General features: G+C 62.4%; 61 protein-coding genes and 1 riboswitch (1 of these 62 running past the window's edge). Of the genes, 34 read left to right on the top strand and 27 right to left on the bottom strand.

From position 1 onward, the window contains the following. The 3 genes in view from DS839_RS21150 to DS839_RS21140 are tightly spaced (each overlapping or abutting the next) and all read left to right on the top strand, a layout consistent with a single transcriptional unit that may run on beyond the window. Positions 1-197 carry the 3' end of an ABC transporter ATP-binding protein gene (locus DS839_RS21150; protein WP_119272464.1) on the top strand. Its footprint begins 889 nt before the window's first position, so the window shows 197 of its 1086 coding nt (coding positions 890-1086); its start codon lies off the left edge, out of view; it ends in the stop codon at positions 195-197. Further along, the gene (locus tag DS839_RS21145; protein ID WP_368911809.1) at positions 190-1191 is read left to right on the top strand and encodes an ABC transporter permease; all 1002 of its coding nucleotides are present in this window, start codon (positions 190-192) and stop codon (positions 1189-1191) included. Before DS839_RS21150 ends, DS839_RS21145 begins: the two co-directional genes overlap by 8 nt. Then, positions 1188-2081 (top strand): ABC transporter permease, encoded by an 894-nt coding sequence (locus tag DS839_RS21140; RefSeq protein WP_119272463.1) that lies wholly within the window; start codon positions 1188-1190, stop codon positions 2079-2081. The genes DS839_RS21145 and DS839_RS21140 overlap by 4 nt, the downstream gene beginning before the upstream one ends. Before the next feature lie 89 nt (positions 2082-2170). Here DS839_RS21140 and DS839_RS36610 read toward each other — a convergent pair whose 3' ends face one another. Further along, positions 2171-2314, bottom strand: coding sequence for a hypothetical protein (locus DS839_RS36610; RefSeq protein ID WP_162918700.1), 144 nt, complete (start codon positions 2312-2314; stop codon positions 2171-2173). Positions 2315-2327: 13 nt separating this feature from the next. Here DS839_RS36610 and DS839_RS21135 point away from each other — a divergent pair, with 13 nt between their 5' ends. From DS839_RS21135 to DS839_RS21125, 3 genes are all read left to right on the top strand, one after another. After that, the gene (locus DS839_RS21135) at positions 2328-3476 is read left to right on the top strand and encodes a pilus assembly protein TadG-related protein (RefSeq protein ID WP_368911808.1); all 1149 of its coding nucleotides are present in this window, start codon (positions 2328-2330) and stop codon (positions 3474-3476) included. A gap of 4 nt (positions 3477-3480) precedes the next feature. Continuing rightward, positions 3481-3921, top strand: a complete 441-nt coding sequence (locus tag DS839_RS21130) for a TadE/TadG family type IV pilus assembly protein (RefSeq protein WP_119272461.1) — start codon at positions 3481-3483, stop codon at positions 3919-3921. A gap of 67 nt (positions 3922-3988) precedes the next feature. Next, positions 3989-4345, top strand: a complete 357-nt coding sequence (locus tag DS839_RS21125) for a TadE/TadG family type IV pilus assembly protein (protein WP_162918706.1) — start codon at positions 3989-3991, stop codon at positions 4343-4345. An 18-nt stretch (positions 4346-4363) separates the two neighbouring features. Here the strand turns inward: DS839_RS21125 and DS839_RS21120 are convergent, their stop codons facing one another. The 5 genes from DS839_RS21120 to DS839_RS21100 all read right to left on the bottom strand — a co-directional run bounded on the left by DS839_RS21120 (position 4364) and on the right by DS839_RS21100 (position 10945). Continuing rightward, positions 4364-5170 (bottom strand): phosphodiesterase, encoded by an 807-nt coding sequence (locus tag DS839_RS21120; RefSeq protein ID WP_368911807.1) that lies wholly within the window; start codon positions 5168-5170, stop codon positions 4364-4366. A gap of 54 nt (positions 5171-5224) precedes the next feature. Further along, positions 5225-6901, bottom strand: a complete 1677-nt coding sequence (locus DS839_RS21115; RefSeq protein ID WP_119272459.1) for a Na/Pi cotransporter family protein — start codon at positions 6899-6901, stop codon at positions 5225-5227. A 160-nt stretch (positions 6902-7061) separates the two neighbouring features. Next, positions 7062-8519, bottom strand: a complete 1458-nt coding sequence (gene phnY / locus DS839_RS21110) for a phosphonoacetaldehyde dehydrogenase (protein ID WP_119272458.1) — start codon at positions 8517-8519, stop codon at positions 7062-7064. A 14-nt stretch (positions 8520-8533) separates the two neighbouring features. Next, entirely contained in the window at positions 8534-9799 is a 1266-nt protein-coding gene (gene phnA, locus DS839_RS21105; RefSeq protein ID WP_119272457.1) for a phosphonoacetate hydrolase, read from the bottom strand. A 30-nt stretch (positions 9800-9829) separates the two neighbouring features. Beyond that, a complete protein-coding gene (locus DS839_RS21100; RefSeq protein ID WP_119272692.1) occupies positions 9830-10945 on the bottom strand; it encodes a 2-aminoethylphosphonate--pyruvate transaminase in 1116 nt (371 codons plus the stop codon). Between the two features lie 187 nt (positions 10946-11132). Between DS839_RS21100 and DS839_RS21095 the strand changes: the two genes are divergently transcribed. Beyond that, on the top strand, positions 11133-11990 hold the full coding sequence (locus DS839_RS21095) for a LysR substrate-binding domain-containing protein (protein ID WP_119272456.1): 858 nt from the start codon (positions 11133-11135) through the stop codon (positions 11988-11990). Positions 11991-12175: 185 nt separating this feature from the next. After that, positions 12176-13027, top strand: a complete 852-nt coding sequence (locus DS839_RS21090) for a carbon-nitrogen hydrolase family protein (RefSeq protein WP_119272455.1) — start codon at positions 12176-12178, stop codon at positions 13025-13027. A 53-nt stretch (positions 13028-13080) separates the two neighbouring features. Here DS839_RS21090 and DS839_RS21085 read toward each other — a convergent pair whose 3' ends face one another. From DS839_RS21085 to DS839_RS21065, 5 genes are all read right to left on the bottom strand, one after another. Continuing rightward, positions 13081-13986 (bottom strand): MBL fold metallo-hydrolase, encoded by a 906-nt coding sequence (locus tag DS839_RS21085; protein WP_119272454.1) that lies wholly within the window; start codon positions 13984-13986, stop codon positions 13081-13083. Positions 13987-14007: 21 nt separating this feature from the next. Next, positions 14008-14475 carry a J domain-containing protein gene (locus DS839_RS21080; protein WP_119272453.1) on the bottom strand — a complete coding sequence of 156 codons (468 nt, stop codon included), beginning with the start codon at positions 14473-14475 and terminating at the stop codon, positions 14008-14010. Positions 14476-14570: 95 nt separating this feature from the next. Continuing rightward, a complete protein-coding gene (locus DS839_RS21075; RefSeq protein ID WP_119272452.1) occupies positions 14571-15437 on the bottom strand; it encodes a phytanoyl-CoA dioxygenase family protein in 867 nt (288 codons plus the stop codon). Positions 15438-15444: 7 nt separating this feature from the next. Next, on the bottom strand, positions 15445-16308 hold the full coding sequence (locus DS839_RS21070; RefSeq protein ID WP_119272451.1) for an EamA family transporter: 864 nt from the start codon (positions 16306-16308) through the stop codon (positions 15445-15447). A gap of 4 nt (positions 16309-16312) precedes the next feature. Then, the gene (locus tag DS839_RS21065) at positions 16313-17068 is read right to left on the bottom strand and encodes a FadR/GntR family transcriptional regulator (RefSeq protein WP_119272450.1); all 756 of its coding nucleotides are present in this window, start codon (positions 17066-17068) and stop codon (positions 16313-16315) included. 156 nt (positions 17069-17224) lie between these two features. On the opposite strand from DS839_RS21065, the gene DS839_RS21060 reads away from it, so the two are divergent. The 8 genes from DS839_RS21060 to DS839_RS21030 all read left to right on the top strand — a co-directional run bounded on the left by DS839_RS21060 (position 17225) and on the right by DS839_RS21030 (position 24584). Continuing rightward, on the top strand, positions 17225-18571 hold the full coding sequence (locus DS839_RS21060) for an NAD(P)/FAD-dependent oxidoreductase (protein WP_119272449.1): 1347 nt from the start codon (positions 17225-17227) through the stop codon (positions 18569-18571). A 101-nt stretch (positions 18572-18672) separates the two neighbouring features. After that, positions 18673-20145: a glutamine synthetase family protein gene (locus tag DS839_RS21055; protein ID WP_119272448.1), complete on the top strand. Its 1473-nt coding sequence runs from the start codon at positions 18673-18675 to the stop codon at positions 20143-20145. 42 nt (positions 20146-20187) lie between these two features. Further along, positions 20188-21123, top strand: coding sequence for a class II glutamine amidotransferase domain-containing protein (locus tag DS839_RS21050; protein WP_119272447.1), 936 nt, complete (start codon positions 20188-20190; stop codon positions 21121-21123). Then, positions 21111-21968, top strand: coding sequence for a GltB/FmdC/FwdC-like GXGXG domain-containing protein (locus DS839_RS21045; protein ID WP_119272446.1), 858 nt, complete (start codon positions 21111-21113; stop codon positions 21966-21968). Before DS839_RS21050 ends, DS839_RS21045 begins: the two co-directional genes overlap by 13 nt. Before the next feature lie 34 nt (positions 21969-22002). Further along, complete coding sequence (locus DS839_RS21040) at positions 22003-23493, top strand: FMN-binding glutamate synthase family protein (protein ID WP_368911805.1); 1491 nt, start codon at positions 22003-22005, stop codon at positions 23491-23493. Between the two features lie 48 nt (positions 23494-23541). Continuing rightward, positions 23542-23955 (top strand): hypothetical protein, encoded by a 414-nt coding sequence (locus tag DS839_RS21035; RefSeq protein ID WP_119272445.1) that lies wholly within the window; start codon positions 23542-23544, stop codon positions 23953-23955. A gap of 57 nt (positions 23956-24012) precedes the next feature. Beyond that, entirely contained in the window at positions 24013-24165 is a 153-nt protein-coding gene (locus DS839_RS36605; protein ID WP_162918705.1) for a FitA-like ribbon-helix-helix domain-containing protein, read from the top strand. 11 nt (positions 24166-24176) lie between these two features. Beyond that, complete coding sequence (locus DS839_RS21030) at positions 24177-24584, top strand: GFA family protein (RefSeq protein ID WP_119272444.1); 408 nt, start codon at positions 24177-24179, stop codon at positions 24582-24584. Here DS839_RS21030 and DS839_RS21025 read toward each other — a convergent pair. Further along, positions 24581-25381: an arginase family protein gene (locus DS839_RS21025; RefSeq protein WP_162918704.1), complete on the bottom strand. Its 801-nt coding sequence runs from the start codon at positions 25379-25381 to the stop codon at positions 24581-24583. The two genes, DS839_RS21030 and DS839_RS21025, sit on opposite strands and share 4 nt — an antisense overlap. A gap of 233 nt (positions 25382-25614) precedes the next feature. On the opposite strand from DS839_RS21025, the gene DS839_RS21020 reads away from it, so the two are divergent. The 3 genes from DS839_RS21020 (at position 25615) to DS839_RS21010 (ending at position 27624) form a co-directional block, all read left to right on the top strand. Beyond that, positions 25615-26400: a DUF2092 domain-containing protein gene (locus DS839_RS21020; RefSeq protein WP_119272442.1), complete on the top strand. Its 786-nt coding sequence runs from the start codon at positions 25615-25617 to the stop codon at positions 26398-26400. Next, entirely contained in the window at positions 26397-26723 is a 327-nt protein-coding gene (locus tag DS839_RS21015; RefSeq protein ID WP_119272441.1) for a hypothetical protein, read from the top strand. Before DS839_RS21020 ends, DS839_RS21015 begins: the two co-directional genes overlap by 4 nt. A gap of 73 nt (positions 26724-26796) precedes the next feature. Then, complete coding sequence (locus DS839_RS21010) at positions 26797-27624, top strand: SDR family oxidoreductase (protein ID WP_119272440.1); 828 nt, start codon at positions 26797-26799, stop codon at positions 27622-27624. Here DS839_RS21010 and DS839_RS21005 read toward each other — a convergent pair whose 3' ends face one another. From DS839_RS21005 to DS839_RS20985, 5 genes are read right to left on the bottom strand one after another with little or no spacing between them, the layout of a single operon-like run. Next, positions 27625-28056 carry a DoxX family protein gene (locus tag DS839_RS21005; RefSeq protein ID WP_119272439.1) on the bottom strand — a complete coding sequence of 144 codons (432 nt, stop codon included), beginning with the start codon at positions 28054-28056 and terminating at the stop codon, positions 27625-27627. Beyond that, positions 28057-28833 (bottom strand): HvfC/BufC N-terminal domain-containing protein, encoded by a 777-nt coding sequence (locus DS839_RS21000; RefSeq protein WP_119272438.1) that lies wholly within the window; start codon positions 28831-28833, stop codon positions 28057-28059. It abuts the gene before it with no gap. A 7-nt stretch (positions 28834-28840) separates the two neighbouring features. Then, positions 28841-29695, bottom strand: coding sequence for an MNIO family bufferin maturase (gene bufB, locus DS839_RS20995; RefSeq protein ID WP_119272437.1), 855 nt, complete (start codon positions 29693-29695; stop codon positions 28841-28843). A gap of 56 nt (positions 29696-29751) precedes the next feature. After that, on the bottom strand, positions 29752-30033 hold the full coding sequence (locus DS839_RS20990; RefSeq protein ID WP_119272436.1) for a BufA1 family periplasmic bufferin-type metallophore: 282 nt from the start codon (positions 30031-30033) through the stop codon (positions 29752-29754). Beyond that, positions 30033-30302, bottom strand: a complete 270-nt coding sequence (locus tag DS839_RS20985) for a BufA1 family periplasmic bufferin-type metallophore (protein WP_119272690.1) — start codon at positions 30300-30302, stop codon at positions 30033-30035. The genes DS839_RS20990 and DS839_RS20985 overlap by 1 nt, the downstream gene beginning before the upstream one ends. Positions 30303-30469: 167 nt before the next feature. Here DS839_RS20985 and DS839_RS20980 point away from each other — a divergent pair, with 167 nt between their 5' ends. Together DS839_RS20980 and DS839_RS20975 are read left to right on the top strand one after the other, a co-directional pair. Continuing rightward, on the top strand, positions 30470-31021 hold the full coding sequence (locus DS839_RS20980; protein WP_119272435.1) for a sigma-70 family RNA polymerase sigma factor: 552 nt from the start codon (positions 30470-30472) through the stop codon (positions 31019-31021). Then, a complete protein-coding gene (locus DS839_RS20975; protein ID WP_119272434.1) occupies positions 31018-31656 on the top strand; it encodes an NrsF family protein in 639 nt (212 codons plus the stop codon). Before DS839_RS20980 ends, DS839_RS20975 begins: the two co-directional genes overlap by 4 nt. A gap of 7 nt (positions 31657-31663) precedes the next feature. Here DS839_RS20975 and DS839_RS36600 read toward each other — a convergent pair whose 3' ends face one another. Both DS839_RS36600 and DS839_RS20970 read right to left on the bottom strand, forming a co-directional pair. Then, positions 31664-31807 carry a hypothetical protein gene (locus DS839_RS36600; protein ID WP_162918703.1) on the bottom strand — a complete coding sequence of 48 codons (144 nt, stop codon included), beginning with the start codon at positions 31805-31807 and terminating at the stop codon, positions 31664-31666. A 12-nt stretch (positions 31808-31819) separates the two neighbouring features. After that, positions 31820-32383 carry a hypothetical protein gene (locus tag DS839_RS20970; RefSeq protein ID WP_162918702.1) on the bottom strand — a complete coding sequence of 188 codons (564 nt, stop codon included), beginning with the start codon at positions 32381-32383 and terminating at the stop codon, positions 31820-31822. 170 nt (positions 32384-32553) lie between these two features. Between DS839_RS20970 and DS839_RS20965 the strand changes: the two genes are divergently transcribed. Both DS839_RS20965 and DS839_RS20960 read left to right on the top strand, forming a co-directional pair. After that, positions 32554-33921 (top strand): trimethylamine monooxygenase, encoded by a 1368-nt coding sequence (locus tag DS839_RS20965; RefSeq protein WP_119272432.1) that lies wholly within the window; start codon positions 32554-32556, stop codon positions 33919-33921. Next, the gene (locus tag DS839_RS20960) at positions 33887-34978 is read left to right on the top strand and encodes a DUF2332 domain-containing protein (protein WP_119272431.1); all 1092 of its coding nucleotides are present in this window, start codon (positions 33887-33889) and stop codon (positions 34976-34978) included. The genes DS839_RS20965 and DS839_RS20960 overlap by 35 nt, the downstream gene beginning before the upstream one ends. A 6-nt stretch (positions 34979-34984) precedes the next feature. On the opposite strand, the gene DS839_RS20955 is transcribed toward DS839_RS20960, so the two are convergent. After that, complete coding sequence (locus DS839_RS20955; RefSeq protein ID WP_119272430.1) at positions 34985-35563, bottom strand: disulfide bond formation protein B; 579 nt, start codon at positions 35561-35563, stop codon at positions 34985-34987. 3 nt (positions 35564-35566) lie between these two features. Next, positions 35567-35785 (bottom strand): hypothetical protein, encoded by a 219-nt coding sequence (locus DS839_RS20950; RefSeq protein ID WP_119272429.1) that lies wholly within the window; start codon positions 35783-35785, stop codon positions 35567-35569. 235 nt (positions 35786-36020) lie between these two features. On the opposite strand from DS839_RS20950, the gene DS839_RS20945 reads away from it, so the two are divergent. Continuing rightward, positions 36021-36329 carry a GIY-YIG nuclease family protein gene (locus DS839_RS20945; protein WP_119272428.1) on the top strand — a complete coding sequence of 103 codons (309 nt, stop codon included), beginning with the start codon at positions 36021-36023 and terminating at the stop codon, positions 36327-36329. 70 nt (positions 36330-36399) lie between these two features. Here DS839_RS20945 and DS839_RS20940 read toward each other — a convergent pair whose 3' ends face one another. After that, positions 36400-38784 carry a trimethylamine N-oxide demethylase gene (locus tag DS839_RS20940; RefSeq protein ID WP_119272427.1) on the bottom strand — a complete coding sequence of 795 codons (2385 nt, stop codon included), beginning with the start codon at positions 38782-38784 and terminating at the stop codon, positions 36400-36402. 148 nt (positions 38785-38932) lie between these two features. Here DS839_RS20940 and DS839_RS20935 point away from each other — a divergent pair, with 148 nt between their 5' ends. From DS839_RS20935 to DS839_RS36980, 5 genes are all read left to right on the top strand, one after another. Then, the gene (locus DS839_RS20935) at positions 38933-39418 is read left to right on the top strand and encodes a flavin reductase family protein (protein WP_119272426.1); all 486 of its coding nucleotides are present in this window, start codon (positions 38933-38935) and stop codon (positions 39416-39418) included. A gap of 248 nt (positions 39419-39666) precedes the next feature. Further along, positions 39667-41481, top strand: a complete 1815-nt coding sequence (locus DS839_RS20930; protein ID WP_119272425.1) for a trimethylamine N-oxide permease — start codon at positions 39667-39669, stop codon at positions 41479-41481. A 371-nt stretch (positions 41482-41852) separates the two neighbouring features. Further along, a complete protein-coding gene (locus DS839_RS20925) occupies positions 41853-43646 on the top strand; it encodes a trimethylamine N-oxide permease (protein ID WP_119272689.1) in 1794 nt (597 codons plus the stop codon). Between the two features lie 118 nt (positions 43647-43764). Next, the gene (locus DS839_RS20920) at positions 43765-44331 is read left to right on the top strand and encodes a LemA family protein (protein ID WP_119272424.1); all 567 of its coding nucleotides are present in this window, start codon (positions 43765-43767) and stop codon (positions 44329-44331) included. Positions 44332-44334: 3 nt separating this feature from the next. Continuing rightward, entirely contained in the window at positions 44335-46272 is a 1938-nt protein-coding gene (locus tag DS839_RS36980; protein WP_368911801.1) for a DUF2207 domain-containing protein, read from the top strand. A 128-nt stretch (positions 46273-46400) separates the two neighbouring features. On the opposite strand, the gene thiQ is transcribed toward DS839_RS36980, so the two are convergent. The 3 genes from thiQ to thiB are packed head-to-tail and all read right to left on the bottom strand — an operon-like array spanning position 46401 to position 49644. Beyond that, positions 46401-47096 carry a thiamine ABC transporter ATP-binding protein gene (gene thiQ, locus DS839_RS20910; RefSeq protein WP_368911800.1) on the bottom strand — a complete coding sequence of 232 codons (696 nt, stop codon included), beginning with the start codon at positions 47094-47096 and terminating at the stop codon, positions 46401-46403. Continuing rightward, positions 47093-48646: an ABC transporter permease family protein gene (locus tag DS839_RS20905; protein ID WP_119272422.1), complete on the bottom strand. Its 1554-nt coding sequence runs from the start codon at positions 48644-48646 to the stop codon at positions 47093-47095. Before DS839_RS20905 ends, thiQ begins: the two co-directional genes overlap by 4 nt. Further along, positions 48643-49644, bottom strand: a complete 1002-nt coding sequence (gene thiB, locus DS839_RS20900; protein ID WP_119272421.1) for a thiamine ABC transporter substrate binding subunit — start codon at positions 49642-49644, stop codon at positions 48643-48645. Before thiB ends, DS839_RS20905 begins: the two co-directional genes overlap by 4 nt. Before the next feature lie 36 nt (positions 49645-49680). Then, positions 49681-49784, bottom strand: a riboswitch (TPP riboswitch). A gap of 58 nt (positions 49785-49842) precedes the next feature. Between thiB and DS839_RS20895 the strand changes: the two genes are divergently transcribed. The 3 genes from DS839_RS20895 to DS839_RS20885 all read left to right on the top strand — a co-directional run bounded on the left by DS839_RS20895 (position 49843) and on the right by DS839_RS20885 (position 52240). Beyond that, complete coding sequence (locus DS839_RS20895) at positions 49843-50478, top strand: thiamine diphosphokinase (protein WP_119272420.1); 636 nt, start codon at positions 49843-49845, stop codon at positions 50476-50478. 20 nt (positions 50479-50498) lie between these two features. Next, positions 50499-51683 (top strand): class I SAM-dependent RNA methyltransferase, encoded by a 1185-nt coding sequence (locus DS839_RS20890; RefSeq protein ID WP_119272688.1) that lies wholly within the window; start codon positions 50499-50501, stop codon positions 51681-51683. Positions 51684-51838: 155 nt separating this feature from the next. Then, a complete protein-coding gene (locus DS839_RS20885) occupies positions 51839-52240 on the top strand; it encodes a hypothetical protein (RefSeq protein ID WP_119272419.1) in 402 nt (133 codons plus the stop codon). 61 nt (positions 52241-52301) lie between these two features. Here the strand turns inward: DS839_RS20885 and efp are convergent, their stop codons facing one another. Further along, the gene (efp, locus tag DS839_RS20880) at positions 52302-52874 is read right to left on the bottom strand and encodes an elongation factor P (RefSeq protein WP_368911797.1); all 573 of its coding nucleotides are present in this window, start codon (positions 52872-52874) and stop codon (positions 52302-52304) included. A gap of 93 nt (positions 52875-52967) precedes the next feature. Here efp and epmA point away from each other — a divergent pair, with 93 nt between their 5' ends. Together epmA and DS839_RS20870 are read left to right on the top strand one after the other, a co-directional pair. Then, positions 52968-54002, top strand: coding sequence for an EF-P lysine aminoacylase EpmA (gene epmA / locus DS839_RS20875; RefSeq protein WP_368911795.1), 1035 nt, complete (start codon positions 52968-52970; stop codon positions 54000-54002). Between the two features lie 12 nt (positions 54003-54014). Beyond that, complete coding sequence (locus DS839_RS20870; RefSeq protein WP_162918701.1) at positions 54015-54827, top strand: DUF2066 domain-containing protein; 813 nt, start codon at positions 54015-54017, stop codon at positions 54825-54827. On the opposite strand, the gene DS839_RS20865 is transcribed toward DS839_RS20870, so the two are convergent. Further along, on the bottom strand, positions 54828-55445 hold the full coding sequence (locus DS839_RS20865; protein WP_119272416.1) for a LysE family translocator: 618 nt from the start codon (positions 55443-55445) through the stop codon (positions 54828-54830). Positions 55446-55631: the final 186 nt, after the last annotated feature.

Genomic DNA, 55631 nt, shown 5'->3' with positions numbered 1-55631 from the left:
CCTCGACGGTCCTCAGTGTCGCTTTTGAAGGCAATGCCAGTCACATATTCCTGAAGGGTGCAGCCAAAAAGGACATCACGCTCACCGTCGGGCGCCTCGAGCGCGTGACGATACCCGAGCAAGGCGTCGAGGCGCAGGTCACCTACGATCCCGAGCTGGGGCTGGTTCTCCCGGAAGGAAGCATGGCCCGTGAGTAGGCTTCTCGTTTACCTCATCCCGGTGCTGGTCATCGCCGCCTTCATGGTGATGGCGCGCTATGAGCAGCGCTTGGCCCATGATCCGACCCATCGCGGCTTCTTCGAGCGCAACGGCCCGGTACTGGGCCTCGTCTTCATCGGGCTGGTGGCCTTCTGGATGCTCATGCTGGTTGTGCTGCCCTATCTCTATATGGTGCAGGAGAGCTTCCATCCGAAGCTGGTCGCCGCCGACCGCGGCGGGCCGAAGGACATACTGACGCTCGATCAATATCGCTCCTTCTTCATCCAGCCGACCGATGGCTCGGTCAACACGACCCATCTCTGGGCTTTCTTCTTTACGCTTGCCATTTCAGCGCTCGTGACCTTTCTCAATTTCGCGATCTGCTATCCTTTGGCGTATTACATGGCGCAGGCCGGAAGCGCGCAGAAGGTTCGCCTCCTGATGCTGGCACTGATCGTTCCCTATTGGGTGAACGAGATCCTGCGCGCCTTCTCGCTGCGCTTGCTCTTGGCCAGCAAGGGTCTCATCAACCAGATGCTCATGGGGCTCGGGCTCACCGATGCGCCGATCGACTTCCTCGGCAACAATGTCGGCCTCTATGTCGGCCTGTCCTATGCCTATCTCCTTGTGATGGTCTTCCCGCTCTACAATGCGATCGAGAGCCTGGACAAGAACCAGATCGAGGCGGCGCGCGATCTCGGCGCCTCCTGGTGGAGCATCCATAAGGATGTGGTCATCCCCTATGCCAAGCCCGGCATCGCGTCGGGCTGCACCATGGTCTTCATGCTGTCGGCGGGCTCGCTGGCGGCACCTCAGTTCCTCGGCGGGCCCAACACCTTGTGGTTCACCTCGATCGTCTATGATTTCTTCTTCCAGGCCTTCAACTGGCCGCGGGGGGCGGCTTACGCCTTCATCCTGCTTGCCGCCTGCATCGCGCTCGTCCTGCTGATGCTCCGCCTGTTCAAGGTCAGTCTCGGGGAGGCGATAAAATGAGCTCCCGGACGATCAACAAGGTGATGATCGGCTTCTATATCCTGCTGTTCTTCGCTTATCTCTTCGGCCCGCTGGTGGTCATGAGCATCACCGCCTTCAACACGCCGTCCTACCCGACGGCCTATCCCTTCGAAGGCTTCACGCTCGGCTGGTTCGTCAAATTATGGAACCATCGGGCCATGATGGACGGCCTCATCAATTCGATCATCATCGGCATCGGCGTCATCTGCGTGTCGGTGCCGGTGGGCCTTGCCGCCTCCATCGTGATGAACCAGATCTATCACCGTGCCCGCTCGCTCTACTATCTGGTGACCGTGTCGCCGGTGCTGACACCCGGCGTCATCATCGGCATCTCGACCGTGATCTTCTGGCGCGATTTTTCCGAGATGACCGGCACGCGCGGGGTTTTCTACAAAGGCATCGTGCTCGCCATCTTCGGCCAGTCGAGCTTCATCGCCGCCTATTGCCTTCTCATCATCATGGCACGGCTGCAGCGTTTCGACCGCGCCCAGGAGGAGGCCGCCCTCGATCTCGGCGCCAGCTACCCGCAGGTCTTCTGGCATATATTGCTGCCGTTCCTGAAGCCGGCCTTGATCTCGGCCGCCGTCATCGCCTTCCTGTCGTCCTTCGAGAACTACAACACCACCACATTCGCGATCCTCGCCGACAAGACGCTGGTGACGGTTCTCGCCGGCGAGGTCCGGCAGGGCACGACGCCGGCGTTGTCGGCGCTGGCCTTCATCATCATCGCGATCTCGCTCCTCGGCGCGATCGCCTATGAGATCATGAAGCGGCGCGAAGAGCGCCAGAGTGCGAGGCTCGCGGAACAGGCGAAGCGCGCCGAGCGCGGCGAGCTTGCCCAGAGTCCGGCGCTCGCAGCACCTGCCTGAATGCTCAATCAGTTCGGCCCTTAACGATGATTGCGGGAAATTCCGGTGATTATCGAATAACTTGCCGCGTTCGCTAAGATTGTAGCCATTCACGCAACATCGAATTTATTAATCCCTGCGAATGTTCGCGTACCTGCCTTCACGGTATTTTTGACGGCGCGGCAAAAGATGGCGAAATTTCCAGACTGCATTAAATTTTTACTGGGAAACGAGCGCGGAAGCACCGCGGTCATTGTTGCCCTCTCCATGCCATTGGTCGTGGCGGGCGCCGCTTTCGGCGTTGAAACCTCCTTTTGGTATTACAGGGATATGCAACTGCAGGCGGCGGCTGATGCTGCCGCCTATGCCGGCGCCCTGGAGAAGCGTGCCGGCTCGAATCAAGAGGCGGTCAAGCAGGCTGCGACGAATGTTGCCGTCACCAATGGCTTCCGCCAGGCGATCGGAACAGCGGACCTCAATTCGCCGCCCTCATCGGGCGCCCATATCACCTCCAAGGCCGTGGAGGTCTTGCTCGCGGAAAACACGCCGCGTTTCTTCTCCTCCTTCTTCGTGAAGACACCGGTCGTCATTCGAGCGCGGGCGGTTGCAACTTACGAGGATGCCGGCAGCGCCTGCATCCTGGCCTTGCATAAATCGACGCCCAAGGCCGCGCTGTTTTCCGGCAGCTCGACCAGCAAGTTCCTGGGCTGCAGCGTCATGGCGAACTCGCTCGCCACCGACGCCGTGACGGTGCAAGGCACCGGCAAGCTGGAAACCAGTTGCATCTACTCGGTCGGCGGCGTGAGTCTCGGCGATGGCGCAGTGCTGAATGACTGCAAATCCGCGCAAATCGGCGTGCCGCCGGTCGGTGATCCCTATGCGGACGTCGAGCCTCCTGCGATCCCTGAAACTTGCCAAAGCGACAGCGGGCCGACATTGCAGCCGGGAAAATATTGCGGCGGCCTGACACTGAAGGGAACGATGACGCTCGATCCGGGTGTCTATGTCATTTCCGGCGGCGACTTCAAGGTCAATGCAAATGCGAACATATCCGGCTCAGGCGTCATGATCTATCTGACCGACGGCGCCAGGGTCAGCATGAACGGCACAGCCACGGTGAAGTTGAGCGCGGCCACCACGGGAGATTATTCGGGTCTCCTGTTCTTCGGCGACCGCACCGATACGGGTTCGACGAAGAACAACTTCAACGGCACGGCGGATTCCGAACTTACCGGTGCCCTCTATTTCGCCAGCCAGGATATCCAGTTCCTCGGCAATTTTTCCGGCATCGACGGCTGCACCCAGGTCGTCGGCCTTACCGTCGAATGGACCGGCAACGCCAGTGTCAGCAAAGACTGCACGGCTCACGGAATGAAGGCCATTCCCGCAACTCAGCTGGTGAAGCTGGTCGAGTGAACCCATGAATTGCCTGCGCCGGTTCATCACCCACAGCGGAGGCGTCTCCGCCATCGAGTTCGCTCTTGTCGCACCGATGCTCATTCTGGTGCTGGCCGGCGTGGTGACGGGCTGGACCTATTCGATGCAGCTCATGGAGATGCGCACGGCGGTGAAGACGGGCGCGAACTATATTCTGCAGGGCGGCGTGGACCTCGATGCCGCCAAGAGTGCCGTGCTGCTGTCATGGGCGAACAAGCCGGGAGACGCGAACGTGCAAATTGTTCGTCAATGCTCCTGCGCTGGAACGGTCAGCGCGTGTTCGACGGTTTGCACCGGCAATGGCGCGATCCCGAATATGTCGGTGATCATCACCGCGAGTGGGTCCGTCGATATGCCGCTCCACAATCTGTTTGCGACGGCCAGGGTGCAAGCGCGCCGCGAGGACGTCATCCGTGTGCGCTAAAGCCGTTTTGGCAAGATTGGCGGGCGGTTCACTCGGCCTGTGGCGGTCGAACTCCGGAGCGGCGGCCGTGGAGTTCGCCTTTGTGCTCCCGCTTCTCCTTGTTCTGATACTGGGCGTCTATACCGTGGGCGCCGTCATGCATTCCATATCGAGTGTGCGCTACGCGCTCGAGGAGACGGCGCGAACGCTGCAGATGAATCCAAAGCTTACACAGAGTGATCTGCAGAAAGCCATCGACGGCAAGCTGGTGAACTATGGCAAGCAAGCGGTCACACTGACGATGACGGTCCAGAAGAACGATTCCGGCTCGGATGTCGCGCGTCTGACCGCAAGCTATCCCTATATGATCGCGGTTCCGTTCATTCCCAAATATGAGGGCGCCTACCAGCAGACGGTCGACATTTTTCTGGTGATCGCGCCCTGATCACGTCACGGCCGTTGCCTAATGCCACGTTCCGCGCTCGGCCTGAGGATCCATGTCAGCCGGATGGCGGTTGAGGAAGGCATCCATATGGACGACGATCTTGTCGGCCGCGGCATGCACCACGGCATACATGGCGGGCTCATCGCTGTAGATCGTCGCGACTGAATCCGAGACCAGCGGCAATTGATGCACGAGGCTCGGCGGCGCCGAGAAGCTCATGCCGCGGAACTGGCCGCTGATCGGGCGATGGGCGTGACCGAAGAAGATGTGTCGCACCGCATGGCCATGAAGGAGCGCCAGGAAGTCTTCGGCGTCATCGAGCATGATCAGATCCATGAGATCGTGAGCGATGGCGAAAGGCGGATGGTGCATGAAGAGATAGAGCGGATGCTTGCCGGCGGCGGCAAGCTCGGTTTTGAGCCACGCCTGGCGCTGGGCGCAATAGAGCCCGGCTGAGGAGGGCGGTCCCTTCAGCGTGTCGAGGAACAGGAAGCGGGTGCCGTCCCGCGTGATGGCGCTCTGGACGAAGCCATTGTCGTCCTTGGGTCCTTCGGTGAAGACCGACAGGAAATGGGCGCGGTCGTCGTGATTGCCGAGCATGACATGGGTTTCGATGGGAAAATCGGCCAGGCGGGCCTTGAGCTGGCGGTAGGCCAGGACATCACCCTTCTCGGCGAGATCGCCGCTGATGACCACGAAGGCCGCATCGCTGTGGAGCTTGATGATATCGTCGAGACAGGTCTCGAGGCGGACGAAGGGATCGAGGCCCCAGAGCTTGTCGCCCTTGGGCACCAGATGCAGGTCGCTGACATGGATGAATTTCACGGGTTCCTGTCCCAATTTTTGCCGGCCCACCAGAGATTAGCGCATTGACGGGGACTATTTCGACCTCTTTTCGGGCTTGATGCGTGAGTCGCGCAAAAGCCCGGCGGCCTCGATGATCGGATAGCCGGCCGAGACGATATGCGAATTGATCCGGTGCAGATCGCGGATCAGGTCAACGAAAAGGGCGCTCTTGCGCAGGGAAGCGCCCCGCGCCTTGCCGCTGTCGCGGAAATGCTCATCGATGATCCGGTTCTCGAGCGTGCGGAAGGCGTTCTTCTGCTCGACCAGCCGCTTGGCGCCTTCGACGTCGCTCGACGTCAGGACCCCGGTGGCGAGCCTCAGCGACTGGCTGATGATGAGGCACAGATCATCGAGCGAGGCGTGCTGCTCGAGGGTGAAGTTGATGCTCTGCTTGGCCTTGGCCTTGATGCGATCGGCAAGATTGAGATGGATGACGTCGCCCGCGTGTTCCAGGTTGCTGGCATAGAGCATGATCTCGAGCGCCCGCTGGGTGTCCTTCTTCTCGAGCTCCGACTGGGTCAGGTCGGAGAGATATCCATGCACCGAGGCCTGATAGCGGTTCAGCCGCTCGTCGAGCGCCTTGAGCTCCTTGAGCTTCTCGAGGCTGCCGCTGCGCAGCGCCACGATCGCCATGTCGAACATGCGGTCGAGCAGCTCGCTCATGCGCACGGTTTCGAGCGTCGCATTGGAAAGCGCGACGCTGGGCGTCGAAAGCGCCATCTTGTCGAGATAGCGCGGCTGGCTGAGATTGTCGGGCGCCTGCTTCACGTCCGGCGCGACGCGCCGCATGAGATTAGCGACCGGCCGCGTGAACGGCAGGTAGACCAGCGCGGCAAGCAGGTTGAAGCCGGCATGGAAGACGACGGCCATCTCGACCAGACCGACCGGAAGCTCTGTCAGATAAGGCGCGATCCGGCTCACGAAAGGGAGCAGGACGATGGCGACGGTGCCGCGGCAGAACAGGTTGGCGAGCGGCAGGCGGCGGGCCTCGGGCGGCATTTGCAGTGTCGCCGTCACCGCCGGCAGGCCGCCGCCGCAATTTACCCCCAAGATGAAGCTCAAGGCTCCCGCGATGTCGAGGCTGCCATTGGCGAGGAAGGAGGCGATGAGGAGGATGACGGCAAGCGTCGAATGGCAGAGCCAGGCAAGGACCGCGCCGACGATGAAGGCGAGAAGCGGCTCGCGCCCGATGGCGGTCAGGGCGTCGTGGAACAGGCTCGCCTCGCGCAAGGGGACGGTGGCGCCGACGATGAGCTTGAGCGACAACAGCATCAGGCCGAAGCCGATGAGCATGCGGCCGAAATTATGCGGACGAAACTCGCTCGAGGCCGAGAAGGTCACGTAGCCGGCAAAGAGGAGGAGCGGCGCTCCCCACAAGGCGTAGGAGCTCGACGAGGCGAAGACGGCCGAGACGAGTGCCGATCCGACATCGGCGCCGAGCAACACTGCGAGCCCGATCGCCGTGCCGATGGCGCCGCTGCCGGCGAGCCCCGCCATGATCAGCGCCATGGCGGTGGCGCTGCCGAGAGCTGCCGTCGCGAGGCCGCCTGCCACGAAGGCGGAAATCCTATTGCCGAGCCGCTGCTGGATGAAGTGCTTCAGCCGGTCGCCCCAGCCGCGCATGATGCCGGTGCGCACCATGCGCACGCCCCAGAGCAGCATCGCGACACCGCCCAGAAGCTCGATGATGACCGTTGTGCCGGCGGTCATGACCGATAGACCTTACCCTCGCCCCCAACGGGGGAGAGGGAGGGGCCCAATGCGGAGCATTGGGAGGGTGAGGGGGAACGGACGGAGGCAATGAGTCCGCTGCGGCGCCGGTTCCCCTTCACCCTAGCCCTCTCCCCCGCAGGGGGAGAGGGGATTCTCTTTATGGCCAGGGCAGGGACCAGGTTTTCACATTGGTGTAGAATTTCATCGCCTCCAGCACGCCCTCTTTGATGCCGTTGCCGGAATCCTTGATACCGCCGAAAGGCGACATCTCGATCCGGTATCCCGGCACTTCCCAGATGTTCACGGTGCCGACATTCAGTCCTTCGATGAAACGGGTGATCCGGTCAAGCCGGTTGGTGCACACGCCGGAGGATAAACCAAAGGGCGTGGAGTTGGAGATCCAGATCACCGCCTCATCGTCATTGGGCACGCGCACGATCGGGATGATCGGCCCGAAGGTCTCCTCGAAGACGAGCTCCGACTCATGCGGCACGAAGTCGACCGTGATCGGCGGCAGGAGAGCGCCGTTGCGGCCTGGATTGTACAGAACCTTGGCGCCTTGTGATTCCGCAAGATGTACGCGCTTCTCGAACAGGGCGGCCGCCTGTTCGTGGACAACCGTGCCGAGGTCGGTCTCGGGCGCCATCGGGTCGCCGAATCTGATCTTCTTGGCCTTTTCGAGCACCAGAGGCACGAATTTGTCGGCGATGCGCTCCTGCACCAGGATGCGCTTCACCGCGGTGCAACGCTGGCCGGAATTGCGCGTCGCCCCTTGCACGGCGAGCTCGGCCGCCTTGTCGAGATCGGCATCCGACAGGTCATCGAGCACGATCAAGGGATCGTTGCCGCCAAGCTCGAGGGCGGCGCGCCGGTAGCCTGCTTTGCCGGCGATGATCTTGCCGACCTTGACCCCGCCGGTGAAGGTGATGACGTCGATATTTTCGTCCGTCACCATCGCATCGCCGATGTCCTGGGGCCAGCCGGTCACCACCTGGAACATTTCGGGCGGCAGCCCGGCCTCATAGAGAATGTCGGCAAGCGCGATCGCGGTCAGGGGTGTCAGCTCGGTCGGCTTGCACACGACGCAGTTGTTGGTGGCGATGGCGGGCGCTACCTTGTGCGACACCATGTTGAGCGGATGGTTGAAGGGCGTGATCGCCGAGATGACGCCGACCGGCTCGCGCTTGGTGAAGATCTTGCGCGGCTTGCCTTGCGGGGTGAGGTCGCAGGAGAAGATCTGGCCGTCATCCAGGATGGCGAGCTGGCCCGCCAGCGAATAGACGTCATAGGCGCGCCCGCATTCGTAGAGCGAGTCCTTCTTGGACAGGCCGAGTTCGAGCGTGATGAGATCGGAAAGCTGGTCGCGCCGGTCGCGGATGAGCTCGGCGGTGCGGAACAGGATCTGCTGGCGTTCATAGCGCGTGAGCCTGGGCTTGAAGGCGCGGGCTGTGGCGAAGGCCTTGGCGGCATGCTCGGGCCGTCCCGCCGGCACCGTGCCGATGATCTCGTTCGTATAGGGATAATGGACGGGGACGACATCGTCGGCGGCGACAGGTTTGCCGCCGATCCGCATTGTTCCGGTGATGACCTTGCGCGTGGGGGTGATCTTGTTCATGGGATGGGCTTTCGTTACGCCGCCTGTTCCTGGCGCGCCGCGATGTGATTGCAGCCGATGGCGAAGGCGTCGAAATTGCGCAAGTCGCTGCCGAGGCCTTGCGTCTTGCGGTTGACGATGATGGGGATTTCCTGCTCGGAGAGGCCGCCATGCGAGCGCAATGGCTCGGTGAGGCCGGAAAGATCATGTTTGTCGCGGCTGGTTCCGATCACTTTGCTGTGGCTCTCACCACCCGAAACCACGATGAGATCGCCCATGCGGTCCTCCGGCAGCTCGAAACGGGCCGAGCCTTCCTTGCGGTCAAGCACGACGTCGATGCCGGGCTCACTGGCGATGAGCCCGGCAACAGCCTTGGGCTCGGGCCCATAGAGATAGACCGTGGCGAACGAGCCGAGCGCGCCGTGATGCACGACGTAAGGGTCGGTGATCGGGAGGATCACCTTGGTCTTGCCCGGCCCATAGGCCTGGTCGAGCACATCCTGCAGGAAGACCACGTCGGGCTCGCCATTGCTGAGATGCTTGTCCTTCATGCCGTGATCGGCGACGATGACGATGGTGGCGCCCTCGGCATCGAGCTCGCCCAGATAGCGGTCTATCATGGCGTAGAAGTCATTGGCCTTGCTCACGCCTGGCGCATATTTGTGCTGGATGTAGTCGGTCGTCGACAGATACATGAGGTCGGGCTTCATCGTCTTGAGCAGCGCCACACCCGAAGCGAAGACGAATTCGGAAAGCTCTGCCGAATAGACCTCCGGCACCGGGAGCCCCACGAGCCGGCACGCATCCTCGATGCCGTTCTCAGGCAAGGTCGCCTTGTCGGCTTTTTCCGAGGAGAAGCAGACGGCGCTGCCGTCGAAGGCGAGCCCCTTGCCGAGCAGCAGCCGGAGCTTGTCCTTGGCGGTGATCACCCCGACCTTGGCGCCTTCCTTCTGGAAGGCCGCGAAGATGGTGGGCGCCCTCAGCCACTTGGGATCGTTCATCATCACCTCGCGGCCGGTCTCGGGATCGATGAGATAGTTGCCGCAAATGCCGTGCACGGCCGGCGGCCGGCCGGTGACGATCGACAGGTTGTTGGGATTGGTGAAGCTCGGCATGGCGGAGAGGCCGCGCCGGTTCTCACCCTTGGCGATCATGCGATCGAGATGGGGCATCATGCCCTGGGCGCGGGCGGTCTCCATATAAGCGGGCTCGCTGCCGTCGCAGCAGATGACCACCAGGGGCGCTTGCGGCCAGGCATAGGTCCGGCCGTTCACCGACACGGTTTTTCGATTCTGGATCATGAACTTAGCTCGTCTCTTTGACTCTTTTTCTCAACCTTCGAGCGGCCGCATGTCGGTGACCTTCATTTCCTTGAGCACGTCGCGGATGGCCGTCAGCGCGCCACGGATCACGGTCTCGTCGATCTGGCCGATCGTGCCGATGCGGAAGCTCGGCCGTTTGGTGAGTTTGCCTGGATAGATCGCATAGCCACGCCGTCTCAGCAGCTCATAGAAGGTCTCGAAGCGGAAGCTGGCATCGCGCGGCGTCAGGAAGGTCTGGATGATCGGTCCCGCCTGATCGTCTCGGAGCAAGGTCTCGATACCCATTTCGCGCATGCCCTTGACCAGCACTTCGGCATTGCGCGCATAGCGGGCATGGCGCGCGGCAAGGCCGCCCTCGCGGGCATATTCCTCGAGCGCCTTCTGGAAGGCGACGAGGGCGTGGGTGGGCGGCGTGAAGCGGAACTGGCCGGTGCGCTCGAGCACCGCCCATTGCTCAAAGAGATCGAGCACGGTCGAGTGGCAGATGCCTTCGCTTTCCTCGAGCAGCGTGCGCTTGACCAGGGCATAGGAGAAGCCGGGCACGCCCTCGATGCATTTGTTGGAGGACGACACCATCACATCGATGTTCGAGCTCGCCATGTCGATGGGGATGGCGCCGAAGGAGGACATGGCGTCCACCATCACGGTGAGAGCCCGGCCCGCAACGGCCTTGCAGATCGCCGCGATCGGATTGACGATGCCAGAAGTCGTCTCGCAATGGACGATCCACAGATGGCTGATGGTGCGGTCGGCATTGAGGACGCTGACGATTTCATCCGGCGTCGGCGTTTCGCTGTCGCCCTTGTCGAGCGTCACCACCGGCCGGCCGAGGCGGTTGAGGATCTTCGCCGCCCGCTCGCCATAGGCGCCATTGCACACGACGAGCGTCTTGTAGCGTTTCGACGGGCAGAAGCTGCCGAGTGCCGCTTCGATGGCGAAGGTGCCGGACCCCTGCATGATGACGCATTCGTAGTTGTCGCGGCATTGGGCGAGCTCGAGAAGGGAGGTGCGGATTTTCTTTATGATCCCGCGGAACTCGATGTCGCGCGAGCCGTAATCGGCGAGCATGGCGAGCTTGACACCGCGCGACGTCGTCAAGGGACCCGGGGTGAGGAGATAGGGCATGTCCTCCTGGCCCTCGGGGCCATTGAAGGTCGGCGCGAAACTGGTGGTCAGAACGGTGGCGGTCATGGTGTGCCTCGAAAGCTGGAACAGGGCTGATCACATGTCCGCATTTCGGGCCGATGACGAGCATAAGTCAAATCGTTATCTCATATATTGAATATAAGTTTGACTTATGTAAGAAAGAGCCATGCGCTATGCCCAGCTCAAGGCCTTCCATGCGGTCGCGGCGTATGGCGGGTCCTCCAAGGCCGCCGACAGGCTGGCGCTGACCCAGCCCGCGGTCTCTGACCATATCCGCAAGCTGGAGGCGGCCTATGGATCGGAGCTCTTCCTGCGCCGCCGCGGCGGGGTCGAGCTCACGAGCTTTGCCCGCAAGCTCTATGCCGTGACCGAGCGCATGTTCGAGGCGGAAACGGAAGCGCTCGAGCTGCTCTCGCGCGCCAGGGGCCTCGAGGAGGGAAGTCTCAGCATCGGCGCCGATGCGGCGACCCATCTGCTGCCGCTCATCCGCCGCTTCCGCGAGCGCTACCCCAAGATCGGCCTGCGTCTGGTGGCCGGCAACTCCGCCCAGCTCCTCAGCCGGCTCGATCGCTTCGAGATCGATTTTGCCGTCATCGCCGGAGCGCCGCCGCAGCAGGACTATCACGCGCGATTGCTGCGCGAAGACGCGCTCGCGGCTTTCACCGCGGCAACCCATCCCTTCGCCAGGCGGAGCGAGATCGCCTTCGCCGAATTCGTGCAGCAGCCCGTGGTGCTGCGCGAAGAAGGCTCCGTCACGCGCAACCTGCTTCTGGAGGAAGCCGCCCATCGTGGACTGGCGCTCGCCAATGTGCTGGAGATCGAGAGCCGGGAGGCGGCGCGCGAGGCGGTCGCCAGCGGCTTAGGGGTAGGCATCATCTCGACGGCGGAAATCGTCCCCGATGCCAGGCTTCACAGCTTGCGTTTCGGCGATTGGGAGGCGCGCATGAGCGAATGGCTCGTATGCCTCGCGACCCGCGCCGATCTACATCTCATGCGCGCCGTGCTCGGCCTGCTGCGGCGCTGACAGCTAGCTAACGCAAGCGCGTATCCCGGCGAAGTGGAATCACTTCGCCGATAAGGATTCGCGCCCCATAAGTGTTTTGGAGCAAACCCTTATCGCCAAAGTCTTCAACTTTGGCGGGGTTTGCTCTAGGTCAAGCTCGCGAAGTTGAGAAGTGACATAGTTTCCAATTGGTATAGACTGGACTCATGGTTCAGAAATTCATCGCGGCCTGCGTCCAGAATTGCGCCACGCCTGACGTCGAGGCGGATATCGCCATCCTGGCGAAGCTTATCGACACGGCCGCGGCCAAGGGCGCCGAGCTCATTGCTCTGCCGGAATATTGCGCCGGGCTCGATACCAAGGACGGCATGCTGCATCCTTTCGCGGTGCCGGAAGGCGATCATCCGGTATTGCCCGCCATGGCGGTGCTCGCCAAGGCGCACAAGGCCTGGATCCTCGTGGGCTCGATCGGGGTCAAATCCGCCGACGGGCGCATCTTCAATCGCGGCTACATGATCTCACCCGACGGCGCGATCGCGGCGCGCTACGACAAGATCCATATGTTCGACGTCGATCTGGGCGATGGCCATGTCTATCGCGAGTCCGCCACCATCATGCCGGGCCAGGAAGCCGTGCTCTCACCCTGCATCGGCGGAACGATCGGACTTTCGATCTGCTATGACCTGCGTTTCGCGAGCCTCTACCGCACGCTGGCCAAGGCGGGTGCCCAGATGCTCGCGGTGCCGGCGGCCTTCACCCGCATCACCGGCAAGGCGCATTGGCATATTCTCAATCGCGCCCGCGCCATCGAGAACGGTGCCTATGTCATCGCCCCTTGCCAGTATGGGACGCTCGCCGGCGGATCGGAATGCTATGGCCATTCCCTGATCATCGATCCCTGGGGCCGCGTGCTCGCCGATGGCGGCGAGGCCGAGAATGTCATCACCGCGGAAATCGATCTCGCCGAGGTGGCGAAGACCCGGGCGCGCATTCCGTCTCTCGTCCATGACCGGCCGTTCACGATCGAGAGCATCACGCCGGCTGTCGCGGCGGAGTAGGCGCATCGGCCCGAAAAGTTCATGGTCGCCCTCGAGGCGACCATCCAGCTCAGTCAATTCACGTTCGCGGCGACGACCCTCCTGACATTGTTGCGGTGCACGTCCTCATAGGGCGCGAAATAATTGACCCACTTCGCCTGCAAGGGGCCGGCGATCAGCGTCGCAAGCGCCTGCTCGCGAAGCTCCGGCTCGCCGATGCAGCGCTTCAGCATGCGCACATATTGCTGGGTGGCGCGGATGAGGGGTTTCTCATAGCCGCCGCCCGCGATGACATTGGGATCGCCGTGATTGGGCAGGATGCGCGAGATCGGCCAGCTCCACAGCCGGTCGAGCTCGGCCAGATGCGTGTCGAGCGACTTTGGCTCCGCCACGAAGGTCACCGTGTCCTCCAGCGCATCGCCGGCGAACAGCAGGGACAGGTCCTCGATATGAAGCAGCGTCGCATCGTCGCTGTGGATATGCGCATGACGCAAATGGACGGTGAGCCGCCCGACATGGAGCTTGAGGTGATCTTCATAGACCGTCGTGGGCGGGACGAGCGGCGCTATCGCCGGGGCGCCCTGATAGCTGCCGTCTTCAATGCCCGCGCGATCCGCCTCGAGATGCGCGAGCGTCAGCGCATGCGCGATGATCTCGCAATCGGCGAAGGCTTCGTTACCGGCGACATGGTCGAGATGATGATGGCTGAGCACGACACGGATGCGCTTCATGCCCATGCGGTCGAGAAACATCCGGATCTTGCGCGCATGGGCGACCGAGAGATGTGTGTCATAGACGAGGGCGTCGTCCTCATCGACGAGCGCATAGCTCGCCGTGCCGAGAGAGAAGCCGTCATCGTCGAGCCAGTTCTCGTTTTCCGAATAGAGCCGGACATCCGGAATCCGCCCGTCATAGAAGGCATAGACGAAAGGCAAGGGCTTCAGCACGCGCAAATGCGCGACGGGATTGGATTCGATCATCGAGGAGCTCTGGAAGGCGGATCAGGCGCGCGTGGTGATGCTTTCCAACTCGTCATAGGCCTTCTGGATGCGAATGAACATAGCGTTCATGTAATCTCCGACTTCCTTGGGTACGTCCTTGGCGGCGAGCTTGTCGGGATGATAGAGCCGGGCCTTGGCAAGATAGGCCGCCCGGATCTCGCCCCGGTTGGCGCCGCGGTCGACGCCGAGCATATGATAGGGATCGAAGCCCGTGGTGGCCTGCGTGCGGCGCGAGAGCTGGTCGATGCGCGGTAGATCGATGGCCGAGATCATCGCGATGGCCCGCTTGGCGATGAGGCTGAGCGTGTTGTCGCGCTTCTCGAATTCGATGAACTGATCGGGGTTGTTGAGAAGATCGCGCAATTTCTGGGCCTGCCCCGGGAAGACATGGCCGTTGAGGACATCGCCGGAATGGAGGGTGAGCGTGACCGCGATACGCTGCTTTTCTGTTTCGACTGATACAAACATGAGCAAATGATTCCGGTACCAGAATTACCGGCAACCTTGCCCGATGGGCGCCTAGAGAACTATTATAATTGTCCTTAAAATTTAAGCGGTTAGGTTTACGCCGCCGCTGCTCGACCGCTTCTCATATAATCGTCGAGCCACGCCGTGCGATAGCCATCCTGTTGCCAAAGCACGGGAAAATAGCTCTCGTCCATTTCCGTCGAATGCGCCTTCTTGTAGCGCGAGTAAATATAGCTGATTTCGTGGGGATGAAATTTTGCTGTGGACGAGATGCAGTGGGCGATGACCGAGCGGCGCGGATTTGTGCCTTTGTTGTCGCGTGAGCCGTGCCAGGTGCGGCCGTGGTGGAACACCGCCGTTCCCGCCGGCACTTCGATCGGCACGACCTCGTAATCCTTGATGCCGGCGGCCTGTGCCGCGGGCTTGAGATCGGCAAGCGCGTCGTCGGGCGCATGGAACTGCTTGATCGGCGGCGAGATCGGCCACAGATGCGAGCCTCGCACATGCTCGATGGTGCCCTGGAAGGCCTTGGTGTCGTCGAGCGTGATCCAGCAGGTCATCATCTCGCTGGGCACGATCCACTTGTTGTAGGAATCATCCTGATGGAAACCGAGCGGCTTGCCGCCGGGCGGCTTCCAGATGACATTGTCTTGCCCGAGGCGGGCGCCGGGCCAGCCGCGCAGCCGCGCGCAGGCCTCGCCGACATCGCTTCTGAGCACGATCTGGGCGACGGTCAGGTCCGATTTCCAGCCATTGCAGATCTGGCGCGTCAAATCCGGAGCGTCGCGTCCCAGCCGCCAGTTCCATTCATCGGGATAAAGCCCGGTTTCGAACTTGCCGGAAAACATCGGCTCGAAGCGGGCGCGCGCCGCTTCGATCTCGGCCGCATCGAGCGCACCCGTCACGGCGACGAAACCGTCACGGGCGAAATCATCGAGATGCTTCTGGGTAATGGCGATCATGGACACCTCATTTGAGCGCGGAGAGGGCAGCGACCCCGAGGAAGGTCGCGGCAATCCCGAGCCAGCGAAGATAGACGATCCTTTCCTTGAGGAAAATGCGCGCCAGAACGATGGTGATGGCGCCGGAGGCCGTCGCGCAGACGGCGGCAAGCTCGGGCTGATCGCTCTTGCCGGCGGCAAAGAGCAGCCCCGTGCCGACGACATCGAGCAGGCCCATCAGGAAGAGGACGGGCAGGTAGCCCGCCTGCGGCCGCAGCGGCTCAGGTCTGATCAGGAGAAGCGGCAGGATGACGGCCGAACCGGCAAGGCGTGAAATCCACACCGACTGCAATTCATCGAAGAGCACCGCGGACTTCTGTCCGGCGAGGATGGCGATGATGAAGGTGGCATGGGCGAGAAGAGCGAGGATGATTGTGCGCCGCCATCGGTCGGGCTTTTCATCGGATTTCGCTGCCTCATTGGGCTCGGCCCAGGCGACGAGGAATGCCCCGAGTAGAACGATGGTGATGAACAGGAGCTGCAGGGGTGTCGGCATATGACCGGCCAAGGCGCCGAGCAGCACGATCGTCGCCGGGTAGGACATGGCCACCGGGACCGCGAGCGACACCGGGCCCGAAGCGATGCCGGCAAAGAGCCAGAGGGTTGCGAGCGCGACGCCGGCTCCGGCGACGAGGGGCCAAAGGATGTCATTGCGGGCGAGATCCGGGAACGTGCTGAAGGCCATGAGCGTCATCGTGACCAGGACGAGACCGAAAAGTGTCACGGCGGCGGTAGCGCGGATTGCGCCGATCGACCGGCTGACCGAACCCGCGGCGAAGTCGAGCGTCCCGTAGCACAGGGCCGCGAGCGCGCCGAGCAGGACCGGGTTCATGCCGTCAGATGCTGTCGGCGCCGACCAGGTCCTGGCGCGCCGTTTCGAGATGGCGGCCGATGAGATCGGCCGCGGTCGCGGGATCGCGCATCTTCAGCGCCTCGAAGATCGCGCGATGCTGCTGGTTGTAGATGTCGATCTTCTCCTTCACCAGGATGATCTGCTTCATCTGCTCCCACTGCGCGTGGTTTCTCACCGTGTTGATATGCTGATAGAGGCGGTAGAGCAGGGGATTGCGCGAGCAGCGCGCCAGCGCCAGGTGGAATTCCGAATCGAGCTTGGTGAAGAGATCCTGGTCGCTATGCGTCGCCTCGATCCTGACCAGGATGCTGCCGATGGCATCGAGGTCGCGCGCCGAGGCGTGCAACGCGGCGAGCCGGGTCATGGCGGGCTCGATGGCGATACGGGCCTCGATGAGCTGCAGCGGCGAGATGAGGTCGGTGACATCCGACATCGCGTCCTGCACCGGGCCCTGATAGCTCACGAAAGTGCCGGAGCCGACGCGGCGCACCACCAGGTTCTTCTGCTCGAGCTGGTCGAGCGCCTTGCGGATGGTCGAGCGGGCGGTGCCGAAGGCGACCGCGAGCTGGCGCTCCGGCGGCAATTGGTCGCCGTCGCTGTAAACCCCGCTTTCGATGGCGCGCCTGAGCCTCGAGGTGATGGAATTGGCACCCCTGGTGGCGACGAGCTGGGGGTCTTCGCCTTCTGCCTCGAGGGCGCTGCGGGTCTTCATCACGTCGTCCTGCGCTTCCGGGTTCATGGTCTCAATTGGTTGTAATTGGCAAAAATTGGTTTGCAATCGGTCTGAATTTGTGGATCATTATGCCAGAACCAAGGGTTTTGTCCCGAAAAAATCGCTCAAACCGGTTCAGCCCAATCTGGCTGGCAGGGTTCCAAGGAGGAAGGCTTACGCGTCATGGCAGTCCCGTCGGGTGTAAAATATGCGATCATCGGGGCCGGCATTCACGGCCTCTCCACCGCCTATCATCTGGCGCTCAAGCTCAAGGAGACGGGCCGCGGCTCGGGCTCTGACATATTGGTGGTCGACAAGACCGCGATCGCCGCCGGGGCCTCCGGCATCGCCTGCGGCGTCGTGCGCAACAACTACTATCAGCCGGCGATGCGCGAATTGATGGCGCATTCGGTTTCGGTGTGGGAGAGCGATCCCAAGGCCTATTCCTATCATCCCGTCGGCTACATGCAGATTTCGCCGGAAGTCATGCATCAGCAGGTCGGCACCATCTACGAGCAGCAGAAGAATATCGGCTATTCCTCGACCTTCATCGAAGGCGAGAAGGAATCGACCGCTTACATGAAAGGCCTGTTCGACGATTGGCAGGCCAAGGGCATCACCTCGGTGCTGCATGAGAAGAAGGGCGGCTACGCCAACAACACCGCGTCGATCTATGGCCTTGCCTCCAAGGCCGAGGCCGAGGGCGTTCGCATCATGACCGGCGTAGAGGTCAATGGCTTCGAATTCGGCAGCAATTCGCATGCGGTGACCGCCCTCTTGACCAATAAGGGCCGCATCGGCTGCGATTATGTCGTGGTCGGCGTCGGACCCTGGGTGAATCAGGTCTGGAATATGCTGGACCTGCCGCGCACCGTCTCGATCAAGGGCCGCGACGGCAAGATGCATGACGGGGTGCGCATGTGGAAATACTGGTGCCTGGAGGAGGGCACGCTCGGCGTCGATCCCAATATGCACAAGACCAATGACGGCAAGATGCCGCCCGTCATCCATGTCGACACCGACGCGCCGCTTTATTCGGATGTCGATGGCAGATTGCTCACCGACAAGCTCTGGGGCCTCTATTACAAGCCCGATTTCAATTTCGGCGGCGTCCAGGGCGGCGCCTCGCCCTACAAGGTGGAAGGCGAGCCGGACAACGTCGCCATCGATCCTTACGGCCCCGATTCGCCCGATTTCATCGTCGGCGACGAATTCATCGAGACCTGGTGCTCGATGCTGGCGCATTGCCAGAAGCGCTTCGAAGGCAAGATCTCGATCTACAAGAAGGATGAGAAATCCGGCGGTCTCGGCTGCTTCACGCCCGACAATTTCCCGGTCTTCGACGTGTTTCGCGACAATGTCTTCGTCATCGCGGATTCGAACCACGGCTACAAGATGATCGGCGTCGGCAAGCTCGCCGCCCAGGAGATCGTGGGCGAGAAATCGAAGCTCCTCGAGCCGTTCCGCTTCTCGCGCTATGCCGAAGGCAAGCTCCACCCCGTGTCCAACAGTCCCTTCCCGTGGAGTTGATCGAAGAGTTTGCTTTTGAATTTACCAAACCGGTTTTGCCGCGTTAGGCTCAAAAGTCCAAGCGTAACCAAGAACCGGAAACGAAACAGAGGAAATGCCACATGTCGGATTATGAGAAATTCATCAAAACTGACGGCCGCGACGCGCTGATCAAGCAGGTCCGCAAGAAGATCGATCAGCTTGGCATCGAATATCTCTATCTGCAGTTCGTCTCGGTCACCGGCCGCATCATGGGCAAGGGCATCCCGGCCGATCACTGGGAGAATATCGCCAATGGCGGCTTCCAGCTCGTCTATGGCTCGACCGTCAACCTGTTCATGAACCGGCGTGGCGAGTATCTGGGCTATGGGCCGGAAGCGGCCGAGCTCGTCGGCGTGCCTGAGCCCGAGACCTTCATGCAGCTGCCCTGGGACAAGCGCGTCGCGCGCATGTTCTGCACCTTGTTCCGCAATCGCGAGGAGAAGGACGATCCGGGCGCGTTCCTTACCTCCGACTGCCGCGGCAATCTTAGACGCATCCATGACAAGTTCGAAAAGGATCATGGCCTGCGCATGCGCCACGGCACCGAGCCCGAGATGATGTGGCTCAAGAAGGACGACAACGGCAATCCGAATGGCGGCTACTCCAATCCCTATTGCTACCACATCGACCAGTTCGAGAGCCTGCGCCCCGTCTACATGCGGGTAATCGAATACGGCCGGAAGATGGGCCTCGACATGATCCAGGGCGATCACGAGGACGCGCCCGGACAGATCGAGCTCAACTTCAATTATGACGAGGCGCTGCGCACCGCCGACCGCCTCACCACCTATCGCCAGATCTGCGCGCAAGTGGCGCGCGAGTTCAACATCATCGCTTGCTTCATGTGCAAGCCCTTCATGGGCGTGTCGGCCAATGGCTGCCACCACAACATCTCGCTGTGGAAGGGCGGCAAGGACGAGTTCAAGGCGCTCGGCAACGATGCCAAGAACCTTCCTGGCTTCGAGCACAATTACATGTATCGGCGCGGCGGCGAGAACACCTTCATGCCCGACACCACGGACAGGCAGATGCCGGGCAAGCTCGGCCTCTACACGATCGGCGGCATCGTCAAGCATCTGGGCGCCTTGACCGCCATCGGTTGCTCGACCGTCAATTCCTATCGCCGCCTGTGGGATACGGGCTTCTGGGCGCCGGTCTTCGCCGACTGGGGCTTCCAGAACCGCACCACGGGCCTGCGTGTTTCGGCCCCCGGGCGCTTCGAATATCGCGCCGTCGATTCCATGGTGAACCCCTATCTGATGGCGGGCGCCATTCTCAAGGCCGCCGATGACGGCATCCGCAACAAGATCGATCCGGGCAAGCCCGAGGAACGCAACATCTATGCCGCCATGGAGGCCGGCAAGCAGGTTAAGCGCCTGCCAATGACCTTGGGCGATGCGCTCGAGGCCCTGAAGAAGGACGAGGTGATCAAGTCCGCCATGCCGGGCGAGATGCACCGCCTCTTTGACGAGTACAAGCGTGACGAGTGGGAGCGCTTCCTCCACACCTCGACGCAGTGGGATTTGGATACCTATCTGAACTGTCTGCCGTAGTTCCCTCGAAGCCCGAGGGAAGAAGGAAAGGAGAGATAAGTCATGTGCGGGATAGCCGGGCTCATCCACCGCAACGGATCGGGGAACATCGGTCAGGAAATGACCCAGATGCTCCAGTCGCTCAAGCATCGTGGACCCGACTCCACGGGTTATGCGATCTATGGCCAACCGGGGCGCAATGAATATGTCATGCGCTTCAAGGTGGCCGAGCAAGAAGACATGGCGAAGGGTTTTGACATCCAAGACGAGGTCAAGCGCCGCCGTGCCAAGGTCGAAGAGCGCCTGACGGGGCTCGGCGTCCAGATCATCGACAAGGACGAGGCCACCGATTACGCCTATCGCTATCGCATCCAGTATGACGGCGACATGAAGAAGCTCGCCGATTATGTCGAGGATGTCGAAGGCACCGAAATCCTGTCGATGGGCAACGCGCTCGAGCTCATCAAGGATCTGGGCGATGCGGCCCGCGTCGCCGATCAGTATTCCTTGCGCAAGTTCAAGGGCACGCATGGCATCGGCCATACCCGCATGGCGACGGAGTCGGACGTCGATATCCGCTCCGCCCATCCTTACTGGGCCTACCCCTATAACGACATCGCCGTCGTCCATAACGGCCAGCTCACCAACTACTGGATGATGCGGCGCGAATTCGAGCGCCGCGGCCATCGCTTCATGTCGAACTGCGATTCGGAATTGCTGGCGGTCTATACCGCCTACAATCTCGAGCATGGCGCGACGCTCGAAGAGTCGCTGCGCCAGTCGATCCAGGATATCGACGGCGTCTTCACCTATCTCGTCTCGACCAAGGACGCGCTCGGCATGGCCAAGGACACCATGGCGGCGAAGCCGATGGTTCTTTACGAGAGCGACGATCTCGTGGCGCTCGCTTCCGAAGAAGTGGCGATCCGCGCCGTCATTCCGCATGAGATCGACACCTGGGATCCCTATGATGAGGAGGTTCGCGTATGGCGGGCTTGACCACCACGAAACAGGCCCATGTCTCGCATGACATGGGCATGCACACCGAGGCCTTGCGCGGCAAGACGCAGCAGCGCTTCTTCGATGTGACCGAGGAGGGGACGGGCTACGGCTATCCCGACGCGCTCGATGTCGACTTCAACAAGCGCGCCGAGCTCGATTGCGAGAAGCTCGACTCGAAGCAGATCAACGCGCAATTGCGCGATCTGATGAAGCGCGGCTATGGCACGATCGTGCTGCAGAATCCGGGCTCCAAGCATTCGCTCGCCGTCGGCATCCTCAATAGGCTCAACCTCTATATCGAAGGCTCCTGCGGCTATTTCGCGCTGGGTCTGCTCGACGGGCCGAATGTGAAGGTCAAGGGCCGCGTCGGCTGGGCGTGCGGTGAGAACATGCTGGCCGGCACCATTCTCATAGAGAAGAATGCGGGCTCGCAGTTCGGCGCTGCGCTGCGCGGCGGCGACATCGTCTGCAAGGGCTCGGTCGGCGCCCGCACCGGCATCGACCAGAAGGGCGGCAACATCATCGTCGGCGGCGACACCGGCTCGTTCTCGGGCTTCATGATGCAGCGCGGCCGCATGGTGATCTGCGGCAATGCCGGCAAGAACCTGGGCGACTCGATGTATGACGGCACCATCTATCTCGGCGGCGAGGCGAGGAGCCTCGGTGTCGATGCGGTGCCGGGCGAGATGACCGCCCTCGATCGCGAGTGGCTGACCCGCAAGCTCAAGATGTACGGGCTCTATCCCGACAAGGGCATCGGCCACTTCAAGAAGATCGTCGCCGGCAAACAATTGTGGAACTACGACAATCTCGAGCCTGGCGAAAAGAAGCTGGTGCTCTGAGTCATTGGGCGAAGAAGTGAGGTGAGGAACCGTCATGGCTAAAAAAGCGGCCAAGAAAACCAAAGCGAAATCGGCACCGGTGAAGGCAAAAGCGAAACCGCGCGCGCTGGCGCTCGTGAAATCGAACGGCAACGGCGCCGTCAAGCGCACCGCGACCGGGCTTGCCGCCCTTTCGCGGGCGCCAGCCGAGAGCAAGAAATACATCCTGGGCTCGTCCAAGATCTTCACGCCGGAGGTCATGAACGACATCCACATCAAGTCGGAGCTCGGCCGCTACCGCATGCGCGGCTTCTCGCTGTTCAAGAAGATCCCGCATTGGGACGACCTGACTTTCCTGCCGGGCACGCTCACCCGCTTCGTCATCGAAGGCTATCGCGAGAAATGCGACACCAAGACGATCATTGGCCCGCGCGCCAAGCGTCCGATGGTGCTCGACATTCCGGTCTATGTGACCGGCATGTCCTTCGGCGCGCTCTCTTATGAGGCCAAGATCGCGCTCGCCCGCGGCGCCACCATGGCGGGCTCCGCCACCTGCTCGGGCGAGGGCGGCATGATCCCCGACGAGCGGCGCTATTCGATGAAGTGGTTCTACCAGTGCATCCAGTCGCGCTATGGCTTCAACCCGCATCATCTCAGGCTCGCCGATGCCTGCGAATTCTTCATCGGCCAGGGCTGCAAGGTCGGCCTCGGCGGCCATCTGATGGGCCAGAAGGTGACCGACCAGGTCGCCGAGATGCGCTCGCTGCCGGCCGGCATCGACCAGCGCTCGCCCGCCCGTCACCCGGACTGGCTCGGCCCCGACGATCTGGCGCTCAAGATCCAGGAGATCCGCGAGGCGACCAATTGGGAAATCCCGATCCAGCTCAAGCTCGGCGCCGCGCGCGTCTATGACGATGTGCGCATGGCGGTGAAGTGCGATCCCGATTCGATCTATATCGACGCCATGGAAGGCGGCACGGGCGCCGGTCCGCATATTGCCACCGAAGACACGGGCGTTCCCGGCATTGCGGCGATCCGCGAGGCCAGGCGTGCCATCGACGAGCTTGGCAAGAAGGGCGAGATCTCGCTCGTCTATGCTGGCGGCATCAGGAATGGCGGCGACGTCGCCAAGGCGCTCGCTCTCGGGGCGGATGCCATCGCCATCGGCCATTCGGTGCTCATGGCTCTCAATTGCAACAAGCACATCGAGGGCGTGACCGACTATCCGGCCGAGATCGGCGTCGATGCCGGTTTCTGCTATCACTGCCATACCGGCCGCTGCCCGGTCGGCGTCGCGACCCAGGATCCGGTGCTCAGGCAGCGCCTCGATCCCGACAAGGCGGCCGAGCGCGTCTACAACTTCCTCCATACGCTGACCATGGAAGCGCAGCTTTTGGCCCGCGCCTGCGGCAAGACGAACATCCATTCGCTCGAGCCCGAGGACCTCGCTGCCCTCACCATGGAAGCCTCCGCCATGTGCAAGGTGCCGCTCGCCGGCACCAACTACACGGTCGGCATGGAAGGCGGGAACTATCACAAATACTGAGCAGCCCTCCGGCCTCGCGGGGCAGAGGAACTCTCAAGGAGACAAGACATGGCAGGCACAAGCTACAAAGGCTCGGACATCAAGTCGGTCGACCAGTTCATCAAGGACAAGGCCGGCCTTTCCTCCTCGCGCGAGAAGGAGATCGGTCAGCATATCGGCTACCGCTATGACGTGAACCTGATCCCCGACTACAAGCGCTTGACGCCCTTCCTCAAGGGCTATCTGGAGTTCATGGGCTGGGACGACCTCAACTGGCTCGAAGACGTGCATATGGGCTACGAAGAGGGCGAGCCCGCCATCTTCGACCGCAATTGCAACGGCTGGGTGCGCATTCCCAAGAATGTGAAGCTGCCCGACAATCAGCAGGACCGCGACATGATGGCGCGCGAATTGCTGATCAAGTTCCAGATGTCGCCCAACCACCCGATGGTGCAGCTGAACAAGGCCTACCGTAAGGTCTAATCTAGGCCAATTCGCCCTCAGGTGTGCTATTGATTAATAGTGCATCAGGAGGCGGGCGTGGCCGATATTCTCATCGATCTTCCAGACGATGTCATCGAGCGTCTCGAGAGGCGTGCTGCAAGCAAGGGGCGTTCTCTTGAGCAGGAGCTGCATGAGATTGTCATTGCAGCTGCACGATCGGACTTTATTCGTAAAGACCGCGAAAGGTGACGGAACCGGCAATGCGGTCCGGTGGATGCCAGTGTGGCGCGGTACGCTATGAGAGCGCAGGCGAGCCTCATGCGCTTTATATCTGCCACTGCGCCGAATGCCGCAAGCAATCGGCTTCCGCTTTCGGCATGTCGCTGGTGGTTCGGCGCTCGGGCTTTCGACTGACGCAAGGCAGCCCGGAATTCTGGACGCGCCCGGCCGATAGCGGCCGACATGTCAGATGCGCCTTCTGTCCGAGCTGCGGCTCGCGCCTGTGGCATGAGCGCCAAGGTATAGCAGAGACCCTTACGATAAAAGCGGGCTCCCTCGACGATCCCATCGACATGACGCACGCCATCCATATATGGATCATGCGCAAGCTGCCCGGCGTCGTCATCCCGGCTGATGCCGTGCAATATCCGCAAGAGCCGCCTGACTAGGGCTTCAATATCTCGAGTAGCTTCGCCACGAGCCGGCGGGCGATCCAGCGCTGTGGGTCGAGATTGGGATTATAGATGGTGAGCGTCATGCCCATGACCTTGCCCGTGGCGAAAGCGGCGCTGAGCAGGCGGGTCAGTTCCTCATAGGACAAGCCGTCCTTCATCCGGTACTCGACCGCCGGCATGATCTCGTCGTCCAGCACATCGACGTCGAAATGGATCCAGAAGCCTTCGAGCTCGTCCTTCGTCACCCGGGCCAAGACCTGTTCGACACCCTGGGCGCCCTGCGCATGCGCTTGCCGCACATCGATGCGCTCGAGCTCCTTCGGATAGGGCGTCTCGATGAAGTCTTTGTCCTGCAGATGATCGCGCGTGCCATAGGCGCAACAGTCCTCCGGACGGAAATAGGGACCCAGCCCATCGATATTGGAGAGCAGCGCCGGCCCGTTGCCGGTCACCAGCGCCAGATCCATCGAGGCCGCCTCGCCATAGGGCTCGAGCCTGGCATCCCAGTAGTCCATATGGCCGTCGACGAAGAGAAGCCCGTAGCGCCCGCGTTCCTTCAGCGCCAGAGCCGGGCCTAAAAGGATGCTGCAATCGCCGCCGAGAATGAGAGGCACATGCTTGTCCTCCAGCATGTTCCAGACCTCGCGCGCCAGCGTCTGCGTATAGGCGAGGAGCCCTTGCGGGTTGAGCATATGTGTTTCAGGATCGCGACGCGGATCATAGGGCGGCGACTCCAGGCGCAAAGTTTCTGCAATGCCGAGTCCGACGCCAAGCCCCATTTCGAGGAGCACTTTTGGTGCGTCCTGAAGCCCGGAGGCCACAAGCCAAGCACCGAGGGAGCCTCTATGATCGCATAACGGGGCATCGCGACATGACTCTGTCATGTTTTGAGCGGCCACTCCAGGTGATCCGAGGCCTTGACATAGGTCCTTGGTCCAACTATCGCTCGCTCGTTACGCAGCGGAAACTAATGTGGATCCGCGGCTTTGGAGCTGAGGATAGAATTCATCGGGAGGCTTCACTCATGATCTCATTTTCTTCTCGTGCAGTCAGGAAATACGCCGCGGCCGGCGTGTTTCTGATCGGGCTTCTGCCTGCGGGCAGCGCATGGGCCGACGATGCCCGCGAGCTTCTCAAGGCCATGTCCGATTACATGGCCAAGCAGCAGGCTTTCTCCTTCTCCTATCAATCGACGCTCGAGGCCGTCACCGACGGCTTCCAGAAACTGCAATTCGTAAGTTCGGGAACGGCGACGGTCAGCCGTCCGGACAAGATCCACATCACGCGCACCGGCGGCTTCGCCGATCTCGACGTCGTCTTCGATGGCACGACATTGAGCGTCCTCGGCAAGCATCTTGACGCCTATACGCAGATCGAGGCGAAAGGCACGCTTGACGACCTGATCGCCAGGCTCGCCGATGCCGGTGTCCATGCGCCGGGAGGCGACCTTCTCGCCTCGAATGTCTTTGAAGGCTTGATCGACAACGTCACCGACGCCAAGCACATTGCGAGCGCCTTTATCGATGGCGTGGAATGCGAATATCTCGCTTTCCGCACGCCCGAGACCGACTGGCAGATCTGGATCGCGGCCGGCGAGAATCCGTTCCCGCTCCGCTATGTGATCACCAGCAAGCATATCGTCATGGCGCCCCAATACACGCTCCAGATCAGCAACTTCAAAACCGAGCCCAAGGTCGCCGACGCGACCTTCAAATTCGATAAGCCGGCGTCGGCCAAGAAGGTCGATTTGAGCGAACTGGGCATAATCGATGAGTTGCCGACGGCGGCGAATGAGGGAGGAGCGCAATGACACAGGGCAGGAAATATGGGGCGTTGGCTTTGGTCGCGGCATTCCTTCTTTCGGATGTCACGTTCGACTGGGGTGTGCCGTTCATCAGTCTTAACCCGGTTTCACCCGCGGAAGCGAGGATCGGGCATCCGCTGACCCCGCTCTCCTATGCCGGCGTGGCACGGCGGACGACCCGCCGGGTCGTGCGCCGCACCGCTGTGCGGATCAGCACGCTGCCGCGAGGCTGCGTCTATGGTCCCTATTATGGCGCCTATTACTACAATTGTGGCGGCGTCTATTACGCCAAGAGCGGCACCGTCTATGTGCAGGTGATCATCGAGTAAGCTGGCCGATGGAAATGAAGGCGCGGAATCGCTAGAAGGTCACTCCTGAGCCTTACAGCGGGAGTTCCTTGCCATGACCAGCGTCGGCGCCTTCAAGCTTTCTACACTCGACGGAAAAGTCGCCATCGTCACCGGCGGCACCCAGGGCCTGGGCGAGGCGACGGCGCATCTTTTCGCCGATCGCGGCGCCAAGGGCTTGGTGATCTGCGGCCGCAATGACAAGAATGGCGAGAGGGTCAAGGCGGCGCTGGAGAAGAAGGGAGCGAAGACGGTCTTCGTGAAAGCCGATCTGGGCTCGGTCGAGGACAGCCGCGCCGTCGTCGCCGCCGCCGACAAGGCTTTCGGGCGCGCCGATATCCTGGTCAATGTCGCCGGCATGACCGATCGCGGCACGATCTGGGATACGAGCCCCGAGCTTTTCGACACGATGTTCGCCGTCAATGTCCGGGCGCCGTTCTTCCTCATGCAGGATGCGGCGAAGCTGATGCGGCGCGAGAAGTCGGGCGGCACCATGGTCAACATCATCTCGATGTCGGGCCATGGCGGGCAGACCTTCATCACGGCTTATTGCGCCTCGAAGGGCGCCCTCATCACCCTCACCAAGAATGTCGCCTTCAGCCTCATGCGCCACAAGATCAGGGTGAACGGCCTGTGCATCGGCTGGATGGATACGCCGGGCGAGGACCGCATCATGAAGACCTATCACCAGGCGGAGGATGGCTGGCTCACCGAGGCGGAGAAGAAGCTGCCTTTCGGGCGCCTGCTCAAGACGGACGAGGTCTCGCGCGCCATCGCCTATCTGGCGAGCGATGAATCCGGCATGATGACCGGATCGATCATCGATTTCGATCAGCAAGTGGCCGGTTGCGCCGACAGCGCGCCGCAGCCGCCGCCGCTGTGATCAGCGCGTCTGACGCTCCCTGATGAAGTGGTCGAGCGACCAGTCGCCGGCGCCCTGCGCCATCAGGAGGAGGAAGCAGGCCGCCCAGGTGCCATGCGTCGGCCAAGCGTCGGGATAGACGAAGATCTCGATGACGAGCGTCATGCCGAGGAGCGCCAGAGCGGCGAAGCGGGTGGCGAGCCCCAGCATCAGCAGGATAGGGAAGAAATGCTCGGCAAAGGCGGCGAGATATGCCGCGATCACAGGATCGATCAAGGGCAGCCGGTATTCCTCGCGGAACAGATAAATCGCATTGTCGGAAACATGCCAGCCCTCGAGCTTGGTCTGCCCTGACTGCCAGAAGACGGCAGCGGGCGCCACCCGGGCGATGAGGGCGATGAGCGCATAGGGAATGCGCTCGAAGAGGGCGATGACTTTCTCCACCAGGGCCATTCACGCCTCCAGGGACGGTTCGGCGGTGATGTCGATAACGGCGCCCGAGCGCAGGAGATCGGCCAGGTTCCGGCCGAGATCGAAGTCTGGATCCGCGTCCATGGCGCTCTCATAGGCTTCGCCGAGGGTTGCGCCCTTCATCAAGGCGAGGAGGAACGAGGCGCTGCCCGCTCCGATTTCGCGCGTCAGAACCGTGAGCTCGGGACGCGTGACGAGGGCGTTCTCCGCCCGCCAGTTCTCGATCGGGACGAGCGCCTGGGCTCCCGAATTCATGGCCCAGATGGTGACGATGGGATGGGACGAGGTGAGGACCGTCGCCGCGGGATGGAAAATGAAAACGAGGCCGCTCATGCGCTCGGGGGCGATGCGCGACAGAGCCTGCGGATCGACAGCGGCAATGTCGCGCGCGTGATAGGCCTTCACTTGCGCGTTCTCCAGCCGGACGATGTCGGCGAGATAGGGGAGGCCCGCGGCGGGCGGGAATGCCGCGACGAAATCGGGGAAGTCGCCGCCATAATGCAAGAGGACCGGCGAGGTGGGCGGCGTGCCAAGCACGAAGTCGCGCGCCATGGCGGTGAAGAATTCCTCGCCGACGATCTTCTCGGTGATGGGAAAGCGCGCAGCGAGCGCGCGGGCGAGGCCCGTCGCGACATTGTTGCGATAGACGCCGTAGCGCCTGGCAGGCGCGCTGCCGGAAGCGGAGCGCAGGCCTTGCGGCACGGGCTTCGCCCGGTCGAGCAGGGCTGCGGCAAAGGCCGCCTGTGTCATGTTGCTCATGGCTGCCTCATGCGGCACGGCGCGCCGGGGCGCGGTCGAGGATGGCTTGTGCTGCTTCCGCCTCGGCCCGCAAAACCGGCCAGGCCGGGATCTTGTCGTCCCATTCGACGAGGCTCGCGATAGGCCCGGTCGTCGCGATCACGCTTTGATAGAGCGACCAGACGGGATCGGTCACCGGAGTGTCATGCGTGTCGATGAGAAGGGGAGCGCCTGTCTCGTCCTCGGTCGCGGCGTGGCCGCTCAGATGGATTTCACCGACATGCTGCAGCGGGAAGGCAGCGATATAGGCCGTCGCGTCGAGCTGGTGGTTGGTCGCCGACACGAAGACGTTATTGACGTCGAGAAGCAGGCCGCAGCCAGTGCGCCGCGCGATCTCGTTGAGGAAATCGGTTTCGGCGATCGTGCTCTCGGCGAATAGCAGATAGGTCGCGGGGTTCTCCAGGAGCATCTGCCGGCGCAAGGCCGATTGAACCTGGTCGACATGCTCGACGATGCGGTCGAGAGTCTGTTGCGTGTAGGGGAGGGGCAGGAGGTCGTTGAGGAACACCGTGCCGTGGCTTGACCAGGCGAGATGCTCGGAGAAGCTCTCGGGCTGGTAGCGCTCACAGAGCGCGCTGAGCCGCGCCAGGTGGTCGCGGTCGAGATCCTGCATCGATCCGATCGACAGGCCGACGCCGTGCAGCGACAGCGCATAGTTCTCCCTGATGCGGTTGAGCTGGGCATGCGGAAGGCCGCCATCGCCCATGTAATTCTCGGCATGGACCTCGAAGAAGCCTACCGGCTGCCGGCCCTCCGCGATGTCGGTGAAATGCTGCGGCTTGAACCCGACGCCGGCCTGGCGCGGCAGATGCGTGCGCTTCATGACGGACACTCCTTGAGAAGTGCGCGCGGCGAAGCTGGCTTCGCCGCGCGTGATCGTTATGACGGGCGGGTGATGGGCGTAAGCGAGCCTGGTCCCAGCGGCGTCTGCATCGTGGTGCAGGTACCCTTCGGCACCAGCTTCCAGGCATTGCCCTGATAGTCCACCTTGGAAGTTCCGGCACAGGTCGTGCCGGGACCGGCCGCACAGTCATTCTGGCCCTGGAGCGCCACGCCGTAGCACTTCTCCTTCGCCTCGTCGGCCGAAGCCTGAGGCAGGCTCAGGAGAGAGAGCGCACTTGCGAGCGATGCCGCCAGAACGGTCTTTGAAGCAGTAGCCATCACCCCTTCATCGGCTCCAGCGTGCCCTTGCCTTTGGGTGTCGTCATCGATGTGCAGGTGCCCTTCGGTACCAGCTTGAAGGACTCACCATCATAGTCGGCGGTCGATTGACCCTTGCAGTCATGCATGCCGGCCTTGCAGTCGTTCTGGCCTTTCATAGCCACGCCATAGCATTTCTCGGTTTCCTGGGCTTGCGCCGGAATGGTGAGCAAGGCCATGGCGGAAGCGAGCGAGCCCGCCAAGGCGAGGCTCAAGGTGCGACGATCCATATTCTCCTCCATATGAAAGCGAGCCTTTGCCGGCTCACAAGGAGGTATTCGGGAGGAGGCTTCCGGATATTACAGGCCGGTCGAAATTTCTGCCGCCCCTCACGCCGGTGTGATAGGCCATGTAACGAATTGACCGCGGCCAGCGAAGGAAGGGATAGTCCCGGACTATGAGTGCCAATGAAGAGGAATGGGCCGTGCTGATGCGCGCCGCGATGGCTGGTGATGAGGCCGCTTACAGGGCCTTCCTGAAAGCGATCACGCCCGCTATTCGCGCCGCCGCCCGCCGCAATCTGGCACGTTATGGCCTGGGTGTCGCCGATGGCGAGGATGTCGTCCAGGACACGCTGCTCGCCATTCACCTCAAGCGCCAGACCTGGGACCAGGACCGTCCCATCGGCCCCTGGATCGCGGCCATCACTCGCAACAAATTCATCGACCTGATGCGCCGCCGTGGCCGTGCCGTCCAGGTTCCGATCGAGGATGTGGCGGCAAGCCTGGCGGCGGAAGAGGCGGGTGCGACGCTCGAAGGCTACGAGGTCGGCCGCATGCTGGAGAATTTGAACGAGAAACAGCGCATGGTGGTGCGCTCGCTTGCAATCGAGGGCGCTTCGGTGCGCCAGACGGCCGAGCGTCTGAACATGACGGAGAGCGCCATTCGCGTGACTTTGCACCGTGCGGTGAAGGCCTTGGCCGTGATCTATCGGGAGCGTGACACGTGAAGACCGACGATCTCATAGAGGCCCTGGTCGAGGACCGTGCGCGCCCGTCCATGACCCCTCGCGCCGCCATATTGGGGGCGGTGGTCTCGGGCGCCGTCATTGCCGGCATTCTCTTCATGATGGTGCTTGGCTACCGGGCCGACATCGCGCAAGCGGCCGAGACCTACCGTTTCCTGTTCAAATTCGTCCTCACCCTCACTCTCGCCGCGAGCGCCATCACCCTCGCGCTGCAGGTCTTCCGTCCCGAAGCGGCTCTCGGCCGCAGGCTCTGGCTCATCGCCGTGGCACCGGCGATGCTCGCGGCCGCGGCCCTCGCCGAGCTCTTCGTCATGCCGTCTTCGACCTGGCTGCCGCGGCTCATCGGCACCAATGCGCGCTTCTGCCTGACGATGATCCCGCTCTTTTCGGTGGCTCCCTTGCTGGCCTTCTTCGCAGCGCTGAGAAAGGGAGCGCCGGCCAATCCCGGCCTCGCCGGTGCGCTGGCGGGCCTCGGCGCCGGCGGCATCGCCGCCACGCTCTATGCCAGCCACTGCACCGATGACAGCCCGCTCTTCGTCATCGTGTGGTATCCGATCGCCATCGGCTTTGTCACGCTTGTCGGCTATCTCGCCGGCCGGCGCTGGCTGAGATGGTAGTGGGAGCCTAGGCGCGGTCCTTCCTTCCTTCCGCAATCAGCTTGTCGAGCTCAGGAATAATGACTTCCGCTAATTCGGCTGGTGTCTCGCCCGGTCCATAAACACGGCGCGGGTCGGGCTTGCGAATGTTGTTGTCGTCCTTATCGGTCATGTGACAGCCTTCTCATGGCCACGGCTCCGCCATGGCGTTCTTCCAATTTGGCCGGAAGCTCAGGACGTCGGCGTCATTGCCGAGATTGGGATTGAACAGGCGGTTGTGCCAGAGGCTTGCCTCGCGGGAGATGTCCCGCGCCGGCAGGCGCTTGACGGCGCAGGCCATGCGGTAGCGCTGGGCAAATTGCTCGAAATCGAGCAGCACCGTCTTGAGCTTGAGGATGCGCTCGGCCACAAGCGAGCCCTTGGCGAAGACGGCGGTGATCTCGTCCGAGAAGAGTTCCGGCAGCTGATAATAGTCGGCCGCCAGGTATTTGATCCCGGCCTCGAAGGCCTGGCGGTGGTCATTCGTCCGCTGCAGCTGGAACTTGAAGAAGGCGGTGCTTTCCTCGGGGTTGATGGGCACCAGCAGGATGGTCATTTCCGGCATGATGATCTCGCCCTTGAGGCTCGAGACCTGGGGCCGGAAGCCCGGCATCGGCACGCCCCCCTGGTCGCGCATCGCCATTTGCCTGAGCCGGCACTGCCAGGCGATAAAACTGCTCTTGAGTTCGCTGTTGGACAGTCGTTTCATACCCTTACTCGTCCGCCTCTAGAACCAATGTCGCAGTGCAGCATGCTTCTTTCACTTGCTAAATTGGTTCAGAATTGGCCTAATAGTGGTCATAATTGGTTGTCGAGTCAAAATAATTGCCGTCCCGCCATTGGGGGCAGGGACCGGTGAATTGGAGGAGAACTCAGGACATGACAAGAGTTGCGGTGATCGGTGCGGGTCCATCCGGTTTGGCGCAGTTGCGGGCATTTCAATCGGCCCGGAAGAAGAAGGCCAAGATCCCGGAAGTGGTCTGTTTCGAGAAGCAGGACGATTGGGGTGGCCTGTGGAATTACACCTGGCGCACCGGCCTCGATGAATTCGGCGAGCCGGTCCATGGCAGCATGTATCGGTACCTGTGGTCGAACGGTCCCAAGGAATGCCTCGAATTCGCCGACTACACATTCGAGGAGCATTTCGGCAAGCCCATTGCTTCCTACCCGCCCCGCGCCGTGCTGTGGGACTATATCAAGGGACGCGTGGAGAAGGCGGGCGTGCGCAAATGGGTGCGCTTCTCGACTCCGGTGCGCATGGTGACCTGGAACAAGCGGACGAAGAAATTCACCGTCACCGCGCATGACCGCAAGAAGGACCGGATGTATTCGGAGGAGTTCGACTATGTGGTCGTCGCCTCGGGCCATTTCTCGACGCCGAACGTGCCCTATTTCGAAGGCATGGCGACATTCAACGGCCGCGTGATGCATTCCCATGACTTCCGCGACGCGCTCGAATTCAAGGGCAAGGACGTGCTGATCGTGGGCCGCAGCTATTCGGCCGAGGACATCGGCTCGCAATGCTGGAAATACGGCGCCAAATCGGTGACCACCAGCTATCGCTCGAAGCCCATGGGCTTCAACTGGCCGGAGAATTTCACCGAGCGCCCGCTGCTGCAGCGGCTGGTGAACAAGACCGCCCATTTCAAGGACGGCTCATCGAAGGAAATCGATGCGATCATCCTGTGCACCGGCTATCTGCATCACTTCCCGTTCCTGCCCGACGACCTGCGCCTCAAGACGGCGAACCGTCTGTGGCCGCTCGGTCTCTACAAGGGCGTGGTGTGGGAGGACAATCCGCGGCTCTTCTATATCGGCATGCAGGACCAGTTCTATACGTTCAACATGTTCGACGCCCAGGCCTGGTACGCGCGCGACGTCATCATGGGCCGCATCAAGCTGCCGGCCAAGGACAAGATGACGAAGCACAGCAAGGCCTGGCGCAAGCGCGAGGAGAAGCTCGAGAATGCCGAGCAGATGATCTGGTTCCAGGGCGACTATGTGAAGGAGCTGCTGGCCGACACCGACTATCCGCAATTCGACATCGAGGCGACCAACCATACCTTCATGGAGTGGGAGCACCACAAGGTCGAGGACATCATGGGCTTCCGCAACAACGCCTATCGCTCGCTGATGACCGGCAACATGTCGCCGACGCACCACACCCCCTGGGTTGACGCCATGGACGATTCCATGGACTGCTATCTGGGTGATGGCAAAACCGGACGACGAGAGGCGGCGGAGTAGCCCGGACAAGGAGGCGCAAGTCCGGCAGGCTTTTCGCCTGCAGGCGGAATGGTGCCGCAATCTGGGCTCGCCTTTCACTGGTTTGTTATGCGAGCTGGCCGCGGAGCGGCTCGACCGCTCGACCGGCATTGGCGAGACCATCCTGGACTGGCCGGGCGATCCCGATTCCAAGGCGGATTCCGTGCCCTTGCGTTTCGCCGGCGCCCTGAACGGGCTGGTGCGCAAGGGCCTGCTGCCCGATCTGGCGCGGCTCTATCCGCCCAATCCGCTGCCCGATGGCGAGGTCCTCTGGCCGAAGGTCGTCGAGGCGCTGGCGGCGGCGGAAGCGAATATCGGGCCCTGGCTTGCTTTGCCGCCGCAGACCAATGAAGTCGGCCGCTCCTCCATTCTGTTCGCCGGCCTGTGCTGGCTCTGGGCGCATTATCCCTTGCCGATCCATCTCTATGAGGTGGGGGCGAGCGCCGGCCTCAATCTCAATCTCGATCGCTATAGCTATCGCTTCGGTGAAGACGTCCTGGGGGCGATGGGCGCGGCCCTGTTCCTGACACCCAGCTGGGAAGGCGGCACGCCGCCCAATCTCAGCCCGCGCGTGGTGAGCCGCTCAGGCTGCGATCTCTCGCCGCTCGATACGACATTGCCCAAGGACCGCGAGCGGCTCGTCGCCTATGTCTGGCCCGATCAGGCCGATCGCGTGAAGCGCCTCACGGCGGCCTTGGCCATCGCCGCGCGTCACCCCGTCAAGGTCGAGCGCAGCGACGCCGCCCAATGGGTCGAGCGCACGGTCGCAGCGACCGCCGCCTGGGGCGAGCAGCAGGTCCTGTTCCATTCGATCGCCTTCCAGTATTTTCCGAAGGACAGCCAGGAGCGCATCATCGCGCATATGGAGCGGGCAGGGGCAGGCGCCACGCGCGACTCGCCGCTCGCCTGGCTGCGCTTCGAGGCCGATCCCGAAATGGACAAAGCCTTTTCCTTGCGACTGAGAGTGTGGCCAGGCGAGGACCATCTCCTGGCGCTGGGCGATCCGCATGGCCGCTGGGTGAAATGGCTGGCGGCGTAAAGGCCGTCACTGCAGCAGCTGATAATTGAATGTGTGGCATTGGCCGAAGCCGCATTGAATGACGACCGAGACCAGGTTGATCAGGCAAAGTACTATGACATAGACACTCAAGATGCCGGCCAGCCGATGGATGATCGGAAATGTCCGCGCATCGGCATCGCGCAAATGATCATCGCCCCCGAGCAAGGCGAGCTTGAGCGCATAAGCGATCAGCAAAGCGAGCGCGATGATGATCGACCAGACCGGCATGTGGATTCCGAAGACGGCGCTGCCGATATATTCATGGCCGGGACGCGGATAGATGTCGAGCAGGCTCTGCCGGACGGAGACGATCAGCAGGAAGATCGCGAACAGCAGGCTGAAACCGGTGTTCCGGGAGGAAAATCCGTTCCTGAAATTGAGCATGATGCCGAAGCAGACGCCGAAGAGCGCCACGCGTTGCAACAGGCACAACGGGCAGGGAAGCTCGCCATAGGCATATTGCAAAGTCATCGCGGTCATGAGGATGCCGGCGATGACCGCCATCATGGCGAGAAGATAAAGGTAATTGAGGCCGGCGAGAAGGCGGCTGGTGCCGGCCTGCATGATCTAGCTCCTTTGCCCGGTCATCGGCGGAAGATCGAGCTCGGTCTGTATCCAGGGCATGCGGAATCCATAGTCCGGGCTGTAGACCTCGAAGAGGAAGAGTCCGATCGCCAGGATCAGGCATGCCGCAAACATCGTAATAGCCATCCAGCGCGGGCCAAACCAGCCGAAAACGAAGGCAAGGAGCAGGGAAGCGAAGACCAGCACCATCATGGGAAGCATGCCGTCCTAATTTGCGACCTTGCCGTGGACTGTGTCAGATTCTGGGGAATCCGGCAATCGCCTGGCGACCAGGCAAAAGGCAGGACGACATAGGCGAGGAGCGCATGAGCCAGGTTCGTTTTCACGATGAATGGATCGACAGTCAAGAGCGTGCCGGTTACGGTCTCTATCCCCAACCCTCACGCTGAGGTGCGAGCGAAGCTAGCCTCGAAGCGTCCATCAGGATAGATAAGAAATGGCATGGGTGTACATTCTGCAATGCGCTGATGGAAGCTTCTATACGGGCATGACAAGGGGCGAAGAGCCTGATCAGCGTTTGTCTGAACATCAAATGAAACTTTCGGCAGGTGCTTATACGGCATCACGGCTCCCCGTCCGTTTAGTCTATTCCGAGTATTTCGAGCTAGTGGCCGATGCGATCTTCGCTGAGCGCAAGATCAAGGGATGGTCGCGGGCAAAGAAGGAAGCCCTCATCAAGGGTGACTGGGCTTTGGTACAAAGGCTGTCGAGTCGGCGCCGCGGAAAGCCCAGAGCTCAATCCTGAAGGACGCTTCGAGGCTCGCTTCGCTCGCACCTCAGCGTGAGGGTCTTAGAGAAGGCTTGTTACGCTGCTGTTAGGATCTCGGCCTTGTCTTCTCCGGATCGAAATGCGGGAAGCGCACGATACGTGCCGGCAGGCGCTTCTGGTGGCCGTCGAGCTTGCCGACCTCGACCTCGGTGCCGATCGCTGCATGGGTGACGTCGACCCGCGCCAAGGCGATGTTCTTCTTGAGCAGCGGCGAGCGCGTGCCGCTCGTCACTTGGCCGATCTGGGCCCGCCCGACATGGACGCAATCGCCGTGGCCCACTGCATCATTGGCGTCGATGTCGAGGCCGACGAGCTTGTGGCGCGGATGCTCCTTGCGCTCGATGAGCGCCGCCTTGCCGATGAAGTCGTCGCTCTTCGTCTTGAGCGGCACGGTGAAGCCGATGCCGGCCTCGAAGGGATCGATCTGGTCGTTGAATTCGTAGTTGAAGAAAATGAGCCCCGCCTCGATGCGCAGCATGTCGAGCGCCTCGAGCCCCAAGGGTGAGATGCCATGTTTCTGGCCCGCCTCCCACACGGCGTCGAAGACGGCGAGCGCATCCTTGGGATGACAGAAGATCTCGTAACCGAGCTCGCCCGTATAGCCGGTGCGCGACACGACCAGCGGCACGCCCTCGAAGCCGCCGATGCGCCCGACCGCGAAGCGGAACCATTCGAGCTCGCCGATCTCGGGCTGCGCCGGCGCTGTCCAGATGATCTCCTTGAGGAGGTCGCGCGATTTCGGTCCCTGCACGGCGATATTGTGCAACTGGTTGGTCGAGGAGCGCACCCAGGCCTTGAAGCCCATCTTCTCGGCCTGCTGGCGCAGCCACAGGCCGCTATATTCGTCGCCGCCAATCCAGCGGAAATTGTTCTGCGCCAGGCGGAACACGGTGCCGTCATCGATCATGCCGCCATGCTCGTAGCACATCGCCGTATAGACGACCTGGCCCGGCGACAGCTTGCGCATGTCACGCGTGACGCAATATTGCATCAACGCTTCGGCATCAGGACCGGTCACCTCGAATTTGCGCAAGGGCGAGAGGTCCATCACCGCGACGCGCTCGCGGCAGGCCCAGTATTCCTCGACCGGGCCGTCATTGTTGAAGCGCTGCGGCAGCCAGAAGCCGCGATATTCGGTGATATTGCGGGTGAGTGCTGAGAAGCGCGGGTGGAACGCGGTCTCGCGCGTCATTTGGGGGTCGGCGTCTGGGGTCATGCGATAGGCCACCGCTCTCGAGAATTTCTCTTTATCGGAATAAGTGCGCACATGGATGTCGGTCGGGTCCCAGCCATTGCCGACATTGATGTCGTCGGGACAGGCCGAGGACACGCAGACGAGATCGGTGAGCGCCCGCATCAGCACATAGTCGCCGGGCCTGGACCACGCCTCGTCGTAATAGAGCTGGTTATGGTCGTCGACGCGGGTGTTGTAGAAATAGTTGATCGCTTCCCAACCCTTGCGCGGCGCAACGCCATAGGGCGCCAGCGCGCGGTTGAAATTCTCGGTGCAGTTCACGTGGCCTGGATAGCCGACATCGTCGTAATAGCGGCTGTTGCAGGCGGTGGCGAAGAAGTCATGCCGTCCGACCGTGTCCTGGACGACCTCGACCAGGGGCTCGAAGTCGAAGCCGAACATCTTGGAGAGGAGGCCGGGGGTGGGATAAGCGCGTCCGGTAAGGGTGCGCGTCACGGTCCCGTCGAGCGCATTTTCAATGCCCTGATCGAGCTTGCGCCGCGAGAAGCATTGGAAGTCGGTCATCTGCCGGCCGGCGACGTCGATGATCTGGATGAATTCGCCGGCGCGCACGACATAGGCCCTGGCGGTCGCGGCATCGACGCGGATCTCCTGCAAGGGATCGGCGAGCGGCTCGGGGAGGGCGATGAGCTCATTGGCGCGGGGCAGTATTGCCCGCTCGATGCGTACGTCGAGAGGTGTGGCGGTGTCCTGCGCTTCGGAATCCATCTTTCCGCCGGGCGCGCCGATGATCACGGCGCCGTCGCGCCCGGCTTTGAAGCTCTGCTTGCTGCCGGCTGGCGATGCGCGCCCGAAGAGCCGGATCGCCTTGGCCCGGCTGAGATCGATCCCGCGCCGGGCCAGGGCCTTGCGCACGCGCAGGGCCGATTCCTCGTCGCTCGCCAATGTCGCCTTGAGGCCCGAGGGATCGCTCGCCTCCTTGGCGCCGAGGAGGGAAGGATCGCTCCGGCCGTCGCTGCCGACGGCGACGATCTCGCAATCCTGACCGCCTTCGAGGTCGGTGACGGTCAGCCGGTCGCCGGCCTTGATGTCGAGGACGAGCGAGCCGCCGCCCGCAACTTTGTAACGTTCCGTGCCCTGGGGCAGGCTCGGCAGACCGGGCCGGTAGACGATGCTGGGACGCGGCGCCAGGCCGGCGGCCGAAGGGTTCTGAAGGCCTTTTTCGAACCTGTTCATGGAGCGGAGGCTAACGCGAAGAAGTCAGGAAAGCAATGGTATGAAATTGGGCGAAATTGGTTTGACAATGGCGTCCGGCTCAAAATGACTCATTATTCCTTTGCCGAGACGCGCTAGAACGCGCGGAGCTTGACGGAGACTTGTCTGGATGAACGCGCCGATCGATGCCCGCGCCTTTCGTACCGCTTTGGGGGCCTTTGCCACGGGCGTGACCATCGTCACGACGCGCGGGCCCAGGGGCGAGCCCATCGGCAACACGGTCAATTCCTTCAGCGCCGTGTCGCTCGATCCGCCGCTCGTCCTGTGGAGCTTCGGCAAGCGGGCCTATAGCTTCAAGTCCTACCTCTCGGCCGATCATTTCACGGTGAACGTCCTGCGCGAGGGCCAGGAGGAGCTTTCACGCCGCTTCTCGCGCTCGCTCGATGATAAATGGGTCGGGCTCGATTACGAGACCTGGGACACCGGCTGCCCGGTCCTGCCCAATGCGCTCGCCGTGTTCGAATGCAAGATGGCCTACACTTACCAGGGCGGCGACCATGTCATCTTTGTCGGCGAGGTGCTCAATTTCGACCATGACCCCACAGGACGGCCCTTGGTCTTCTGGCACGGCGATTATCGGTTGATGACCGAATAGGCCCAATCATTACCGCTTGTACCCAAAAGCGGACCCTTTTAGCATCCACGAATCCGTGAAAAGCGGTTTCATGGTGGGGAAACGGTCATGCTGAAAGCCGGGCAAAGATCCGGATTGGCGTGTTCGCACAGGAAAAAGAGCCAGGCGTTTCGCCGGCCTCTCTCCCTTTGTCTTCAGCTCAGTCGTTCCGCCGGGGTGCTTCAGGCGCCCCACGGCGGCTGTCGCTTCAACATAAGGAGAAGTCGCTCATGACGACGAAGCCGGGCGCTGGCGGGGCTGCCAGCACGACGATCTCGCCGGGTCTGGTCACGACCGAGGCCGGCGAGCTGCACCGGGCCATTGACTGGCGCGGTGCCTTCTGGGTGGCGGCCGGCGTTCCGCCGCTGGTGCTGTTCTCGATCGGCGGCATTGCGGGCACCACCGGCAAGCTCGCTTTCCTGGTCTGGATCATTTCCATGATCATGGGCTTCCTGCAGTCCTTCACCTATGCCGAGATCGCCGGCATGTTCGGCAACAAATCGGGCGGCGCCTCGGTCTATGGCGCCACCGCCTGGCTGCGCTATTCGAAATTCATCGCGCCGCTTTCAGTGTGGTGCAACTGGATCGCCTGGACACCGGTGCTCTCGCTCGGCTGCGCCATCGCCGCGGGTTACATCCTCAATGCGCTGTGGCCCATACCGGCCTCGGACTCGCAGGCCGTTCTCGACTGGGTGACGGCAAATGCCGCAACGCTCACCGCTGAATCGCCGCGCGTTGCCGAATGGCTCACCGCCAATGCCGGCAAGACGGCGCAGGATGCGATGACGGCACTCCTGACGCAGGATGCGGTCGCGGCGCTGACGCCTACGATCCGCACCTGGACGCTCTTCTCCTTCCCGATACCGGGCCTGGCGCAGGCCAATGTCAACGCGACCTTCTTCATCGGCGCGATCTTGATGCTGATCATCTTCGCCATCCAGCATCGCGGCATCGCCTCGACCGCGAGCGCCCAGAAATGGCTCGCCATCATCGTGCTCGTGCCGCTCGCCATCATCGGCCTGCTGCCGATCTTCATGGGCAATATCGATGCGGCCAATGTGACGGCGCTGGTGCCGCCGACGGCGGCCTATTCCGGCGTCGATGGCGCGTGGAACATCGGCGGCTGGACGCTGTTCTTCGGCGGCCTGTTCATTGCCGCCTGGTCGACTTACGCCTTCGAGACCTCGATCTGCTACACCCGCGAACTGAAGAACCCGAGGACCGACACGTTCCGGGCGATCTTCTATTCGGGCCTGCTCTGCATGTTCTTCTATTTCGTCATTCCCTTCACCTTCCAGGGAGTCCTCGGCCATTCGGGCATGCTGGCGCCCGGCATCGTCGATGGCACCGGCATCGGCGAGGCGCTCGCCGGCATGGTGCATGGCGGCAAGGTGGTGACGCAGATCCTGGTGATCCTGATGATCCTGGCGCTGTTCCTCGCCATCATGACGGCGATGGCCGGGTCTTCGCGAACCCTCTATCAGGGGTCGAAGGACGGCTGGCTGCCGCGCTATCTGAGCCATGTCAACTCGCATGGCGCGCCGACGCGGGCGATGTGGACCGATTTCGGGCTCAACCTGTTCCTGCTCGCCATCGCATCCGACCTCGTTGGATATTTCTGGGTGCTGGCGCTCTCCAATGTCGGCTACATGATCTTCAACTTCCTCAATCTCAATGCCGGCTGGATCCATCGCATCGATTCGGGCCATGTGGCGCGGCCGTGGAAGGCGCCGACATGGCTCATCGGGCTCAACACGGTGCTGGCCTTCGTGAACGCGCTGTTCCTGGGGGCAGGGGCCAAGGTCTGGGGCTATTCGACCGCCCTCTGGGTCGGCTTCGTGCTGGCGGCCCTGATCATCCCGGTCTTTGCCTATCGCCACTATGTCCAGGATGGCGGCAAGTTCCCGGCGGGTGCCCTGGCTGATCTCGGCCTCAAGGAGGGCGATCTCGGTGAGCGCAAGGCGAGCATGTGGCCTTACCTCACTTTGGCGGCGGGCTTGCTCGTGGTCCTCATCGCCAACTGGGTCTTCGTCCTGCCGGGCTAGATGACTGGTACAGCTCCCCATCCGGATCCCTTCCGGATGGGGCCCAAAACTAAGCCTTACTTGGGCCAATCGCTGTCCAATTTGACCCAATTATTACCGCTTGCAACCAAAAGCATACCATTTTACCATCCCCTGAGCCGCTAAAGCGGCTCGCGTGCAATGACGCATAGTGGGGAAACGCTCATGCTGAAAACCGGACAGAGATCCGGATTAGCGTGTTCATCAGGGAAGGAAGGCGCTTGGGCGCTCTACCGGCCCGTCTCCCATTGTCCTGGTCACAGCCGTCCTGATGGGGCGCCCTCGGCGCTGGGCGGCACGTGTCACTTCAACATATGGAGATGTCGCTCATGACGACAAAACAGGGCGCTGGCATGGCCTCCAGCGCGACGACGATCTCGCCGGGTCTGGTGACGACCGAGACCGGCGAGCTGCACCGGGCCATCGATTGGCGCGGTGCCTTCTGGGTGGCGGCGGGTGTTCCGCCGCTGGTGCTGTTCTCGATCGGCGGCATTGCGGGCACCACCGGCAAGCTCGCTTTCCTGGTCTGGATCATTTCCATGATCATGGGCTTCCTGCAGTCCTTCACCTATGCCGAGATCGCCGGCATGTTCGGCAACAAATCGGGCGGCGCCTCGGTCTATGGCGCCACCGCCTGGCTGCGCTATTCGAAATTCATCGCGCCGCTCTCGGTGTGGTGCAACTGGTTCGCCTGGTCGCCGGTGCTCTCGCTCGGCTGCGCCATCGCCGCGGGCTACATATTGAACGCGCTCTTCCCGATCCCGGCGGGCGATTCGCAGGCCGTGCTCGATTGGGTGACGGCGAATGCCGCGACGCTCACCGCTGAATCGCCACGCGTGGCCGAATGGCTCACCGCCAATGCCGGCAAGACGGCGCAGGATGCGATGACCGCACTCCTGACGCAGGATGCGGTCGCAGCACTGACGCCCGCCATCCGCACCTGGTCGCTGGTCTCCTTCCCGATACCCTTCCTGGCCCAGGCTCATCTCAATGCCACCTTCTTCATCGGCGCGATCTTGATGCTGATCATCTTCGCCATCCAGCACAGAGGCATTGCTTCGACGGCCGGAGCGCAGAAATGGCTCGCCATCATCGTGCTCGTGCCGCTGGTGGTCATCGGCGTGCTGCCGATCCTCATGGGCAAGATCGACTCGATGAACGTGACGGGCATGGTGCCGCCGACCGCCGCTTATTCCGGCGTCGATGGCGCCTGGACGCTCGGCGGCTGGACGCTGTTCCTGGGCGGCCTCTATATCGCCGCCTGGTCGACCTATGGCTTCGAGACGGCGGTCTGCTACACGCGCGAGCTGAAGAATCCGAAGACGGACACGTTCAAGGCCATCTTCTATTCGGGCCTGCTCTGCATCCTGTTCTTCTTCCTCATTCCCTTCACCTTCCAGGGTGTCCTCGGACATTCGGGCATGCTGGCGCCCGGCATTGTCGATGGCACCGGCATCGGTGAGGCGCTCGCCGCGATGGTCGGCGGCGGCAAGGTCGTCACCCAGATCCTGGTGATCTTGATGATCCTGGCCTTGTTCCTCGCCATCATGACGGCGATGGCGGGATCCTCGCGCACCCTCTATCAGGGTTCGAAGGACGGCTGGCTGCCGCGCTATCTGACCCACGTCAACAGTCACGGTGCGCCGACGCGCGCGATGTGGACGGATTTCGGCTTCAACCTGATCCTTCTTGCCATCGCGTCCGACATTGCGGGTTACTTCTTCGTGCTCGCCGTGTCGAATGTCGGCTACATCATCTTCAACTTCCTCAACCTCAATGCCGGCTGGATCCATCGTGTGGATTCGGGTCACATCGCAAGGCCCTGGAAAGCACCGACCTGGCTCATCGGCCTCAACACCGTGCTCGCTTTCGTGAATGCGATATTCCTGGGCGCCGGTGCAAAAGTGTGGGGCTATGCCAACGCGCTGTGGGTCGGCCTCATCTTCGCGGCGCTGATCCTGCCGGTCTTCGCCTATCGCCACTATGCGCAGGATGGCGGCCGCTTCCCGGCCGCGGCGTTGGCCGATCTCGGACTGAAGGAAGGCGACATGGGAGAGCGCAAGGCGGGCATGCTGCCTTATCTCACACTGGCGGCGGGCCTGATCGTGGTCCTCATCGCCAATTGGATCTTCGTCCTGCCGTTCTGATCGGCGTCGATCTCTCGAAATGTGATGGCGGCCCGCTCTCGGGCCGCCATTTTATTTGCCTTGATCGCTCGGCCAGCCCCGCCGATACTCCCCGACCGTCACAGCAGGGGAGGAATCAATGTCGCTGGGCGTCATACTGCTGGTTGCCATCGTCGTCATCGGCGGCTACCTGGTCTATGCCTATAATGCTCTGGTCAAGAACAAGAACCTGGTCGCCGAAGGCTGGAGCGGCATCGATGTGCAATTGCGCCGCAGAGCCGATCTCATCCCCAATCTGGTCGAGACGGTCAAAGGCTATGCCGCGCATGAGGACAAATTGTTCCGCGACATCGCCGAGTTGCGCGCCAAGAGCATCTCCGGCGGCTCGGTCAGCGAGCAATCGCAAGTGAGCCAGGCGATGACCGGCATGCTGGGCCGGCTCTTCGCCATTGCCGAGGCCTATCCCGAGCTCAAGGCGGATGCGAATTTCCGCGATCTCCAGGACAAGCTCTCAGGCATCGAGGACGAGATCCAGCTCTCGCGCCGCTACTACAATGGCGCGGTGCGCAACTTCAACACCATGATCGAATCCTTCCCGACCAATTTCATTTCGGGCTTCTTCCAGTTTACCAAGGCCGAGTTCTTCGAGATCGGCGACCAGGCCGCCCGCCAGGTGCCCAAGGTGGAATTCAACAAGGCATCATAGGCCATGCGCGCACTGCTGTTTGTCGTAGCGCTGCTGCTCGCGGCTGCGGGTGAAGCGGCTGCCGCCGAGCGCATCACCTCCTTCGTGAGCGAGGTCGCGATCGGCGCCGATTCGGCCCTGACCGTGAAAGAGACGATCGCCGTCGTCTCGGAAGGCAACGAGATCAAGCGCGGCATCCAGCGCGACTTCCCCACCAGATACAAGGATCGCAACGGCCTCAGCTTTGTCGTGGGCTTCGAGGTCCTGGGCGTGAAGCGCGACGGGCGCGATGAGCCTTACACGGTCATGTCGATCAGCAATGGCGAGCGCATTCGCATCGGCAGCGCCGATGTCTTTCTCGACAACGGCCCGCATGTCTATGAGATCACCTACAAGACGACGCGCCAGCTCGGCTATTTCGAGGGCTTTGACGAGCTCTACTGGAATGTGACGGGCAATTCCTGGACTTTCCCGATCGAAAGGGCCGAAGCGATCATCCAATTGCCGCCCGGCGCCACGATCAAGCAGCATGCCGAATATACGGGCCGGCAAGGCGAGAGCGGCCATGATGCCGAGGTCACCCAATCGACGGGTGATCGCTACCAGGCGCACACCACGCGCACCCTTGCGCCGAATGAAGGCTTCACCGTCGCCGTCGGCTGGCCGAAAGGCTTCGTGAGCCCTCCTACGGAGATCGACAAGGCCACGGACGCGGTCAAGGACAATCTCGGCCTTTTCGCCATCCTCGCCGGCGTCCTCCTCTCGTTCCTCTATTATCTCTTCGCCTGGTTCCGTGTCGGGCGCGATCCGCCCGAGGGAACCATCATCCCGCTTTTTACACCGCCGACGGGGCTGGGTCCCGGCGGCATGCGCTATGTATGGAAGCAGAAATTCGACGAGAAGGGCTTTGCCGCCTCGCTGGTGGGCCTCGCGGTCAAAGGACGCGCCCGGATCGTCGAAAACGGCAAGAATTTCTCGATCGAGCGCAAGGAGGATGAGAGCCAGCCTTTGACCCGGGCCGAGGCCGCGCTCTACCGGGCGATGCCGGCGGGCATGACGCTACTCCAGCAGGCCAATCACGCGAAGGTCAGCGCGATGAAGAGCGCGCTCGAGGACAGGCTGGAGAAGGAGTATGAGGGTGTCGCCTTTGTCCGCAATCTCAAATGGTTCTGGGGCGGGGTTGCGATTTCCGTCCTGGCCTTGGCGCTGGGCGCGTTGCTCTTGCCGACGGAGGATGCAGCGATCGGTCTCTTCCTCTCCATCTGGAACGGCGTTTGGTGGGGTGTTCTCCTGGTCTTGAGCTGGAGCCTAGTCAAGGGACTCATCGCCGCGCGTGGTGTGCTGGCCAAGATCAGATCGGTATTTTCCTTGGGCTTCCTCTTGCCGTTCTTTGTCGTTGGCGGTTTTGCTCCAGTAGCGATCTTCTTCAGCGCCACTTCGCCGGGCCTTTACGCCTTTGCCGGCGGCGCAATTCTTCTTGTCATCATGGGCTTCGTCTTCCATCGATTGCTGCGCGCGCCCACGGTTTCGGGGCGCCAACTCCTCGATCAGATCGAGGGCTTCCGCATGTACATGACGACGGCGGAGGAGGAGCGCCTCAAGGTGCTGCATCCGCCGGAGAAGACGCCGGAACTGTTCGAGCGCTATTTGCCTTATGCCTTGGCGCTCGATTGCGAGAATGAATGGAACACGAAATTCGCCGCCGTGCTGGCCGCTGCCGCGGCAGCAGGGGTCGCCGCCGCGCCCGTCTGGTATACCGGCAACAGCTGGAACACCGGCAATATGGGGGGCTTCACCACCAGCCTGGGCTCGAGCCTTGCGACAACAACCTCAGCCGCCTCGGTGCCGCCCGGCACCAGCTCGGGTTCCGGCGGCTTCTCGAGTGGCGGTGGCTTTTCCGGCGGCGGTGGCGGCGGCTCGTCCGGTGGTGGCGGTGGCGGTGGCGGTGGCTCGGGCTGGTGATGGAAGCCCCAGCCGTGTCATGGTTTTTCCGCACGGACGAGCACTTGGCGAAGAGCGGTGTTCGAGGATGTGATCGCCGCCACGCAGCCTATTAGCCGTTTCCTCATTGTGCCGTCCGTGCGCCGCTTCTATCCGATATAACTCTCGAGCTCGGGCAAATCGTTCCGCTTGAACAATTGCCGCGTCGGCTCGAAGGCAAGGATGCGGCCATTGCTGAGGAAGGCCGTCCGGGTCGCCGCGTAGAGCGCGTCATCCGGGTGATGCGACACCAGCACGACCGTGTAGTCCTTCTCCTTCTGCAGTTCCTTCACCAGATCGAGCATCTCGCGCCTGAGCGCCGGGCCCAGCGCGGCAAAGGGTTCGTCGAGCAGGAGGATCGGCTCGTCGCGCAAGAGCGCGCGCGCGATCGCCACGCGCTGGCGCTCGCCGCCCGAGACCTCGCCGGGCTTGCGCTGCGCCAGCGCGCCGAGGCCGGTTCGTGCCAGGGCGTCATCGACGGATTGCCTCTCGGCGGCCGTGAGCCTGAGCGAAGGCGAGATGCCGAGCGCCACATTCGTCCACAGATCGAGATGGGCGAAACTATTGTGATCCTGGAACACCATCGTCACCGGGCGCTCCGACGGCGAGGCTTGCGTCATGTCCTTGCCGTCGAGAAGGATGCGGCCCGACCGCGGGGCTTCGAACCCGGCGATGAGCGAGAGCAGCGTCGACTTGCCGGAGCCCGAGGGGCCGATCACCGCGACGAACTCCGCCTTGGCGGTCTCGAAATCGAAATCGGCGACAAAGCCTTCTGAAGAATAATGGACGGCATCGAGCCTGATCATGCCGTCGCACTCCATTTGTCGAGCAGCGTGATGACGGCCATCGAGAAGATCGCGAGCACGAGGGCCGAGCCTGCCGCCGCATCGATGCGGTAGCTGCCCATTTGCGCATAGATGAGGGCGGGCAAGGTCATGAGCGATTGCGAGCCGAACAAGGTGATGGCGGTGAGATCGCCGAGGGAGAGGACGAAGGCCATGGCCATCGCGAGGCCGAGTGGACGGCGCAGCACCGGCAGGTCGATGAGGCGGAGGCGGCGCCAGCCGCTGATGCCGAGGCTCGAGCATAGCCGGTCATGCTGCGCCATCGCTTGCTGGACGGAAGGGCTCAAGGTCCCGAGCGCGAAAGGCAGCGCCATCAGCGCGTTCATGGAGATGACGAGGAAAGGGGCGGCCGAGAAGGCAAGGCCGGCGCGGCTCGCGGCGATGAACCAGCCGGTGGCGAGCACCGCGGGCGGGACGATCAGCGTGAGGAGGGCTGCGAGATTGAGAAGCGAGCGCCATGACGGGCTTCGGGCGCGGGCCGAGGCGGCGGCGATCGGCCAGGCAAGCGCGATGCTGAGGAACGATGCCGGCAAGGCGATGACGAGGCTGGTGAGCGTTGCATAAGCAAGCGCCGGCCAGTTGAACTCGGCCAGGACGCCCGAGATCACGATCGCCAGGATGGGAATGCCGACGAAAGCGGCGGCGAGCGCGATGGTGAGCCGCATGATGAGGGATAGGCCGGCGGAATGCGTCTCATAGCGGGGCGCGGCGCGCCGGAGCGCGGGCCAGCTCTGTGCCGCACTGGCATAGTGTCCGGCGAGCAGCACAAAGAGTCCGCACAGGGCGAGCTGCACCAGCGCCAGGACGGTGGCGCGCGCCGGATCATAGTCGAAGCGCAAGGCCTGATAGATGCCGACCTCGAGCGTCGTGGCCGCGGGTCCACCGCCCAGGGTGAGCACGACAGCGAAGCTCGCAGCACAGATGAGGAAGATCAGGCTCGCTATGCCGGCAAGGCTGCCTTTGATCTGGGGCCATTCGATGAGGCGGAAGCGCGCCAAAGGCGTAAAGTCGAGCTGGGCCGCGAGGCGCCAGCTTTCGGCAGAAATACCGTCGAGCTGCTGCAGGATGATCCGGGTCGCGAGCGGTAGGTTGAAGAACACATGGGCGAGGAGGATGCCGCTGAGCCCATAGATGTCGAGGGGCTGGCCCAGGAGCTGGCTGAGCCACCCGGTGCGGCCATAGACGGTGACGATGCCCAGAATGACGACGATGGCCGGCAGCGCCAGGGGAAGCGCGAAGAGCCGCAGCAGCAGGCCGCGCCCCAGGAAATCGACGCGCGCCAGAGCGAGCGCCACCGGAATGGCCAGCGCCACGGAAAGCGCAGTCGAAAGCCCGGCCTGCAGCAGCGTGAACCACAGGATGCGCAGCACATAGGCATCGATGACATGGCCGGTGACCAGGCCTTCGCCGATGCCGATCGCCGCCACCGGCGCAAGGCCGACCAGGACGGCGATCACGATGGCCAGGAGCGCCAGGCCGGCGACCGGCATCGTTCCTCGATGTGGCGTCATTTGCTCATGGCATTGAGCCACTCATCGATCCAGGCGCGGCGGTTGCTCGCCACCTCTTCGGGCGTGAACAGGAAGGTCTTGTCCGGCTTGACCAGCTCGTCGAAGGTCTTGGGCAAGGGGGCTGACGTCTTGCCGGCCGGGAACATCCAGTTGTTCTCGGGGATGGCGTCCTGGAAACCAGGGCCCTCCATGAAGCTCAGAAACTTCTGCGCCAGCGCCTTTTCGGGCGAGCCCGCGATGATGCCGGCGACCTCCACTTGCAGATAATGGCCTTCCGCGAATTTCATCGCCTGATAGCGCTCGGTCTTTTCGGCGATGATATGATAGGCGGGCGACGTCGTATAGGAGAGCACCATCGGCGCCTCGCCCTTGGTGAAGAGCCCATAGGCTTCCGACCAGCCAGGCGTCGTGGTGAGGATGCGCGGCTTGAGCTTGGCCCAGGCGTCCGACGCCTTGTCGCCATAGACTGCCTTGACCCACAAGAGGAAGCCCAGGCCCGGCGTCGAGGTGCGCGGGTCCTCGAGGATGATCTTGTCCTCGGGCGCGCCTTCGACGAGATCCTTCAGACTCTTATAGGCCTTGGCTTCAGGGATCTTCTCGGTGTCGTAGATCACCGCGAAATGTGCATAGTCGTAAGGGAGAAACGTGTCGTCGGTCCAGGCGATGGGGAGGGTGAGCTTGGCGGCATCCTGCCCGTGCGGCGCGAAAAGGCCGGTCGCTTTCGCTTCCGCCGTCAGGTTGGTGTCGAGGCCGAGCACGACGTCCGCTTGCGTGCCCGAGCCTTCGAGTTTGAGGCGGTTGAGCATGGCGACACCGTCGGTGACCGCGACCCAGTTGAGGGTGCATTGGCATTCCTTCTCGAAAGCCTGCTTGACCTTGGGGCCGGGGCCCCATTCGGCGGTGAAGCTTTCATAGGTGTAGACGGTAAGCGTTTCCGCCGCGGATGCCGTCAGAGGCAGCGCGCAAAAAGCCAAAAGGGTGAAAAGAAGTTTTCTCACTATTTCCTCCTATTCACCGGGTGAAGGAGGAAGGGGCTGAAACCCGCTCGCAATCCCTCCGCCGGCATGATCCGGATCAGGTTCAGCGGGTTGGCCTTTTGGGCCTCTCAGCTCGAGATCGAGCACCCCGTTGAGAGCGGGAGGGACCATAGGCATTGAGGGGTGCACTGGCAAGCGGCTTCTGTTATTCCTAAGGCCATGAGCCGCTTCGTTATTCTCATGGGTGGCGATTTGACGGTGACGAAACGCCTCAAATCGCAGGTGCAGAAGACACGTGTCATCGCCGCCGATGGCGGCATGGCGCATGCCGAGACGCTCGACCTCACGCCCGAACTCTGGGTCGGCGACTTCGATTCGACCTCGGAGGAATTGGCCGAACGCCACAAGGGCGTCGCCCGCCACGCCTTTCCCCCTGAGAAGGACAAGACCGACGGCGAGATCGCGGTGGACGAGGCGGTGAGGCTGGGCGCCCGCGAGATCGTGATGGTGGGTGGCCTCGGCGGCCAGGCCGATCATGCGCTGGCGCATTTCGGCCTGCTGCTCAAGCTGGGGCGCCGGCGCGTCTCCGCTTTCATCACCAGCGGCCATGAGGAGGCCTATCCGATCCTCAACGGCACGCATCATTTCGACCTGCCGCGCGGCGCGCGCTTCAGCGTCGTTCCTTTCACCGATCTTGCCGGCCTCGATCTCGACGGGGTGAGATGGCCGCTCACCAACCGCTCGGTCCCCCTGGGCTCGAGCCTCACCGTGTCCAATATCGCCACGGGTCCGGTGACGGTGCGGTTGAGCCAGGGCTATGCGGTGGCGCTCGCCTACCCCGAGAGCATGGGGTGACGAGGCTCACTTTGACGGAGATGGGCCGCCATGGCGAGGCCGTCGGCGAAGCGGCAGGCCGTGCCGTCTATGTGCCCTATGCCTTGCCGGGCGAGGTGGTTGGGGCCGAGATTTCGGGCACCCATGCGCGATTGCGCGAGATACTGTCGCCGAGCCCCGACCGCATCCAGCCCTTCTGCCCGCATTTCAGCCAATGCGGCGGGTGCCAGATCCAGCAGTGGCAAGCCAAGGCCTATGCGCAATGGAAGCGCAATCTGCTCGTCACCGCGCTCAGGAACCAAGGCATAACGGCCGAGGTCGATGCCCTGATCGATGCGCAAGGCGAAGGCCGGCGCCGCGCTACCTTGCATGTTGCGAAGACGCCGGGAGGTGTCATTGCCGGCTTCAATGCGGCGCGAAGCCACGACATCCACCCGCTCGATCTCTGTCCCATCCTGGTGCCGGCATTGCGCCATGCGCCGCGCATCGCCCGACGTATCGGCGAGGTTATCGGCGGTTGCGATGTCGCTTTCACCGCCGCCGACAATGGGCTCGATGTCGATATCGCGACAAAGCGCAAGCCGACGCCCAGCCTCGCGACTCTCGTCCATGAGGAGAATCTGGCTCGCCTCTCGCTCAACCGCGAGCCCCTGGTGACGCGCCTTCCGCCGGTGATCGCCATCGGCAAAGCCAGCCTGCGCCTGCCGGCCGGTGCCTTCCTGCAGGCGACGAAGGCCGGCGAGGAGACCTTGGCGGCGCTGGTCATCGAGAATATCGGCAAGGCGAAGAAGGTGGCCGATCTCTTCTCGGGCGTCGGTGTCTTCGCCTTGCGCCTTGCCGCCACAGCGCAGGTCTTCGCCGCCGACAGCGACAAGGCGGCGATCGAGGCTTTGGCCGAGGCGGTCCGCCGCACGCCCGGCCTCAAGCCGGTCGCAGCGAAGGCACGCGATCTCTTCCGCGAGCCCCTGATGGCGCGCGAGCTCAATGCATTCGATGCGGTCGTCTTCGATCCGCCGCGCGCCGGGGCCGAGGCGCAAGCCCGGCAACTGGCGAAATCGACGGTGAAGACCGTCGTCGCGGTCTCCTGCGATCCCGCAAGCTTCGCCCGCGATGCGCGGATCCTGGTCGAAGGCGGCTATCGCCTCGTGCGCGCGACACCCGTCGATCAGTTTGCTTTCACGGCGCATGTCGAGACGGTTGCGCTGTTTCGTGCGGTGACCTTTTGAGGGCTTTGGTCTCTTGACATCGTGGGCCAAAGCGTGATTTGGAAAATTTCAGAATTGAGCCCGTGTGTCCGGAGTTCATGGCCGGACTTGATCCGGCGACAACCGCTGCCGGGCACGTTGCTTTTGTAGTTCGCTCCCCAAAATGGAACCGTCGGATGACCAGCACGCCTTGCCAAAGCGCGGCGCTCGACCGCAGCATCGCGCCATGGGCGAAGATCGCCGCGTGCTTCGCTATCATCGTCGAAACGATCGTGACGATTGCCGGAAGTATCCGCAACAGCTTGCATGAGCTCGACGGCTGTTGCCGGAAGACCGGGCGGCTGCTGGCGCTGTGCCCAGGGCTGTCTCGCCCGATGATGCCGAAGCTCGGCTTCCTGCCACCTTCGGTAAGCGTGCTCCATGCCCTTGCGCGCAAGCGCTCACCCGAATTCGACGCCCAGGACCAGAGCCAGGACGTGACGATCCCGAAGAAAGGCTCATGGATCACGAAAAGCCTGAGGCAAAGGATTGAAAGGGTCCGAAAGGGTATTGGAAGCGAGGGGCATGCCCTCACGTAAGGACTTCGGCGCAGCTTTGCGCCCGTCTATGAATCCTCTGTCAGCAACGGAACACTAGAAATCAGTCCTTCGCGCGCTCGACGTAGGAACCGTCGTCGGTTGAGATCACGACACGGGTGCCGGTTGCTATATGGGGCGGCACCGCGGTACGCACGCCATTGGACAGCACCGCCGGCTTGAAGGAAGAGGCGGCCGTCTGGTTCTTGATCACGGGTTCCGTCTCGACGATCTCGAGCGTCACGCGCTGCGGCAGTTCGATCGAGATCGGCACGCCGTTGAACAGCGCGATCATGCATTCCATGTTTTCCTGGAGATACGCGGCCCCATCGCCGATGAGGTCGGAGGGGAGGTGGATCTGCTCGAAATTCTCCGGATTCATGAACACATACTGATCGCCGTCCTGATAGAGATAGTTGAAGGGCAGGGTCTCGACGAAAGCCCGTTCCATCTGGTCGGTGGTCTTGTAGCGCACCACGGTTTTGACGCCGTCCGAGATGCGGCGCATGTCGATGGAGGTGGTGGGGGTGCCCTTGCCCGGATGGAAGCTTTCGGCTTTCAGCACGACATAGAGCTTGCCATCCTCATGTTCGATGACATTGCCTTTACGCACGGCGCTTGCGATGATCTTGGCCACGAAATTTCTCTATAAAGAATGCATTGGATTATGGGTCGGGCGGGTATTAGCAGCCGCCATGCCATAAGCCAAGCCCTGCCGGAGCCCCTTGATTTGACAGAAGATTTGCCATGGTGGCGTCCCGACATCCATGCCGACAGGCGGCCTTTCCTCGTAGGCCGCGGCCGCATCGTGGCAGCGATCCGCGGCTGGTTCGAGGACCAGGGCTTCATCGAGGTCGATAGCGGGGCGCTGCAGGTCTCGCCCGGCAATGAAACCCATCTTCACGCTTTCGAGACGGCGCTTGTCGATCCGGACGGCACGCGAAAGCCCCGCTATCTCCACACCTCGCCCGAATTCGCCTGCAAGAAGCTGCTGGCGGCGGGCGAAACGCGCATCTTCAGCATGGTCCATTGCTTCCGCAACCGCGAGCGCACGCCTCTCCATGCGCCCGAATTCACCATGCTCGAATGGTACCGCGCGAACGAGCCCTATGAGCGGATCATCGCCGATACGGTCGAGCTTCTGCGTATTGCCGGGCGCGTCACCGGGAATGCGCTCGTGTGGCGCGGGCGCCACTGCGATCCCAACGGCGACGCCGAGACCTTGAGCGTGGCCGAGGCCTTTTCGCGCCATGCCGGGATCGACCTTCTGGCGACGCTGAGACCCCGCGGGTCCGACCGCGAGGCGCTGGCGGCGCAGGCGCGCCAAGTGGGCGTCGCCTTTGCGGCCGATGATTCCTGGTCCGATATCTTCAGCCGCATCCTGGTCGAGCGGGTGGAACCGAAACTGGGGCAGGGGCGGCCGACCGTCCTCTTCGAATATCCGGCGGTCGAGGCGGCTCTGGCGCGGGTGAGCCCGCGCGATCCTCGCATTGCCGAGCGCTTCGAGCTCTATGCTTCGGGCGTCGAGCTTGCCAATGGCTTTGGCGAATTGACCGATGTCACCGAGCAGCGCCGCCGCTTCGAGGTCGATATGGCGCTGAAGCAGAAGCTTTATGGCGAGCGCTATCCGATCGATGAGACTTTTCTTGCAGCTTTGGAGCATATGCCGGAAGCTTCGGGCGTGGCGCTCGGTCTCGATCGCCTCGTCATGCTGGCGACCGGAGCGAGGCATATCGATCAAGTGATCTGGACGCCGTTCAGGTAAGGGAGGCTGCCCGTGAATCGCATCATCTCCGTGCTGTTTCTTGTGGTCCTGGCATGCGGTGCCGTCTTCGCCGCCGAACCGAGCGATCTCTATCGCGGACGCACCATAGTCACCGGCATCAAGGATGACACCCGCATACCCGCAGCACCCATCTGTCTTCTCGACGTGCTGGCCAAGATATCGGGCGATGCGCGCTTGCTCGATGATCCGCGCGCCCGGGAAATTGCCGCCGCAGCCACGTTCCACGCCACCGAATACAGCTATCGCGATCGTTACGCGCTGCGGCAGATCCATGACGAGCAAGGAACCCGGGACCGGCCTTATTACCTGACCGTGACTTTCGATCCGCAAAGGGTCGATGCCGCTCTCGAGAGCCTGGGCCGCAAGCCCTGGACGGCAAATCGTCCGAATCTCGCCTTGTTCCTTGTCGTCAACAACAACGCCAATACCTATGTTCTGTCGGGCGACGGCACCTTTGGCCGCGATCAGCGGGAATCGCTCGCCGCCGCGTCCTGGCTGGTCGGCATGCCGGTTACGCTCCCGAGCGAAGCCGATCTCGCCAAGGAAGGGCTCACCGCCGACGTTCTCTCCACGATCCAGCCGGCCAAGCTCGACATGGTGACGAAGGGCATGGGGGCCGATCTGGTCCTGCTCGGCAGCCTCGTCTGGAACAAGGGCACGCTCGGCTGGGCGGCGGAATGGAAGCTCTTCGACGGCAAGGAAATCAGCGTCTGGAAGGTCAAGGACGTCAATTTCGACGAGGCCTTCCGCAATGCCCTGCGCGGCTCGGCGCTGATCCTGTCGGGCAACGGCAAGCCGGATTAGTTAAAGACCTGGTGTCTGGGCGAGCCATAGCCTTATGCCGAGGCCGATCAGCACGATCGCGAGTGCGCCGTTCACCCATCGGCTCCAGGCCAGGAGGCGGCTGCGTACGCTCGCGATCTGGAGCACATAGACGAACAGCACCCAGAAGCCGGCACTGATGCCGATCGTCGTGCAGATGAGCAAAGCCAGATAGATGACGCTCGAGTCCGGATGCACGAAAACGGCGAGCACGCCCAGGTAAAACAGCGGCCCCTTCGGGTTGAGCAAGTTGTTCAGGAGCCCCTGCATCCACCAGGTTCGGCCGTGTTTCGGCGGGGCCTCGGCTTCCTGAGGCAGGGCCGATGTGGGGCGCAAGCCCTGAAGCCCGAGGAAGATCAGATAGGCGCCGCCGGCAAGCTTGAGGACCGTGAAAGCGGTCGCGCTGGTCGCGATCCAGCCGACCCCCAGCAGGCAATAGGTCAAATGAACCAGGTTTCCGGTGAGGATGCCGGCGCTCGTCCAGCCTCCGGCATTCTTGCCGCCCATGATCGTGTTGCGCGTCACCAGCGCAAGATCAGCCCCGGGGGTGATCATGATCAGGACGGTGAGGCCGGCGACACCCAGGAGATCGGCAAGCATGCTACGACGCTAAGGCCTGTTTACAATCATAGTAGCTGGGACGATTCCCAAATCATCGGAAATTTGATTCAAGGCTGAAAACTGGAGGGCAGCCTTGATTCGATTGATGTTGAACGATGCGCAATGGCAGCGCATTGCGCCGGAACTGTCTGGAAAGCCGGGCGATCCCGGTCGCAGTGGACGCGA

The organism is Taklimakanibacter deserti (assembly GCA_003574785.1).
Note: the sequence above shows the minus strand (reverse complement) of the source record. Positions and strands in the feature narration are given on the sequence as shown.

Coding starts and splice junctions, on each gene's coding strand:
- DS839_RS21140 (WP_119272463.1), top strand. CDS start 1,188: ATGAGCTCCCGGACGATCAACAAGGTGATGATCGGCTTCTATATCCTG.
- DS839_RS36610 (WP_162918700.1), bottom strand. CDS start 2,314: ATGACCGCGGTGCTTCCGCGCTCGTTTCCCAGTAAAAATTTAATGCAG.
- DS839_RS21135 (WP_368911808.1), top strand. CDS start 2,328: ATGCCATTGGTCGTGGCGGGCGCCGCTTTCGGCGTTGAAACCTCCTTT.
- DS839_RS21130 (WP_119272461.1), top strand. CDS start 3,481: ATGAATTGCCTGCGCCGGTTCATCACCCACAGCGGAGGCGTCTCCGCC.
- DS839_RS21115 (WP_119272459.1), bottom strand. CDS start 6,901: ATGACCGCCGGCACAACGGTCATCATCGAGCTTCTGGGCGGTGTCGCG.
- phnY (WP_119272458.1), bottom strand. CDS start 8,519: ATGAACAAGATCACCCCCACGCGCAAGGTCATCACCGGAACAATGCGG.
- phnA (WP_119272457.1), bottom strand. CDS start 9,799: ATGATCCAGAATCGAAAAACCGTGTCGGTGAACGGCCGGACCTATGCC.
- DS839_RS21100 (WP_119272692.1), bottom strand. CDS start 10,945: ATGCCCTATCTCCTCACCCCGGGTCCCTTGACGACGTCGCGCGGTGTC.
- DS839_RS21095 (WP_119272456.1), top strand. CDS start 11,133: ATGCGCTATGCCCAGCTCAAGGCCTTCCATGCGGTCGCGGCGTATGGC.
- DS839_RS21090 (WP_119272455.1), top strand. CDS start 12,176: ATGGTTCAGAAATTCATCGCGGCCTGCGTCCAGAATTGCGCCACGCCT.
- DS839_RS21085 (WP_119272454.1), bottom strand. CDS start 13,986: ATGATCGAATCCAATCCCGTCGCGCATTTGCGCGTGCTGAAGCCCTTG.
- DS839_RS21080 (WP_119272453.1), bottom strand. CDS start 14,475: ATGTTTGTATCAGTCGAAACAGAAAAGCAGCGTATCGCGGTCACGCTC.
- DS839_RS21075 (WP_119272452.1), bottom strand. CDS start 15,437: ATGATCGCCATTACCCAGAAGCATCTCGATGATTTCGCCCGTGACGGT.
- DS839_RS21070 (WP_119272451.1), bottom strand. CDS start 16,308: ATGAACCCGGTCCTGCTCGGCGCGCTCGCGGCCCTGTGCTACGGGACG.
- DS839_RS21065 (WP_119272450.1), bottom strand. CDS start 17,068: ATGAACCCGGAAGCGCAGGACGACGTGATGAAGACCCGCAGCGCCCTC.
- DS839_RS21060 (WP_119272449.1), top strand. CDS start 17,225: ATGGCAGTCCCGTCGGGTGTAAAATATGCGATCATCGGGGCCGGCATT.
- DS839_RS21055 (WP_119272448.1), top strand. CDS start 18,673: ATGTCGGATTATGAGAAATTCATCAAAACTGACGGCCGCGACGCGCTG.
- DS839_RS21050 (WP_119272447.1), top strand. CDS start 20,188: ATGTGCGGGATAGCCGGGCTCATCCACCGCAACGGATCGGGGAACATC.
- DS839_RS21045 (WP_119272446.1), top strand. CDS start 21,111: ATGGCGGGCTTGACCACCACGAAACAGGCCCATGTCTCGCATGACATG.
- DS839_RS21040 (WP_368911805.1), top strand. CDS start 22,003: ATGGCTAAAAAAGCGGCCAAGAAAACCAAAGCGAAATCGGCACCGGTG.
- DS839_RS21035 (WP_119272445.1), top strand. CDS start 23,542: ATGGCAGGCACAAGCTACAAAGGCTCGGACATCAAGTCGGTCGACCAG.
- DS839_RS21030 (WP_119272444.1), top strand. CDS start 24,177: ATGCGGTCCGGTGGATGCCAGTGTGGCGCGGTACGCTATGAGAGCGCA.
- DS839_RS21020 (WP_119272442.1), top strand. CDS start 25,615: ATGATCTCATTTTCTTCTCGTGCAGTCAGGAAATACGCCGCGGCCGGC.
- DS839_RS21015 (WP_119272441.1), top strand. CDS start 26,397: ATGACACAGGGCAGGAAATATGGGGCGTTGGCTTTGGTCGCGGCATTC.
- DS839_RS21010 (WP_119272440.1), top strand. CDS start 26,797: ATGACCAGCGTCGGCGCCTTCAAGCTTTCTACACTCGACGGAAAAGTC.
- DS839_RS21005 (WP_119272439.1), bottom strand. CDS start 28,056: ATGGCCCTGGTGGAGAAAGTCATCGCCCTCTTCGAGCGCATTCCCTAT.
- DS839_RS21000 (WP_119272438.1), bottom strand. CDS start 28,833: ATGAGCAACATGACACAGGCGGCCTTTGCCGCAGCCCTGCTCGACCGG.
- bufB (WP_119272437.1), bottom strand. CDS start 29,695: ATGAAGCGCACGCATCTGCCGCGCCAGGCCGGCGTCGGGTTCAAGCCG.
- DS839_RS20990 (WP_119272436.1), bottom strand. CDS start 30,033: ATGGCTACTGCTTCAAAGACCGTTCTGGCGGCATCGCTCGCAAGTGCG.
- DS839_RS20985 (WP_119272690.1), bottom strand. CDS start 30,302: ATGGATCGTCGCACCTTGAGCCTCGCCTTGGCGGGCTCGCTCGCTTCC.
- DS839_RS20980 (WP_119272435.1), top strand. CDS start 30,470: ATGAGTGCCAATGAAGAGGAATGGGCCGTGCTGATGCGCGCCGCGATG.
- DS839_RS36600 (WP_162918703.1), bottom strand. CDS start 31,807: ATGACCGATAAGGACGACAACAACATTCGCAAGCCCGACCCGCGCCGT.
- DS839_RS20970 (WP_162918702.1), bottom strand. CDS start 32,383: ATGAAACGACTGTCCAACAGCGAACTCAAGAGCAGTTTTATCGCCTGG.
- DS839_RS20965 (WP_119272432.1), top strand. CDS start 32,554: ATGACAAGAGTTGCGGTGATCGGTGCGGGTCCATCCGGTTTGGCGCAG.
- DS839_RS20960 (WP_119272431.1), top strand. CDS start 33,887: ATGGCAAAACCGGACGACGAGAGGCGGCGGAGTAGCCCGGACAAGGAG.
- DS839_RS20955 (WP_119272430.1), bottom strand. CDS start 35,563: ATGCAGGCCGGCACCAGCCGCCTTCTCGCCGGCCTCAATTACCTTTAT.
- DS839_RS20950 (WP_119272429.1), bottom strand. CDS start 35,785: ATGCTTCCCATGATGGTGCTGGTCTTCGCTTCCCTGCTCCTTGCCTTC.
- DS839_RS20945 (WP_119272428.1), top strand. CDS start 36,021: ATGGCATGGGTGTACATTCTGCAATGCGCTGATGGAAGCTTCTATACG.
- DS839_RS20940 (WP_119272427.1), bottom strand. CDS start 38,784: ATGAACAGGTTCGAAAAAGGCCTTCAGAACCCTTCGGCCGCCGGCCTG.
- DS839_RS20935 (WP_119272426.1), top strand. CDS start 38,933: ATGAACGCGCCGATCGATGCCCGCGCCTTTCGTACCGCTTTGGGGGCC.
- DS839_RS20930 (WP_119272425.1), top strand. CDS start 39,667: ATGACGACGAAGCCGGGCGCTGGCGGGGCTGCCAGCACGACGATCTCG.
- DS839_RS20925 (WP_119272689.1), top strand. CDS start 41,853: ATGGCCTCCAGCGCGACGACGATCTCGCCGGGTCTGGTGACGACCGAG.
- DS839_RS20920 (WP_119272424.1), top strand. CDS start 43,765: ATGTCGCTGGGCGTCATACTGCTGGTTGCCATCGTCGTCATCGGCGGC.
- DS839_RS36980 (WP_368911801.1), top strand. CDS start 44,335: ATGCGCGCACTGCTGTTTGTCGTAGCGCTGCTGCTCGCGGCTGCGGGT.
- thiQ (WP_368911800.1), bottom strand. CDS start 47,096: ATGATCAGGCTCGATGCCGTCCATTATTCTTCAGAAGGCTTTGTCGCC.
- DS839_RS20905 (WP_119272422.1), bottom strand. CDS start 48,646: ATGACGCCACATCGAGGAACGATGCCGGTCGCCGGCCTGGCGCTCCTG.
- DS839_RS20895 (WP_119272420.1), top strand. CDS start 49,843: ATGAGCCGCTTCGTTATTCTCATGGGTGGCGATTTGACGGTGACGAAA.
- DS839_RS20890 (WP_119272688.1), top strand. CDS start 50,499: ATGGGCCGCCATGGCGAGGCCGTCGGCGAAGCGGCAGGCCGTGCCGTC.
- DS839_RS20885 (WP_119272419.1), top strand. CDS start 51,839: ATGACCAGCACGCCTTGCCAAAGCGCGGCGCTCGACCGCAGCATCGCG.
- DS839_RS20865 (WP_119272416.1), bottom strand. CDS start 55,445: ATGCTTGCCGATCTCCTGGGTGTCGCCGGCCTCACCGTCCTGATCATG.